At 52.3% G+C, this 57054-nt stretch carries 60 protein-coding genes, 8 tRNA genes and 1 rRNA gene (2 of these 69 only partly in view); 58 read left to right on the forward strand and 11 right to left on the reverse strand.

Annotated elements, in window-relative coordinates:
• The 28 genes from RB298_RS19970 to trxB form a co-directional block, all read left to right on the forward strand.
• A 23S ribosomal RNA gene (locus tag RB298_RS19970) occupies window positions 1–2829 on the forward strand; it begins 220 nt to the left of the window's first position.
• 82 nt (window positions 2830–2911) lie between these two features.
• A tRNA-Ser gene (locus RB298_RS19975) sits at window positions 2912–3003 on the forward strand.
• A 32-nt stretch (window positions 3004–3035) separates the two neighbouring features.
• Window positions 3036–3112 (forward strand) — tRNA-Met (locus RB298_RS19980).
• A 9-nt stretch (window positions 3113–3121) separates the two neighbouring features.
• Window positions 3122–3197 (forward strand) — tRNA-Val (locus RB298_RS19985).
• A gap of 24 nt (window positions 3198–3221) precedes the next feature.
• Window positions 3222–3297: transfer RNA gene (locus tag RB298_RS19990), tRNA-Thr, on the forward strand.
• Between the two features lie 13 nt (window positions 3298–3310).
• Window positions 3311–3387: transfer RNA gene (locus tag RB298_RS19995), tRNA-Asp, on the forward strand.
• Window positions 3388–3593: 206 nt separating this feature from the next.
• Window positions 3594–3666: transfer RNA gene (locus RB298_RS20000), tRNA-Phe, on the forward strand.
• 12 nt (window positions 3667–3678) lie between these two features.
• A tRNA-Tyr gene (locus RB298_RS20005) sits at window positions 3679–3764 on the forward strand.
• A gap of 7 nt (window positions 3765–3771) precedes the next feature.
• Window positions 3772–3844: transfer RNA gene (locus RB298_RS20010), tRNA-Lys, on the forward strand.
• Window positions 3845–3996: 152 nt separating this feature from the next.
• Entirely contained in the window at window positions 3997–5211 is a 1215-nt protein-coding gene (locus RB298_RS20015; protein WP_486048222.1) for a PucR family transcriptional regulator, read from the forward strand.
• A gap of 108 nt (window positions 5212–5319) precedes the next feature.
• Window positions 5320–6444: an ABC transporter ATP-binding protein gene (locus tag RB298_RS20020; RefSeq protein ID WP_012818391.1), complete on the forward strand. Its 1125-nt coding sequence runs from the start codon at window positions 5320–5322 to the stop codon at window positions 6442–6444.
• A gap of 526 nt (window positions 6445–6970) precedes the next feature.
• Complete coding sequence (gene hprK / locus RB298_RS20025) at window positions 6971–7909, forward strand: HPr(Ser) kinase/phosphatase (RefSeq protein WP_009595669.1); 939 nt, start codon at window positions 6971–6973, stop codon at window positions 7907–7909.
• A gap of 21 nt (window positions 7910–7930) precedes the next feature.
• Window positions 7931–9070: a prolipoprotein diacylglyceryl transferase gene (gene lgt, locus RB298_RS20030; protein WP_192572724.1), complete on the forward strand. Its 1140-nt coding sequence runs from the start codon at window positions 7931–7933 to the stop codon at window positions 9068–9070.
• Window positions 9071–9077: 7 nt separating this feature from the next.
• Window positions 9078–9728 (forward strand): pyrophosphatase PpaX, encoded by a 651-nt coding sequence (gene ppaX, locus RB298_RS20035; RefSeq protein WP_036663929.1) that lies wholly within the window; start codon window positions 9078–9080, stop codon window positions 9726–9728.
• 13 nt (window positions 9729–9741) lie between these two features.
• Window positions 9742–10248, forward strand: a complete 507-nt coding sequence (locus tag RB298_RS20040; RefSeq protein WP_096777118.1) for an acyltransferase — start codon at window positions 9742–9744, stop codon at window positions 10246–10248.
• Window positions 10249–10428: 180 nt separating this feature from the next.
• A complete protein-coding gene (locus RB298_RS20045) occupies window positions 10429–11655 on the forward strand; it encodes an acyltransferase (RefSeq protein ID WP_012818395.1) in 1227 nt (408 codons plus the stop codon).
• A gap of 347 nt (window positions 11656–12002) precedes the next feature.
• The gene (locus RB298_RS20050) at window positions 12003–13196 is read left to right on the forward strand and encodes an ATP phosphoribosyltransferase regulatory subunit (RefSeq protein WP_486048225.1); all 1194 of its coding nucleotides are present in this window, start codon (window positions 12003–12005) and stop codon (window positions 13194–13196) included.
• A 53-nt stretch (window positions 13197–13249) separates the two neighbouring features.
• Complete coding sequence (gene hisG / locus RB298_RS20055; RefSeq protein WP_012818397.1) at window positions 13250–13891, forward strand: ATP phosphoribosyltransferase; 642 nt, start codon at window positions 13250–13252, stop codon at window positions 13889–13891.
• 114 nt (window positions 13892–14005) lie between these two features.
• Window positions 14006–15289, forward strand: coding sequence for a histidinol dehydrogenase (gene hisD / locus RB298_RS20060; RefSeq protein WP_192570115.1), 1284 nt, complete (start codon window positions 14006–14008; stop codon window positions 15287–15289).
• Window positions 15290–15354: 65 nt separating this feature from the next.
• On the forward strand, window positions 15355–15960 hold the full coding sequence (hisB, locus tag RB298_RS20065) for an imidazoleglycerol-phosphate dehydratase HisB (protein WP_486048228.1): 606 nt from the start codon (window positions 15355–15357) through the stop codon (window positions 15958–15960).
• A gap of 3 nt (window positions 15961–15963) precedes the next feature.
• Entirely contained in the window at window positions 15964–16572 is a 609-nt protein-coding gene (hisH, locus tag RB298_RS20070) for an imidazole glycerol phosphate synthase subunit HisH (protein WP_192570114.1), read from the forward strand.
• Window positions 16573–16609: 37 nt separating this feature from the next.
• A complete protein-coding gene (gene hisA, locus RB298_RS20075) occupies window positions 16610–17341 on the forward strand; it encodes a 1-(5-phosphoribosyl)-5-[(5-phosphoribosylamino)methylideneamino]imidazole-4-carboxamide isomerase (protein WP_486048230.1) in 732 nt (243 codons plus the stop codon).
• Between the two features lie 70 nt (window positions 17342–17411).
• Window positions 17412–18170, forward strand: a complete 759-nt coding sequence (hisF, locus tag RB298_RS20080; protein WP_096777122.1) for an imidazole glycerol phosphate synthase subunit HisF — start codon at window positions 17412–17414, stop codon at window positions 18168–18170.
• On the forward strand, window positions 18167–18868 hold the full coding sequence (gene hisIE, locus RB298_RS20085) for a bifunctional phosphoribosyl-AMP cyclohydrolase/phosphoribosyl-ATP diphosphatase HisIE (protein ID WP_096777123.1): 702 nt from the start codon (window positions 18167–18169) through the stop codon (window positions 18866–18868). Before hisF ends, hisIE begins: the two co-directional genes overlap by 4 nt.
• A 12-nt stretch (window positions 18869–18880) precedes the next feature.
• Window positions 18881–19720 carry a histidinol-phosphatase HisJ gene (gene hisJ / locus RB298_RS20090; RefSeq protein WP_486048233.1) on the forward strand — a complete coding sequence of 280 codons (840 nt, stop codon included), beginning with the start codon at window positions 18881–18883 and terminating at the stop codon, window positions 19718–19720.
• Window positions 19721–19886: 166 nt separating this feature from the next.
• Window positions 19887–20837 (forward strand): ribose-phosphate diphosphokinase, encoded by a 951-nt coding sequence (locus tag RB298_RS20095; protein ID WP_486048235.1) that lies wholly within the window; start codon window positions 19887–19889, stop codon window positions 20835–20837.
• An 89-nt stretch (window positions 20838–20926) separates the two neighbouring features.
• Window positions 20927–22663 carry a tetratricopeptide repeat protein gene (locus RB298_RS20100; protein WP_486048237.1) on the forward strand — a complete coding sequence of 579 codons (1737 nt, stop codon included), beginning with the start codon at window positions 20927–20929 and terminating at the stop codon, window positions 22661–22663.
• A gap of 123 nt (window positions 22664–22786) precedes the next feature.
• Window positions 22787–23740 (forward strand): thioredoxin-disulfide reductase, encoded by a 954-nt coding sequence (gene trxB / locus RB298_RS20105; protein WP_071219455.1) that lies wholly within the window; start codon window positions 22787–22789, stop codon window positions 23738–23740.
• 121 nt (window positions 23741–23861) lie between these two features.
• Here trxB and RB298_RS20110 read toward each other — a convergent pair whose 3' ends face one another.
• Together RB298_RS20110 and RB298_RS20115 are read right to left on the reverse strand one after the other, a co-directional pair.
• Window positions 23862–24344 (reverse strand): spore coat protein, encoded by a 483-nt coding sequence (locus tag RB298_RS20110; protein WP_096777125.1) that lies wholly within the window; start codon window positions 24342–24344, stop codon window positions 23862–23864.
• A gap of 85 nt (window positions 24345–24429) precedes the next feature.
• Window positions 24430–24885, reverse strand: coding sequence for a GNAT family N-acetyltransferase (locus RB298_RS20115; protein WP_012818408.1), 456 nt, complete (start codon window positions 24883–24885; stop codon window positions 24430–24432).
• A gap of 187 nt (window positions 24886–25072) precedes the next feature.
• Between RB298_RS20115 and RB298_RS20120 the strand changes: the two genes are divergently transcribed.
• The 7 genes from RB298_RS20120 to RB298_RS20150 all read left to right on the forward strand — a co-directional run bounded on the left by RB298_RS20120 (window position 25073) and on the right by RB298_RS20150 (window position 29018).
• Window positions 25073–25891, forward strand: a complete 819-nt coding sequence (locus tag RB298_RS20120; protein WP_277747478.1) for a methyltransferase domain-containing protein — start codon at window positions 25073–25075, stop codon at window positions 25889–25891.
• Between the two features lie 123 nt (window positions 25892–26014).
• A complete protein-coding gene (locus RB298_RS20125) occupies window positions 26015–26356 on the forward strand; it encodes a DUF2642 domain-containing protein (protein ID WP_486048241.1) in 342 nt (113 codons plus the stop codon).
• A 168-nt stretch (window positions 26357–26524) separates the two neighbouring features.
• On the forward strand, window positions 26525–27301 hold the full coding sequence (locus RB298_RS20130; protein ID WP_096777128.1) for an aminoglycoside 3'-phosphotransferase: 777 nt from the start codon (window positions 26525–26527) through the stop codon (window positions 27299–27301).
• Window positions 27302–27319: 18 nt separating this feature from the next.
• Window positions 27320–27814 carry a GNAT family N-acetyltransferase gene (locus RB298_RS20135; protein ID WP_452516218.1) on the forward strand — a complete coding sequence of 165 codons (495 nt, stop codon included), beginning with the start codon at window positions 27320–27322 and terminating at the stop codon, window positions 27812–27814.
• Between the two features lie 44 nt (window positions 27815–27858).
• Window positions 27859–28410 carry a GNAT family N-acetyltransferase gene (locus RB298_RS20140; protein ID WP_452516220.1) on the forward strand — a complete coding sequence of 184 codons (552 nt, stop codon included), beginning with the start codon at window positions 27859–27861 and terminating at the stop codon, window positions 28408–28410.
• A gap of 294 nt (window positions 28411–28704) precedes the next feature.
• Entirely contained in the window at window positions 28705–28926 is a 222-nt protein-coding gene (locus tag RB298_RS20145; RefSeq protein WP_486048244.1) for an S-layer homology domain-containing protein, read from the forward strand.
• A complete protein-coding gene (locus RB298_RS20150) occupies window positions 28899–29018 on the forward strand; it encodes an S-layer homology domain-containing protein (RefSeq protein WP_452516224.1) in 120 nt (39 codons plus the stop codon). The genes RB298_RS20145 and RB298_RS20150 overlap by 28 nt, the downstream gene beginning before the upstream one ends.
• Window positions 29019–29144: 126 nt before the next feature.
• On the opposite strand, the gene RB298_RS20155 is transcribed toward RB298_RS20150, so the two are convergent.
• The 5 genes from RB298_RS20155 to RB298_RS20175 all read right to left on the reverse strand — a co-directional run bounded on the left by RB298_RS20155 (window position 29145) and on the right by RB298_RS20175 (window position 33958).
• Window positions 29145–29393 (reverse strand): HPr family phosphocarrier protein, encoded by a 249-nt coding sequence (locus tag RB298_RS20155; RefSeq protein WP_452516226.1) that lies wholly within the window; start codon window positions 29391–29393, stop codon window positions 29145–29147.
• Between the two features lie 35 nt (window positions 29394–29428).
• Window positions 29429–30850, reverse strand: coding sequence for an NAD-dependent malic enzyme (locus RB298_RS20160; protein ID WP_486048247.1), 1422 nt, complete (start codon window positions 30848–30850; stop codon window positions 29429–29431).
• Between the two features lie 36 nt (window positions 30851–30886).
• Entirely contained in the window at window positions 30887–32413 is a 1527-nt protein-coding gene (locus RB298_RS20165; protein WP_486048248.1) for a tripartite tricarboxylate transporter permease, read from the reverse strand.
• Between the two features lie 18 nt (window positions 32414–32431).
• Window positions 32432–32887 carry a tripartite tricarboxylate transporter TctB family protein gene (locus tag RB298_RS20170; RefSeq protein ID WP_452516229.1) on the reverse strand — a complete coding sequence of 152 codons (456 nt, stop codon included), beginning with the start codon at window positions 32885–32887 and terminating at the stop codon, window positions 32432–32434.
• 63 nt (window positions 32888–32950) lie between these two features.
• Complete coding sequence (locus RB298_RS20175; RefSeq protein ID WP_486048250.1) at window positions 32951–33958, reverse strand: Bug family tripartite tricarboxylate transporter substrate binding protein; 1008 nt, start codon at window positions 33956–33958, stop codon at window positions 32951–32953.
• Window positions 33959–34216: 258 nt separating this feature from the next.
• Between RB298_RS20175 and RB298_RS20180 the strand changes: the two genes are divergently transcribed.
• From RB298_RS20180 to RB298_RS20260, 17 genes are all read left to right on the forward strand, one after another.
• Window positions 34217–35827, forward strand: coding sequence for an ATP-binding protein (locus tag RB298_RS20180; RefSeq protein WP_452516233.1), 1611 nt, complete (start codon window positions 34217–34219; stop codon window positions 35825–35827).
• A complete protein-coding gene (locus tag RB298_RS20185; protein WP_486048252.1) occupies window positions 35805–36497 on the forward strand; it encodes a response regulator in 693 nt (230 codons plus the stop codon). Before RB298_RS20180 ends, RB298_RS20185 begins: the two co-directional genes overlap by 23 nt.
• A gap of 89 nt (window positions 36498–36586) precedes the next feature.
• The gene (locus RB298_RS20190) at window positions 36587–36757 is read left to right on the forward strand and encodes a hypothetical protein (protein WP_486048254.1); all 171 of its coding nucleotides are present in this window, start codon (window positions 36587–36589) and stop codon (window positions 36755–36757) included.
• A 63-nt stretch (window positions 36758–36820) separates the two neighbouring features.
• Complete coding sequence (locus RB298_RS20195) at window positions 36821–36961, forward strand: hypothetical protein (RefSeq protein ID WP_486048278.1); 141 nt, start codon at window positions 36821–36823, stop codon at window positions 36959–36961.
• Window positions 36930–37094, forward strand: coding sequence for a hypothetical protein (locus RB298_RS20200; RefSeq protein WP_486048256.1), 165 nt, complete (start codon window positions 36930–36932; stop codon window positions 37092–37094). Before RB298_RS20195 ends, RB298_RS20200 begins: the two co-directional genes overlap by 32 nt.
• A 273-nt stretch (window positions 37095–37367) precedes the next feature.
• A complete protein-coding gene (locus RB298_RS20205) occupies window positions 37368–38474 on the forward strand; it encodes a VanZ family protein (protein ID WP_096777131.1) in 1107 nt (368 codons plus the stop codon).
• 35 nt (window positions 38475–38509) lie between these two features.
• On the forward strand, window positions 38510–39196 hold the full coding sequence (locus RB298_RS20210; protein ID WP_192570106.1) for a cytochrome c oxidase subunit 3 family protein: 687 nt from the start codon (window positions 38510–38512) through the stop codon (window positions 39194–39196).
• A 48-nt stretch (window positions 39197–39244) separates the two neighbouring features.
• Window positions 39245–39469, forward strand: coding sequence for a hypothetical protein (locus RB298_RS20215; RefSeq protein ID WP_486048258.1), 225 nt, complete (start codon window positions 39245–39247; stop codon window positions 39467–39469).
• Between the two features lie 239 nt (window positions 39470–39708).
• Window positions 39709–40170, forward strand: a complete 462-nt coding sequence (locus tag RB298_RS20220) for an NUDIX domain-containing protein (protein WP_486048260.1) — start codon at window positions 39709–39711, stop codon at window positions 40168–40170.
• Between the two features lie 70 nt (window positions 40171–40240).
• Window positions 40241–40444, forward strand: a complete 204-nt coding sequence (locus RB298_RS20225; RefSeq protein WP_486048261.1) for a DUF4177 domain-containing protein — start codon at window positions 40241–40243, stop codon at window positions 40442–40444.
• A 25-nt stretch (window positions 40445–40469) separates the two neighbouring features.
• A complete protein-coding gene (locus tag RB298_RS20230) occupies window positions 40470–41219 on the forward strand; it encodes a DUF3891 family protein (protein ID WP_486048263.1) in 750 nt (249 codons plus the stop codon).
• Between the two features lie 103 nt (window positions 41220–41322).
• Entirely contained in the window at window positions 41323–41499 is a 177-nt protein-coding gene (locus tag RB298_RS20235) for a hypothetical protein (protein ID WP_009595674.1), read from the forward strand.
• 291 nt (window positions 41500–41790) lie between these two features.
• Window positions 41791–41988 (forward strand): hypothetical protein, encoded by a 198-nt coding sequence (locus RB298_RS20240; RefSeq protein WP_012818421.1) that lies wholly within the window; start codon window positions 41791–41793, stop codon window positions 41986–41988.
• A gap of 218 nt (window positions 41989–42206) precedes the next feature.
• Window positions 42207–43403 carry a 7TM-DISM domain-containing protein gene (locus tag RB298_RS20245; protein WP_486048265.1) on the forward strand — a complete coding sequence of 399 codons (1197 nt, stop codon included), beginning with the start codon at window positions 42207–42209 and terminating at the stop codon, window positions 43401–43403.
• Between the two features lie 13 nt (window positions 43404–43416).
• Entirely contained in the window at window positions 43417–45291 is a 1875-nt protein-coding gene (locus RB298_RS20250; RefSeq protein ID WP_486048267.1) for an ATP-binding protein, read from the forward strand.
• Between the two features lie 36 nt (window positions 45292–45327).
• Window positions 45328–45696 carry a LytR/AlgR family response regulator transcription factor gene (locus tag RB298_RS20255; protein ID WP_213579907.1) on the forward strand — a complete coding sequence of 123 codons (369 nt, stop codon included), beginning with the start codon at window positions 45328–45330 and terminating at the stop codon, window positions 45694–45696.
• A gap of 120 nt (window positions 45697–45816) precedes the next feature.
• A complete protein-coding gene (locus RB298_RS20260; RefSeq protein WP_096777136.1) occupies window positions 45817–46830 on the forward strand; it encodes a serine hydrolase domain-containing protein in 1014 nt (337 codons plus the stop codon).
• Window positions 46831–46955: 125 nt separating this feature from the next.
• On the opposite strand, the gene RB298_RS20265 is transcribed toward RB298_RS20260, so the two are convergent.
• Genes RB298_RS20265 through RB298_RS20280 form a run of 4 tightly spaced genes read right to left on the reverse strand, consistent with a single transcriptional unit; the run spans window position 46956 to window position 50419 of the window.
• Window positions 46956–47567: a response regulator transcription factor gene (locus RB298_RS20265; RefSeq protein WP_051425405.1), complete on the reverse strand. Its 612-nt coding sequence runs from the start codon at window positions 47565–47567 to the stop codon at window positions 46956–46958.
• Window positions 47500–48726: a sensor histidine kinase gene (locus RB298_RS20270; RefSeq protein ID WP_486048270.1), complete on the reverse strand. Its 1227-nt coding sequence runs from the start codon at window positions 48724–48726 to the stop codon at window positions 47500–47502. The genes RB298_RS20265 and RB298_RS20270 overlap by 68 nt, the downstream gene beginning before the upstream one ends.
• 20 nt (window positions 48727–48746) lie before the next feature.
• The gene (locus tag RB298_RS20275; protein WP_012818425.1) at window positions 48747–49493 is read right to left on the reverse strand and encodes an ABC transporter permease; all 747 of its coding nucleotides are present in this window, start codon (window positions 49491–49493) and stop codon (window positions 48747–48749) included.
• A gap of 2 nt (window positions 49494–49495) precedes the next feature.
• Complete coding sequence (locus RB298_RS20280) at window positions 49496–50419, reverse strand: ABC transporter ATP-binding protein (protein WP_096777138.1); 924 nt, start codon at window positions 50417–50419, stop codon at window positions 49496–49498.
• Between the two features lie 312 nt (window positions 50420–50731).
• On the opposite strand from RB298_RS20280, the gene RB298_RS20285 reads away from it, so the two are divergent.
• The 6 genes from RB298_RS20285 to RB298_RS20310 form a co-directional block, all read left to right on the forward strand.
• Window positions 50732–51682, forward strand: a complete 951-nt coding sequence (locus RB298_RS20285; RefSeq protein WP_009593637.1) for an ROK family glucokinase — start codon at window positions 50732–50734, stop codon at window positions 51680–51682.
• A gap of 51 nt (window positions 51683–51733) precedes the next feature.
• Window positions 51734–52642 carry an RNase adapter RapZ gene (rapZ, locus tag RB298_RS20290; protein ID WP_009593644.1) on the forward strand — a complete coding sequence of 303 codons (909 nt, stop codon included), beginning with the start codon at window positions 51734–51736 and terminating at the stop codon, window positions 52640–52642.
• Between the two features lie 57 nt (window positions 52643–52699).
• Complete coding sequence (locus RB298_RS20295; protein WP_175320789.1) at window positions 52700–53641, forward strand: gluconeogenesis factor YvcK family protein; 942 nt, start codon at window positions 52700–52702, stop codon at window positions 53639–53641.
• 5 nt (window positions 53642–53646) lie between these two features.
• Window positions 53647–54576: a DNA-binding protein WhiA gene (gene whiA / locus RB298_RS20300; RefSeq protein ID WP_009593666.1), complete on the forward strand. Its 930-nt coding sequence runs from the start codon at window positions 53647–53649 to the stop codon at window positions 54574–54576.
• Window positions 54577–54677: 101 nt separating this feature from the next.
• On the forward strand, window positions 54678–54947 hold the full coding sequence (locus RB298_RS20305) for an HPr family phosphocarrier protein (protein ID WP_006207570.1): 270 nt from the start codon (window positions 54678–54680) through the stop codon (window positions 54945–54947).
• A 323-nt stretch (window positions 54948–55270) separates the two neighbouring features.
• A protein-coding gene (locus RB298_RS20310) for an ABC transporter ATP-binding protein (RefSeq protein ID WP_012818429.1) crosses the window boundary here: on the forward strand, window positions 55271–57054 show its 5' portion. The gene runs 13 nt beyond the window's last position; only the first 1784 of its 1797 coding nucleotides appear in the window; its start codon is at window positions 55271–55273; its stop codon lies off the right edge, out of view.

The following is a 57054-nucleotide window of genomic DNA, read 5'->3' on the forward strand; positions in this document are numbered from 1 at the left end:
AGAGAAAACAAGAGTGATTCCGTCAGTAGCGGCGAGCGAACGCGGAACAGCCTAAACCAGAGAGCTTGCTCTCTGGGGTTGTGGGACGTCTCACATGGAGTTACAAAGGAACATATTAGGCGAAGAGGTCTGGAAAGGCCCGCTATAAGAGGTAAAAGCCCTGTAGCCGAAAGTATATTCCCTCCGAGACGGATCCCGAGTAGTGCGGGGCACGTGAAACCCCGTATGAATCCAGCAGGACCATCTGCTAAGGCTAAATACTCCCTAGCGACCGATAGTGAAGCAGTACCGTGAGGGAAAGGTGAAAAGCACCCCGGAAGGGGAGTGAAATAGAACCTGAAACCGTGTGCTTACAAGAAGTCAGAGCCCGATTCTTAAGGGTGATGGCGTGCCTTTTGTAGAATGAACCGGCGAGTTACGTTCCCATGCAAGGTTAAGGCGAGAAGCCGTAGCCGCAGCGAAAGCGAGTCTGAATAGGGCGACTTAGTATGTGGACGTAGACCCGAAACCGTGTGATCTACCCCTGTCCAGGGTGAAGGTGCGGTAACACGCACTGGAGGCCCGAACCCACGTATGTTGAAAAATGCGGGGATGAGGTGGGGGTAGCGGAGAAATTCCAATCGAACTCGGAGATAGCTGGTTCTCCCCGAAATAGCTTTAGGGCTAGCCTCGGAATGAAGAGTCGTGGAGGTAGAGCACTGATTGGGTGCGGGGCCCGCAAGGGTTACCAAGCTCAGTCAAACTCCGAATGCCATAGACTTATATCCGGGAGTCAGACAGTGAGTGCTAAGATCCATTGTCAAAAGGGAAACAGCCCAGACCATCAGCTAAGGTCCCCAAGTGTGTGTTAAGTGGGAAAGGATGTGGAGTTGCACAGACAACCAGGATGTTGGCTTAGAAGCAGCCACCATTTAAAGAGTGCGTAATAGCTCACTGGTCGAGTGACTCTGCGCCGAAAATGTAACGGGGCTAAACACACCACCGAAGCTATGGCTTGAATCGACTTCACTGCTTCTTTGAGGTAGTGAACACTGAGATGAACATTTTTGTCAGGCTTGAGATGAAATCAAGAATGACCAAATGCTCTCAGGGGATCAACACACTTCGAAGGCGGAGTGAAGTCGATTCAGGGGTAGGGGAGCGTTGTATGTAGGTTGAAGGTGTACCGTAAGGAGCGCTGGACAGCATACAAGTGAGAATGCCGGTATGAGTAACGAAAAGATCAGTGAGAATCTGATCCGCCGAAAGCCCAAGGTTTCCTGAGGAAGGCTCGTCCGCTCAGGGTAAGTCGGGACCTAAGGTGAGGCCGAAAGGCGTAATCGAAGGACAACAGGTTGAAATTCCTGTACCACCGTAAACCGTTATGAACGATGGGGTGACGCAGGAGGGTAGTGACGCGGACTGATGGATGTCCGTCCAAGCAGTGAGGCTGATGTGTAGGCAAATCCGCACATCGTAAGGCTGGGCTGTGATGGGGAGTGAAAATTACAGTAGCGAAGGTCATGATCTCACACTGCCAAGAAAAGCCTCTAGTCAGGTGAAGGTGCCCGTACCGCAAACCGACACAGGTAGGCGAGAAGAGAATTCTAAGGCGCGCGGAAGAACTCTCGTTAAGGAACTCGGCAAAATGACCCCGTAACTTCGGGAGAAGGGGTGCCTCGGTAGGGTGAATAGCCCGAGGGGGCCGCAGTGAAAAGGCCCAAGCGACTGTTTAGCAAAAACACAGGTCTGTGCGAAGCCGTAAGGCGAAGTATACGGGCTGACGCCTGCCCGGTGCTGGAAGGTTAAGGGGAGCGGTTAGGGGTTAAACCCGAAGCTGTGAACCGAAGCCCCAGTAAACGGCGGCCGTAACTATAACGGTCCTAAGGTAGCGAAATTCCTTGTCAGGTAAATTCTGACCCGCACGAATGGCGTAACGACTTGGGCGCTGTCTCAACGAGAGATCCGGTGAAATTTTAATACCTGTGAAGATGCAGGTTACCCGCGACAAGACGGAAAGACCCCATGGAGCTTTACTGCAGCTTGATATTGGATTTGGGTACGATCTGTACAGGATAGGTGGGAGCCTTTGAAGCATGAGCGCCAGCTTGTGTGGAGGCGACGTTGGGATACCACCCTGATCGTATCTAGGTTCTAACCTGGTACCGTGATCCGGTACGGGGACAGTGTCAGGCGGGCAGTTTGACTGGGGCGGTCGCCTCCTAAAGAGTAACGGAGGCGCCCCAAGGTTCCCTCAGAATGGTTGGAAATCATTCGAAGAGTGCAAAGGCATAAGGGAGCTTGACTGCGAGACCTACAAGTCGAGCAGGGACGAAAGTCGGGCTTAGTGATCCGGTGGTACCGCATGGAAGGGCCATCGCTCAACGGATAAAAGCTACCCTGGGGATAACAGGCTTATCTCCCCCAAGAGTCCACATCGACGGGGAGGTTTGGCACCTCGATGTCGGCTCATCGCATCCTGGGGCTGAAGTAGGTCCCAAGGGTTGGGCTGTTCGCCCATTAAAGCGGTACGCGAGCTGGGTTCAGAACGTCGTGAGACAGTTCGGTCCCTATCTGTCGTGGGCGTAGGAAATTTGAGAGGAGCTGTCCTTAGTACGAGAGGACCGGGATGGACGTACCGCTGGTGCACCAGTTGTTCCGCCAGGAGCATGGCTGGGTAGCTACGTACGGACGGGATAAGCGCTGAAAGCATCTAAGCGTGAAGCCCCCCTCAAGATGAGATTTCCCAGTATGTAAGACCCCTTGAAGACGCCGAGGTAGATAGGTTGGAGGTGGAAGTGCAGCAATGCATGGAGCTGAACAATACTAGTCGGTCGAGGGCGTATCCAAAATATATTTCAATGAGCTGCAAATATCGTTTCGTATCTAGTTTTCAGGGAATCAATCTCTGTAACTGCATACAAGTTATGATGGAGAGATACCCAAGTGGCTATAAGGGGACCCTCTGCTAAGGGGTTAGACTGCGTAAGCGGTGCGAGGGTTCGAATCCCTCTCTCTCCGCCATTTGAATAACTTGGATGCAATAAGGTTTATATGGCGGTGTAGCTCAGCTGGCTAGAGCGTACGGTTCATACCCGTGAGGTCGGGGGTTCGATCCCCTCCGCCGCTACCATACATACCTGGAGGCTTAGCTCAGCTGGGAGAGCATCTGCCTTACAAGCAGAGGGTCGGGGGTTCGATCCCCTCAGCCTCCACCATGTATTTTTTTATTACCTTACCATGCCGGTGTAGCTCAATTGGTAGAGCAACTGACTTGTAATCAGTAGGTTGGGGGTTCAAGTCCTCTCGCCGGCACCATCTTTAATAATGCGGAACTGTGGTGTAGAGGCCTAACATGCCTGCCTGTCACGCAGGAGATCGCGGGTTCGAATCCCGTCAGTTCCGCCATTATTTACAAGCTTCAGGGATGAGAATCCATAACCGGGTTCGTCGGAGCATATCCTCGTTAGCACAGACTTCGCAGTCTCGAACGAAGAGAGAGTATTCCGTCAGTTCCGCCATTATTACTCCTAAGGAATAAAAATGGTCGGTTTTCCACAGATTAAAGTGGGAAGTGTTGCACTCCGCACTTTATTTTAATGTTATTCATGTTTGGCTCGGTAGCTCAGTCGGTAGAGCAGAGGACTGAAAATCCTCGTGTCGGCGGTTCGATTCCGTCCCGAGCCACCTTTATATTTTGGAGGATTAGCGAAGTGGCCAAACGCAGCAGACTGTAAATCTGTTCTCGTCCGAGTTCGGTGGTTCGAATCCATCATCCTCCACCAGTAATAAGAGCCATTAGCTCAGTTGGTAGAGCACCTGACTTTTAATCAGGGTGTCGAAGGTTCGAGTCCTTCATGGCTCATCCGAAAGGGTCGTCAACGTTGTTGACGGCTCTTTTTGTGTTGTTTTTACTGAACTATTTCCCAAAGCACACGGACTTAAAGAGAAGGAATTGTCGTTTGTACAGGATGATATGCTAAAATAAGAAAAAACGATAAAGTGGTGGAGTCATCAATGGTGGAGATGGAGCATATCGTTCAGAAACTGGAGCAGACCTTGGGTACCTCACTCGGCTTAAAAACATTGAATGAGCAGGAATCGCTATGGCTCACGGAATCGATGGCGATCACTTCGCGATTCGGTGACCGGTTAGGTCGTGAAGAAAGCGATACAAGTTCAATTCGCCGTGGAGAAAGCGTAAGCTCAAACACAACACGAATGGTTGATGGTGCTTATGTGCATAAGGAGCTTGGTGAGATTTGGTTTCCCGTTAATCAACAGGATCTGAGCCGAGTAATCGTGGCGGATTCCAATGCTTTGACGGAGTCGGAGATTGGGCTTGTCGCTCTTTTATTGGCGAACCTTCAGGAAGCGCCTTCAGGCGCGATGTCAAAGAATGCAGCCAAGGTTGAAGAAGAACGGCGCGCCCAGCAGTTGGGCGGTTGGTTGAAAGAGCGCCTTCAAGCCGGCGAGCTGCTTGCTGAACTGCCGGATGAGATGCTGATTCGGACAAGCTTGACGGAGGAAATGGTCCCCTTTCTACTCATTCATGAGAGCGAGCATGCTCCCACGCCAAGTTATAAAGCGTTGCTGCGGTTGTTGCGAAGTTATTTTGACGGGGATATCGTTCTTGTGCCGCTGCTGGATAAGGAATGGATTATCCTTGCCAATCAAGAGCTGTTGGGCGGCATAACGACGGATGATAAAGAGGAAGCATCCTCGGAAGCCGATCAGGATTTGCTGTCCTTATTCTGTATGGGGCTGTACGAGCTCATTTCAACGGAATGGGTGGGCGATTTTCATATTTCGGCGATCCCGGCAGTCAATGCGCTTCATGCTTTGCCGCAGACGGTTGGCATGCTGCGAGAGACCATGACCATCGGGCGTACTTTTCAGGTCAAGGAGCATATTCATCTGTCGACCGGTCTTCATCTGGAACGTCTGGTCTACAGCATTCCTGAGTATCAACGGAATCAATTCCTGCGGGAGTACGCTGCCGGACATACCGACTTATTCGAGGACAGTGAGACTTTATCGACGCTGGAGTCTTTTTTTGAATTGGACTGCAATGTGAGCGAGACGGCCAAACACCTGTATATTCACCGAAATACGCTGCTGTACCGACTGGATAAGATCAAACAGGAGACGGGGCTTGACGTTCGCAGCTTCAGTGACGCGGTATTGGTGAAAATAACGCTTCTATTGTATAAAGTGACGAAAAGGAAATAGGTTTTTTGTGCAGATTGTGTATAGCAAGTCAGGTGCCTATGGGGTAATATAAGATTATAAATTAATTGTATTCGATTTCATAACATTCATATGAGGGGGCAAATGCACATGGCTGGTGTACGCTTAGAGCATATTTACAAAAAGTATGCAGGTGCGGATAAAGCAACTGTAATTGACGTTAATTTGGATATTAAAGATAAAGAATTCTTGGTATTGGTAGGTCCTTCCGGTTGCGGTAAGTCTACGACACTTCGTATGATCGCAGGTCTTGAGGAAATTTCCGAGGGTAAACTTTACATTGGCGACCGCGTTGTTAACGATGTAGCACCTAAAGATCGTGACATCGCGATGGTATTCCAATCCTACGCCTTGTATCCGCATATGAACGTATATCAGAACATGGCATTCGGTTTGAAACTCCGTAAAGTGAAGAAAGACGAAATCGATAAGCGTGTACGTGAAGCAGCGAAAATCCTGGATATCGAGCATTTGCTCGAGCGTAAACCGAAAGCTCTTTCCGGTGGTCAGCGTCAACGTGTTGCCTTGGGCCGTGCGATTGTCCGTGATCCACAAGTCTTCTTGATGGATGAGCCGCTTTCCAACTTGGATGCGAAACTCCGCGGTCAGATGCGTGCTGAAATTACTAAGCTGGTGAAGCGCCTTGAAACCACTTGTATCTATGTAACGCATGACCAAACAGAAGCTATGACGATGGGTGACCGTATCGTTGTTATGCAGGATGGCATCATTCAACAAGCGGATTCTCCAGAGCAGCTGTACAACAATCCGAACAACCTGTTCGTTGCTGGTTTCATTGGTTCCCCAACCATGAACTTCATCAACGGTAAATTGTCCGAGCAAAACGGTGGCGTATACTTCACTTCCCAGGGCTTGAACGTTCAAGTTCCAGGAGGTAAAGCACAATTGCTCAAAAATAAATCCATGATTGGCAAAGAAGTAATCATGGGTGTTCGTCCGGAAGATATTCATGAAGAGCCAGTATTCCTGGAAGCTTCCCCGAACACAATCTTCACAGCGAAAGTGGACGTAACCGAGAACCTTGGTCACGAAATGCTCTTGTACCTCAGCGGCTTGGGCACCGACACAGTTATCGGCCGTGTAGACGGACGTTCGACTACTCGCGAAGGCGACAATGTGAAATTGGCACTCGACATGAACAAAGTTCATATCTTTGATAAAGAGTCTGAATTGAACGTATTGCTCGAAGATTAATCTTCAGCAATCGAGATCTCTTGAAAACCGCCCCTCAAGGGGCGGTTTTTTTAGGAGAAAAAGACATAAAACTAGGCAGTTTGTGCCCTTATCCGAAGGGTTCAGGCAGTTCTAGCAGACGGTAGAAGTGGTCCTAGGGTAAAAGTGTGTAAAGCAGACAACCAATTGTCGATATAGAAAGAGAGTTATCTTTAGTAATAGAACATCTGTTTTTTAGTCGCAGTATGCCATAGCAGCGTAGCTTCACTCCTGGATAAGTCCAATGTCCTGCTATCGGATAGCCGGTTAGAATTGCATTCATTGGCTTTTTTCGATAAGATAAGCACAAAGCAAGGCATACATAAGCATTGAACGTATGGGTTGTTGGGGCGTATTCCATGAAGCATGACCGACCGCCGGCAAGGCTTGTGACGTCCTATTTAATTAGTAAAGTAACCGATCATGAAATATATCATCCAAAACGAGCCGTGCAGCATGCCGGTTGCGTTGTGATGTCAACATACAATGGAAGAAGAGGGGTAAGACCATGGCCAAGAAAGTGAAGGTATCCGAGCTGGTCCAGCAGTTTCAGCTGGAGGTCATCGCAGGTGAGGAAGGCTTGAAACGTCAGATTACAACGGACGATCTGAATCGCCCGGGATTGGAAATGGCCGGTTATTTTGAGTACCATCCGCGGGAACGGGTTCAGCTTATGGGGCGCACGGAGCTGGCTTTCTTCGGAATGCTGAAGCCGGAAGAGCGGAAAGAACGCATGCGCAGCCTGTGTACGGAAGAAACGCCTTGCATCGTGGTTACGCGTTCCCTGGAAGTGCCGGAAGAGCTGGTGGAGCTCGGCAATGAAAGAGGTTTGCCCGTGCTGCGCAGCAGCATGGCGACGACCATCCTGACAAGCCGATTCACGAGTTTCCTGGAACGCAGACTTGCGCCAACGACGACCATCCACGGGGTATTGTGCGATGTGTATGGCGTGGGGATGCTGATCACGGGCTCGAGCGGTATCGGGAAAAGCGAAACGGCTCTGGAACTCGTCAAACGCGGACACCGCTTAATCGCGGACGACGCGGTGGAGATCCGCCAGACGTCGGATTTTCAGCTGCATGGAACAGCGCCTGAGCTGATTCGCCATCTGCTGGAGATTCGCGGTGTCGGTATTATTAACGTTATGACGTTATTCGGTGCAGGTGCCGTTCGGAATAATAAACGGATTACGCTTGTTGTTCGATTGGAGGCCTGGCAGCAGGATAAACAATATGATCGTCTGGGATTAGATGAAGAGACAACACGAATTATAGAGACGGATATCCCTCTGGTCACCATTCCGGTTCGTCCAGGACGTAACCTTGCGGTTATTATTGAAGTGGCAGCTATGAACTACAGATTGAAGCAAATGGGACTGAATGCTGCACTGCAGTTTACGAACAAGCTGACGGCAACGATTGCTGAAGATATGGACGATTTGGACTAGGACTAGGGAGGGTTATAAGTGATGCAAACATTGCTCATCGATCCGGTGGCGTTCTCCATCGGATCGCTGCGTGTTCATTGGTATGGCTTGATTTTGGGCCTGGGTGCCTTGGCAGGTCTGCTGCTGGCCATTCGCGAAGGGAAGCGTTTTGGCATTCCGCAGGAATTTTTCATGGATTTGCTCTTGCTTGGGGTTCCTTCCGCTATTATCGGTGCTCGTATTTATTATGTAGCTTTTAAATGGGAAGACTATAAGGATAACTTCCTGGATGTGTTCAAAATATGGAATGGCGGGATTGCGATATTCGGCGCCTTGATCGGCGCCATTATCTGTGCGTTGATCTATGTTCGCCGAAAAGGCTACAACTTCTGGCGAATTGCCGATATCTGTGCGCCGTCCTTGTTGGCCGGCCAGATCATTGGACGCTGGGGTAACTTCGTTAACCAGGAAGCCTATGGCGGTCCTGTCAGCGAGTCTTTCTTGCGCGGAGAGCTGCATTTGCCTGATTTTATCGTGAATCAAATGAACGTACAGGGCGTATTCCATCACCCTACCTTCTTATATGAATCGCTGTGGAACCTGTTGGGTATCGTCATACTGCTTATCATTCGCAGACAGAAATTTCTGCGGGCAGGCGAACTCTTCATCGGGTACTTCATCTGGTATTCCATCGGCCGGTTCTTTATTGAAGCGGTGCGGACGGACAGCTTGGCTTTTCAAGGGGCCACAGGACTTGCCGATTTCATTAACAATACGTTATGGGCACCGATGACATGGATGGGCTTTGAACTGGGCCACCTGGATCCGGCTTATGGCAACATTCGAATCTCCCAGCTGCTGTCCGTGTTGATCGTCATTGGAGGCATCGTGCTGATCATCGTGCGCCGTGTGACGGGCCGCGCCAATGTGCGTTATTTGGACCCGATCGTGTCGACGAAGACGGGAGCAGGTCCAACGCCGGAAGCCGATCTTCAAACGAACAAAACCGTCAAGTCTTCTGCGCCGGCTCCTGCTAAACAGCATAAACAGGCCGCAGAACCGGAGGAAATGGCGGATAAAGACGTTGTTACCCAAGCAGAGGAGACAGAGGTCAAATCCTCACCACGGGCAGAAGAAGACACTCCGACAATAAAACCGGATACGGAGGACAAAAAGGAGTAGTTGCAGCATGATCGAAACCGTACTGTTTGATTTGGACGGCACCATTATCGACACGAATGAATTGATTATCTCATCGTTTATGCATGTTTTCGAGGCGCAGGCCCCGGGACCGTTGACCAGAGAGCAGATCATTCCGCATATGGGAACCACGCTGGAACAGCAGCTGCAGGCTTTCTCAGGGGGCGTCGAGGATGTCAGTCCGCTTATCAAAGCCTATCGCTCTTTCAACACGATCCATCATGATGACATGGTCAAACCATTCCCGCATGTGAACGAAGTCGTGGAGCGTCTTCATCGTCACGGGCTTTCGCTCGGGATCGTAACCACCAAGATCCGTCCTTCCACCATGATGACGCTGGAGAAGTACGATCTGGAGCGCTTCATGTCGGCGATTGTTACGGTAAACGACGTGGAGCATCCGAAACCGCATCCGGAGCCCGTTCTGACGGCGATTGAGCAGCTGGGGGCCAATCCGGCCACCACTTTGATGATCGGAGACAGTCCGGTGGACATTCAGTCTGCCAAGGCGGCGGGCGTGAAGGCCGCCGCTGTAGCTTGGTCCCTCAAGGGTGAGCAAAAGCTGATGGAGTACGGGCCGGATTTTATATTGAAGGATATGAGAGATCTGTATGAAATCGTAGGACTTCAAGAGGAATAGGAGTTTTGGCAGCATGGCCAGAAAGATTACCCGTTATCCTGTAGAAGGCCCCAACGCGTTATGGCAAATCTACCGCACCGTGAGCCCGTTCAAGGGCGTCAAGAACTTCATTTTTATCCAGATCGCCCGGTATTGTCCTATCCTGCCTATGAAGAATTGGATCTATCGCCATATGCTCGGGATGAAAGTGGGGAAGCATACCGCGTTTGGACTGATGGTCATGGTGGATGTGTTTTTTCCGGAGAAAATAACCATCGGCGAGAATTCGGTCATCGGCTACAACACGACCATTCTGGCTCACGAGTATTTAATAAAGGAATATCGTTTGGGTGAAGTGCGGATCGGGGAGAACGTGCTCATCGGCGCGAATACCACGATTTTGCCTGGCGTAACGATCGGAGACGGCGCGGTCGTTGCTGCCGGATCTGTCGTACATAAGGATGTGGCACCAGGTGTTTTTGTAGGCGGGAATCCATTGCGAGAGCTGAAGAGGACATCGACGGAAAGCGAGTCAATTTGAGGTAATGTGACAAGTCAGGTTCTCAAGCTTGCTGAATTGTTGTAGAATGAGTAAAGGATAACCTGACACAAAGCGAACAATAGTCCCCGGGGTATGATGGCCTTGAGGGACTTTTTTGCCCGTCCATTCGCATACATTGACTCTATCAACAAACTCGAAAACAAGGAGGCGACGCCTGACATGGGTGCAACGCTGAACAAAAAGGAAAGGCTGCCGCAGCTCGATATCTATCGTGCGCTGGCCATCCTGGGCGTGCTTCACGTTCATGCGACTTCATTTGCAACGGTGGATGCGATTGATTCGCGATTCTATTATATTATTAATTTTTTGAATATTTTCTTTAAATACGGTACGCCCTCTTTTATATTCCTAAGCAGCTTTGTGCTGTTCTATAACTATGCGGACCGGCCGCTGACCAAGGACTTGATCAAAAACTTCTACAAACGGCGGCTCTTGTACATTTTGCTGCCGTACGTGTTGTTCTCGATCATCTACTTCTTTGTGCGGATGTATCAGAACGGGATGCTGAACAGTTCGTTTGATCTATGGGCACAGATGCCGCTATTCTTTGAACGCTTGGCTCGAGGGCAGAATTATACGCACTTATACTTTGTATTTATCAGTTTGCAGTTCTATATTCTGTTTCCGATCTTCCTCAAGCTGTTCAAATCCTCACGGTTTCTCGTAAGGTGGGCGGTGCCGATCGGATTCCTGCTGCAATGGGGTTTCATCATCTGGAACAAATACGAGCTGCAGTACACGTTTAAAGGCAGCTTGGCCATTTCGTATTTAGCCTACTATATGCTGGGCGCTTATCTGGCGATGAATTACGATAAATTCAAGGGCTGGCTGACGTCATCATGGAAAAAGCAAACCTCTGGTCAAAGAGCAGGCACGATCGTGTTATGGGCCGGCTGGCTCGCGATGGCGCTGACGCATGTGCAGATTTGGTACAATCAGAGATTGCATGGCGCCAAATATGATTCCCTATTGTACGAGTTGTTGTGGAATCTGCACACCGTGTTCTCCGCGATAGTGCTGATGCAGCTGGCGAGCTGGCTGTATAGCAGCGGCTGGAAACTCATCGTGAAAGTGCTGACGCGGATTGGCGAGCTGTCTTTCGCGATCTATCTCGTGCACCCGCTCTGGCTGTTCCTGTATCGGGAATTCGATCCGAAGCTGAATCCGGTAACCGATGATTATCTGATCTGGATATACGGGGGGATGGTAACGGCATTGATCGTCAGTGCGTTAGTGGTGCAGACGGTGTTCCGGTGGATTCCAGGGTCGTGGATGCTGCTGGGCAGCGTTCCTCGATCATTGAAGCCATCCTCGAAAGCACCTGCGACACCATCGCAGAGAAAAGACACCGTTACGGGCGACAGCAAGAAATCGGTCGATCTATAGGAACATCAGGCCTAATGTTAAAACTTCTTATCCTTCATCATGAAGCAAAGCCGTCCGGGCTGCCGGGCGGTTTTTTTATTGGCGCCATCCGGATCCATGCAGGGGTTCAGCCAATTAGACAAGCAAGCCACGCTGGTCCGTTCTTGTGTTACAATTATACCCAGAAGTTAGACGGATCTATTGATGCGTAAGGCGGGTACCGACAGAGAACGATACATAGCAGAACGCATGCGTATGCATTGACGATCAGGCAGGATTCATGGTAATATAGCCAATATCCTTTAATTTATTAGCAAGGTACCACTTTACCATATTAAAGACTTTTACTGAATTTGAGGTGGAGCGTCATGTCTAAACCGAAAGGCTTCGAGAAACCGGCAGGTGTTCGTGATTATCTTCCTCATGCGGTCACCAAGCTGCGTCGGATTGAACGCGAAGTGCTTGCATGCATGGACCGCTGGGGTTACCGGCAGATTATGACACCAACGATGGAATATTACGATACGGTAGGCGTGGCAAGCTCTACGTCGGACCAGAAGCTGTTTAAACTATTGAATAAACGCGGAACGACGATGGTGCTGCGTTCCGATCTGACCGCTCCCATAGCGCGGGTCATGTCCTCGCTGCTGAAGGATGAGCCGCTTCCGGTGCGTTTGTCTTACCATGCCAATGTATTTCGCGCCATTGAGGAGGAAGCGGGGCGGGAAGCGGAATTCTTCCAGACCGGCGTCGAGCTTGTGGGCGATGATACGCCGGAAGCCGATGCCGAAGTGATTGCGCTGGCCATCGAATCCCTGAAGGCGGCAGGCGTGGAGAAATTCAAAATCGCGATGGGTCATATGGGTTATCTGAATGGCCTGCTTCAAGAAGTGCTGCCGGATCGGACGGAGGATCAGGAGAGCCTGAAGCAGGATTTGCTGAACCGCGACTACGTCGGATACCGCAACACCATTGCCAGCCTGAGCCTGACGGAGGTACAGCAGGACCAGCTGGAGGGAATCCTGAAGCTGCGCGGAGGCAGGGAGATTGCCGGGCAAGCTCTCGAGATTAGCAGCAATGAACTCGCGAGAGCTTCTATCGAGCATCTGAGCAAGGTATGGGAAGTGCTCGAGGCTTACGACGTCTCCAGGCATGTTCTGTTTGACTTGACGATGCTCGGAGACTTCTCCTATTACACGGGAATGACGTTCGAGGGTTATGCTGCGGAGCTGGGCTCTCCCGTCGCAAGCGGCGGTCGTTACGACAAGCTGCTTCGGCAGTTTGGCCGTGCCGTTCCGGCAACAGGCTTTGCACTCAAGACCAATCGCATTCTCGATGGGGTGCAAGGAGAGGAGATTGTCGAGGAATTGCCCATACTGATCCGGTACACGGCTTCCCATCGAAAGGAAGGACTGGCTAGAGCCTCAGAACTTCGGGCGCAGGGACATTCCGTCATCACTTCGATCATACCGGATTCGGCCAATGTCCGAGATGCCGAGGTACCCGTTGTGTCCGGCAGTCTGCTCAATAGAGGATACCGAGAGGTCATTACCCTTCGGTAGGAAGCGGATCTATAACGATTATCATATAAGTTTAAGGTCAGGAGGATTCGAACGTGGCGGAAACGTTGAAAGTAGCGATGCCCAAAGGGCGCATATATAAAAAAGCATCCGCGCTGTTCCGTTCAGCCGGACTTCCGATACCCCTCGACGTGGATGAGACGCGCAAGCTGGTCATTCCCTTGCCGGAGGCAGGAATGGAATTTATTCTGGCGAAGCCGGTGGATGTGCCGACTTATGTGGAATACGGCGTGGCGGATATCGGTATCGTCGGCAAGGACGTGCTGATGGAAGAGAACAAGGACGTCTATGAGCTGCTTGATCTCGGCATTGCGCGGTGCAGGATGTCGGTCATCGGCTTGCCGGACTGGAAGCCGGGCATCAGGCAGCGGGTTGCCACCAAATATCCGAACGTGGCTTCACAGTATTTCCGTGAGCAGGGCCAGCAGGTTGAAGTGGTTAAACTGAACGGTTCCATCGAGCTTGCACCGCTCATCGGCTTGGCAGACCGGATCGTGGATATGGTGGAAACAGGCCAAACGCTTAAAGAGAACGGACTTGTAGAGATGACCAGCATCTTTGAAATTACAAGCCGCCTGATTGCCAATCGCGTCAGTTATCGGATGAAGAATGATGAAATTCAGGCATTGTGCGATCGGCTGCAAACGGTCATTATGTCTGAGGGAGCGAATATTTAGCGCTAAGAAATAAGGCACCAACTGGATGAGCATGGATGATCGAATGGATCATCCTTCATTCATTAAGAAACGCTATGCATGTAACATGATGGAGCGGGATTGGGGGAGATTAAGATGAAGGTAGTATCAGCACGGGACTTTGAGCTGAAACGGGAAAATGATTACGGCACACCAGAGCAGAATGAAGTCGTGAAGGCGATTGTGCGGGATATTCGGTCCGAAGGAGATGCCGCCTTGCTGCGGCATACCGAACAATTGGACCGTGTCCGTCTGACCGCAGGTCAGCTTCGCGTAACGGATGAGGAGCTCAAGGCAGCTTATGATCATGTGGAGCCTTCGTTCGTGAAGGCGATACAAGCCGCGGCAGACAACATTCGCGCATTTCATGTGAAGCAGAAGCGGAATTCCTGGATGGATCTACAGCCGGACGGCAGCATCTTGGGACAAATCATTCGTCCGTTGAAACGCGTCGGTGTCTATGTGCCCGGTGGAAAGGCAGCCTATCCTTCATCCGTGCTGATGAACGTGATCCCGGCCCAAGTGGCAGGCGTGCCCGAAATCGTCATGGTCACTCCCCCGGCAACCGGCGGGAAGGACGGAATCAATCCCTATATTCTGGTGGCTGCAGCGGAGGCAGGCGTTACGGAAATCTACCGCGTAGGAGGAGCACAAGCCATTGCGGCATTGGCCTACGGCACGGATACCATTTCCCCCGTGGATAAGATTTGCGGGCCCGGCAATATTTACGTTGCCCTGGCCAAACGTGAAGTGTACGGCGCAGTCAATATTGACAGCCTGGCCGGTCCAAGCGAGATTGCGGTATTGGCCGATGAACATGCAGATGCTTCGTATATTGCAGCGGATCTGCTTTCCCAAGCTGAGCATGACGAGATGGCATCGGCCATTCTCGTGACGCCTTCCCGAAAGCTGGGCGAAGCCGTTGCCGCCGAAGTAGAGCGGCAGCTTGAGCTGCTGCCGCGGCGGGACATCGCCCGCGCTTCCGTGGACAGCTATGGCGCGGTGATTGTCACGGAATCCCTTCAGGAAGGGATCGAAGTCATTAACCGTTTAGCGCCGGAGCATCTGGAGATCGTGACGGAGGAGCCGATGGCGATCGTGGGCCAGATCGAGAACGCAGGCGCGATCTTCCTGGGACCGTACAGCTCGGAGCCGGTAGGCGATTATTTTGCAGGACCGAACCATATTATTCCGACGAATGGGACGGCACGGTTCGCATCGCCAGTGGATCTGGACGATTTCATTAAGAAATCGAGCTTGATCTACTACAGTAAAGAAGCGCTGCTGCGCGACGGAGAACAGATCATGGAGCTGGCCCGGCGCGAGGGGCTTGAGGGCCATGCCCGGGCGATCGAGATCCGGCTTGAACAAGAACGATAAGAAATCAGACCAGAACAAGCATCATTTGTTCATCATAAAAATTCCGTATAGAGGAGGCAATCCACGTGAGCAGTTTGGATGCAGCAGCAAGATCAGCCGGCGTGAGCCGCAAAACCAATGAGACCGACATTGCCCTGGATTTCAATGTCGATGGGACTGGGATTTCGGAATTGGAGACCGATGTGCCGTTTCTGAATCATATGCTTGATTTGTTCACTAAGCATGGCCAGTTTGATCTTCGCGTCAAGGCAAAGGGCGATATCGAGATCGATGACCACCACACGGTGGAGGATATCGGGATCTGCTTAGGGCAGACGTTCCGCGAAGCGCTGGGAGATAAAAAAGGCATCAAACGTTATGCCAGCGTGTTTGTGCCGATGGATGAGACGCTTGCTCAAGTCATCGTGGATATCAGCAACCGCCCGCATTTTGAATACCGGGCGGAGTATCCTTCGCAGCAGGTAGGCTCTTTTCATACCGAGCTTGTCCATGAATTTCTGTGGAAATTGGCGCTGGAAGCCCGGATCACGCTGCATGTCATCGTTCATTACGGTCACAATACCCATCATATGATTGAAGCGGTGTTTAAGGCGCTCGGCCGTGCATTGGATGAGGCGACCACCGTGGATCCGCGGGTGACCGGCGTACCGTCCACGAAGGGAGTGCTCTAAACGATGGCCATTGCAATCGTGGATTACGGCATGGGCAATCTGCACAGCGTGAGCAAAGCGGTAGAGCGGCTTGGGTATCAGCCGCTCGTTACGGGGGAGCGGGAGGAGCTTCTGGCGGCGGATGGCATCATTCTGCCCGGAGTCGGCGCATTCGGAGATGCCATGGAGCAGCTCCGCGAAGCCGCACTGGACTCGGTCATGAAGGAAGCAGCGGAGTCGGGAAAACCGCTGCTGGGGATCTGTCTCGGCATGCAGCTCCTGTTCAGCCGGAGTGAGGAGCATGGCAAGTATGAAGGGCTGGATATCCTGCCCGGATCGGTTGTGCGGTTTGCGGGTGGGGACTACAAGGTGCCGCATATGGGCTGGAATTCATTGCAGTTCGAGAAGCGGGAGCACCCGCTGTTTGCGGGACTTGAGGAAGGTCATGTGTATTTTGTCCACTCGTATCATGTTCTTCCTGAGGTTCAGGCTGATTTGCTGGCGGTTACCGATTACGGTCAGCCAGTAACGGCCATCGTGGGCCGCGGTTCGGTGTACGGCATGCAGTTCCATCCCGAGAAGAGCGGGGAGCTTGGCATGAGCCTGCTTCGCAATTTCTTGGCTTTAACGTAAGGCGAACGAATAGACCAATTGGAAAGTGGGAATGGGGATGTCCTCTTTTATCATATATCCGGCAATCGATATTCGCGGCGGCAAATGCGTCAGGCTGGTCCAAGGCGATTATAATCAAGAAACGGTGTACAATGACAATCCGCTCGAGGTAGCCAAATCGTGGGAGGAGCAGGGCGGCACCTTTATTCATCTCGTGGATTTGGACGGCGCGAAGGCAGGTCAGCCGGTGAATGACGACATCATCGGGAAGATTGCATCCAGCGTCCAGGTTCCGGTTCAAGTAGGCGGAGGCCTGCGCACGCTGGCGGATGTGGAGCGGCTGCTGTCGCTCGGCGTCAGCCGGGTGATCATCGGCACGGCAGCGATCGAAGACCGCGTCTTTACGGAAGAGGTGCTGGGCAAATACGGGGATAAGGTGGCCATCGGCATCGACGCGCGCAACGGATACGTCGCAACGAGAGGCTGGCTGGAAACGTCGGAGGTTCAAGCCGAGGTGTTGGCAAAAGAATTAGCGGCCAAAGGAGCGGAAACCTTCATCTTCACCGATATTTCCCGCGACGGCATGATGCAAGGACCAAACGTAGAGGCGATTGTCTCGCTGGCCAAAGCCAGCGGCCGCTCGGTCATCGCTTCGGGCGGCGTGACGAAGCTGGACGATCTGCTGGCGCTCAGCGCGCACAGCGGGGACGGTGTAGGCGGAGCGATCGTGGGCAAGGCGCTGTATACAGGCAATATTGATCTGAAAGAGGCTGTTACGCGAATCCAATGAGGATTTGAACCAGTGTCTGTTCGAATCATCATGGATCGATAGAGTTCATATAGGGGAAGAGGGGAAAGGCATGCTGGCAAAACGGATCATACCTTGTCTGGACGTGAAGGACGGCCGGGTGGTAAAGGGCGTAAACTTTGTGAATCTCCGCGATGCGGGCGATCCCGTGGAATTAGCGGCGCTCTACGACCGGGAAGGCGCAGATGAGCTTGTCTTTTTGGATATATCGGCTTCGGTCGAAGGCCGGGCGACGATGGAAGAAGTCGTTCGGAGAACGGCAGGGGAAATCGCCATTCCTTTTACCGTGGGCGGAGGCATTTCGTCCGTGGAGGACATGAAACGGATTCTTCGGGCGGGCGCGGATAAAATCGGAATGAATACGGCGGCGGTCAAGCAGCCGGAGCTCATCTCCGCCGGGGCGCGCAAATTCGGGTCCCAATGTATCGTCGTGGCGATCGACGCCAAGTACAACGATGCGTGGGGAGAATGGGAAGTGTACACGCACGGCGGACGTACGCCTTCCGGCATCAAGGCGCTTGATTGGGTGAAGCAGGCGGAAAGCCTGGGTGCGGGCGAGATTCTGTTGACCAGCATGGATGCGGACGGAACGAAGGACGGCTTCGATCTGCCGCTGACATCGGCCGTCGCCTCGACCGTTCAGATCCCGGTCATTGCGTCCGGCGGCGCCGGCAAAGAGGATCACTTCTATGACGTATTCACTCAGGGCAAGGCGGATGCGGGTCTTGCTGCCACGATTTTCCACTATAAAGAGATCTCGATCCCTCATCTCAAGTTGCAGCTTAGCCAAAAAGGAGTGGATATACGGTGAGCGAAGATATGTTGAAAGATTTATCCCTGGAGCAGGTCAGCGAGCATATCCGTTGGGATGCCGCGGGCCTGGTGCCGGCGATTGTACAGGATGCAGAGAGCAAGCAGGTGCTGATGATGGCTTATATGAACCGGGAATCGCTGCGATTGACGCTGGAGAGCGGCGAGACTTGGTTCTGGAGCCGTTCGCGCGAAGAGCTGTGGCATAAGGGGGCAACTTCCGGAAATGTACAGAGCGTGGTATCGATGACATACGATTGTGACGGAGACACCCTCTTGCTGCAGGTGAATCCGAATGGACCTGCCTGTCATACCGGACAAACGACCTGCTTCCACAATGAGATTACCGTTCAAGGGCAGGAGAGCGAGCCTGCGAGCGAGGGGACGGCTGCGTCCGGCGAGCGCTTCGCGGTACTTGCCGAGCTGGAAGAGGTCATTGCCCAGCGTGAAGTGGAACGGCCGGAAGGGGCCTATACGACCTACCTGTTCGATAAAGGCGTGGACAAAATCCTTAAGAAGGTGGGCGAAGAAGCTTCCGAAACGATCATCGCCGCCAAAAATAAAGACAACGCCGAGCTGAAGCTTGAAGTCAGCGATCTGATCTATCACCTGCTGGTACTCCTTCAGGAGCGGAAGCTCCCGCTGGATGAGATCATGGATGAGCTGAGCCGCCGCCATGAACGGCCGCGCCGCGATTAGGAGGCCTGCTCGATGCATATTGATTACCATACCCACCATGCCCGGTGCGGGCATGCTGAGGGGCAGCTGGAGGAGTACGTACGACGCGCCATTGAACTCGGGATGGATCAATTGGGCTTGTCGGATCATATGCCGTTGATTCACGTCAACCCGGAAACGTATTATCCGGAGATGGCCATGCCGATGGATGAGCTGCCGCGTTACGTGGAAGAATGCCTGCAGCTGAAGGAGCGCTACAGAGGGCAGATTGACATTCGGATCGGACTCGAAGGCGATTATATCGAGGGCTATGAAGAACAGATCGAGCGGATCGTGAAGGACTATCCGTGGGATTATGTCATCGGATCGGTTCATTTTCTTGGCGAATGGGACATCACGGATTACCGCCAGACCCAGGGCTGGGAGGGCAAGGATCCGCTTGAAGTCTATCAACAATATTATGATGCGGTGCAGAAGGCTGCCGCAACCGGCTTCTACGATATCATGGGCCATCTGGACGTGATCAAGCGGTTCGGTTATGGGCCGGGCCCCGAACAGAAGCCGGACGTGATCGCATTGGAGCAAGCAGCGCTTGCGGCCGTGGCCCGGAGCGGGAAGGCGATGGAGCTGAATGCCTCCGGTTTATCGAAGGCCTGCGAGGAGATGTTTCCAAGCCGGCGAATGCTGGAGGAAGCGATCAAGCTGGGCATTCCGTTGACTTTAGGGTCGGATGCTCATCAGCCCATGAAGCTTGGCGAGCATCTGGATCAGGCCCGGGCACTGCTGTCGGAGCTTGGTGTTCGGGAGCTTGCGACCTTCCGTAATCGGAAGCGGGAGATGGTGCTTTGGAATGTGGAAGGAAACGATGTATAATAAAGACAAGCACTAATTGCAAACAGGTTCATTGCAGACGGCTGTTTTCCCCTCCAGACACTACCCTCGACGGGTTGCGGAGGCGAGAACGGCCTGATTTGACGATAACGCTTTCAATCCATCGTTGCATCGGCCGACTACTAACCACTCTCGTCAGGAGGTCCTCATGTATCGTTCATTACGATTGTTCGCCGGAACTTCCAACCCGGCGCTTGCCGCCAGCATCAGCCAGCAGTTGGGCGTTGAATTGGGAAAGATCAAGATTTCCCGCTTTCAAAGCGGCGAGGTTTATGTCCACTATGAAGAAAGCATCCGCAATTGCGACGTTTTTCTGCTGCAGTCCTTTTCTCACCCTATCAACGAAATGTTCGTAGAGCTGCTCGTGATGATCGATGCCGCCAAGCGTGCTTCCGCCAGAACGATCAACATCATTGTTCCGTATTACGGTTATGCCAGACAGGAACGAAAGGCCGCGCCGCGAGAGCCGATATCGGCCAAAATGGTAGCCGACGTGCTGACCACAGCCGGTGCCAACCGCGTGATAACCATTGATCTGCATGCACCTGCCATCCAGGGGTTCTTCAATATACCGGTGGATCATCTGACTGCGCTGGATTTGATTACGGAGTATCTGAAGTCCAAGAATATCGAGAATCCGGTTATCGTTTCTCCCGATGCCGGACGGGCGAAGACGGCCGAGAAGCTTTCGAGCCGCCTGGGATCGCCGTTTGCCATGATGGTCAAGCAGCGTCCTGCCCATAACGAAGCGGTTATAACCCATGTCATTGGGGACGTGGCGGGACGCACGCCGATTATTATCGAAGACTTGATTGACACGGGAACCACCATCGTGCAGGTGGTGGAAAGCTTAAAGGAACGGGGGGCCAATAATGCCATTGTGTGCGCGACCCATGGCCTGTTCTCCGGTGAAGCACTTGACCGTCTCGACCATGCTCATATCGAGGAGATCGTGGTCACGGACTCCATCGTGCTCCCGGACCATCACTGCAAGATGCGGTTAAAGGTGCTGTCTGTTGCGCCTATGCTGGCCCAGGCCACTCACATTATCATCGAGGGCGGATCGATCGCCACTTTATTCAAAGACGCCGGTGTGTAAACTGGTGTCTTTTTTCTGCAAATGACGTCGTAACTTGTGTTATACTGTTGTGGATAGAGGAGCAAGTTAAAGGAGGTGCCTTGCTTTTCGTGAATGGTCATCCATATGGGTCCAGTGACCCCCACAATGTTATATCTATCGAAATGAATGCTAATTTCTTCTTCGATCGCGCGGTTCGTTCGCTAGATCGTTACCAATATGACAAGGCTCTGAAATATTTTCGCAAAGCTGTTGAATATGAACCCGATAATCCGGTGAATCATTGCAATATGGCGGGTATATTATCAGAGACGGGAGATTATAAAGCTTCCAACGATGTGCTGGCTCATATTCTGGAGCAGGTTGACCCGTTGATGACGGAATGCTATTTCTATATGGCGAACAATTATGCCAATATGGAACAGTTTGAGAAGGCGGAAGAAGCGCTTGTCACCTATCTGGAGGAAGATCCTAACGGTCAATTTCTGGATGAGGCCGAGGAAATGATGGAGCTGCTCCATTACGAGCTGAATCGTCCTGCCAAGCTGAACCGGATCAAGAGCCGCGAAGGCGTGGTCGAACATGAGCATGCCCGGGCACTGCTGGAGGAAGGGAAATTCGCCCAAGCGGTCAAGCTGTTGGAGGAAATCGTCAAGGATAATCCGGATTTTCTGGCTGCGCGCAACAATTTGGCCCTGGCTTACTACTATATGGGACGTTTCGATACCGCGAAGCGCACCATTGGCGAGGTGCTGGATCAGGAGCCGGGCAATCTGCACGGTTTATGCAATCTGGCCATCTTCTTTCAGCATGAGGGAAATCAGGAGCAGCGCGACCGATTGATGGACATGCTAACGGTAACGGTTCCGTTTCATCTGGAGCATGTGTTTAAGCTTGCTACGACGATGGGCATATTGGGGCAGCACGAAATTGCCTACGGTCATTTTCGCCGATTGCTGAAAGAGGATGAGTTTAACGGAGATCCAAGCCTGTATCATTATACGGCCGTTGCGGCCTGCAACAGCGGTTATTACGACAAGGCCGAGAAATATTGGCGGCAGGCGCTGAAGCTGGACGGAGATTCGGTGATTCCGGATTTCTATTTGGCCCAGCTGCAAAAGCGTAAAGAAACCGGTACCGATCAGATGAAAGCGAGTTACCACTATCACCTTCCGTTCGAAGAGCAGTTCAAACGCTGGGAGCATGACGGCGATAAACTGACGGAGGAAGCGAAGCAGAATCCGCTGATTCGTTCATCGTTCTTCTGGGCGCTCCGGCATGGCGATCCCCAGACCAAGCTGCAGGTGATCCGGACGCTGGAATTGATCGCCGATGAAGAGGTGCAGCATGCGCTGCAATCGTTCCTGCAGGAGCCGGGAGAGGACGCGGAGCTGAAGGATGCCGCCCGCCTGGTGCTCCAGCAGATGGAGGCCGCAAGCAATCGGTTGAAGGAGCGTCGCGACGATCGCGATTTATCCGGGGGCAAGACCCGCGAGGTGCTCCCGGATTGGCTGCCTTCCTGGAAGGCGGTGCTGGAGAAGGCCGAGCAAACCATGGACATGCGGGTTGACGCCTTTTGGAAAAAGGAGATGGAGAATCTCTGGTCCGAATTCCTGAGCCGGCTGTACCCGGATATTCCGAACATTCGGAATGTCGAGGGCTGGGCAGCGGCATTGGAATATCTGACGGCCAAGAAGCGCGGACGTACCCTGACTTATGAACAGGTGGCTGTCCGTTACGGGATTTCCCCATCCACCGTGAGCCGTTATGCACGTCAAATGGATAGCGTATGTGAAACGAAAGCACAACCGGATGATAGTTTCCGGCCATTTACGGAAAACATTTAAGTAAGAGCCCATATTCGGATACTTAGGAGACCTTGGTACATGATGGTACATGAAGATTCCGTAAGTCCTGAATAGGATAATAGCATGCAACAGAAATCGACACCTTAAAGGAGGCCGTATTCTATGTACAAATCAATCGTAATCGGAACAGGACCTGCCGGATTGACGGCAGCCATCTACTTGGCACGCGCAAACCTGAAGCCGCTCGTGATCGAAGGAATGCAACCGGGAGGCCAGCTGACGACAACGACGGAGGTCGAGAACTTCCCTGGATTCCCGCAGGGCATCATGGGTCCCGAGCTGATGGATAATATGCGTCAACAAGCGGAACGCTTCGGTGCAGAGTTCAAGAGTGCCTGGGTCGAGTCCGTTGATTTCTCCGAGCGTCCGTTCAAGGTGAATGTCGAGGGCATGGGCGAGCTTCTGGCCGAGTCCGTGATTATCTCGACGGGAGCTTCCGCGAAGTATCTCGGAATTCCGGGAGAGCAGGAGAACGTTGGACGGGGCGTAAGTACATGCGCCACATGCGACGGGTTCTTCTTCCGCGGAAAAAAAATCATTGTCATCGGCGGCGGTGACTCCGCAATGGAGGAGGCCAGCTTCCTGACGCGTTTCGCTTCCAGCGTAACGGTGGTGAACCGCCGCACCGAGCTGCGTGCATCTAAGATCATGCAGGATCGCGCGCGCGAGAACGAGAAGATACAGTGGGCTTTGGACCGCACGCCGGTTGAGGTGGTAACCAGCGAAACCGGAGTTAAAGGGCTGAAGGTCCGCAACAACGAAACGGGCGAGGAAGAATTGATCGAAGCGGAAGGCGTGTTCGTGGCCATCGGACATACGCCGAACACGGGCTTCCTCGGCAATCAGATCACAACCGATCCGACCGGCTACATCCTGGTTAAACCAGGAACGACCGAGACGAACATCCCGGGCGTATTCGCCTGCGGCGACGTTCAGGATACGCGTTATCGCCAAGCCATCACGGCTGCAGGAACAGGCTGTATGGCCGCTATGGATTGCGAGAAATATCTCGAGGGCCACATGGTCCATGATTGGAGCGAGACGCTGAATAAGTAATTCCTTGCCTAAGGGATTATCTATTGAAAAGAAGAAGCCCCAGAGCTATACGGCGGACGGGTTTGCGAGAGAACATCTCGTAAAATCCGTACCTGTTTAGCCAGGGGCTTTTTTTGCTGAGTTACAAGCTCAGCGCTTTGTTCGCATTTTTCACGTCATTCTCCAGCAGCTGCTTCAAATTGTAAGACGGATACAGGCCGCGCGCATACATGAAGTAGAAGATTTTTCCATGCAGTTCAATGGCTTTGTTCAACTGCTTCTGAAGTGTTTCTCTTACGCTTGGAGTTGCTGCCTCGGTAATGGCAATGGCGTAGCTTCGGACCGAGGTTTTGGCAAACCCCAGCAGATGACCTGCGTAATACGCCGTCAGATCGGGACCGGAGAGACTGCGGGTTCCCGTGGGCGCTTCCGAATAATAAGGCAGAAGCTCCTTCAGGTTCTGTTCAACCCCTTGAATCGCTTCCATATACAGTCCATGGAGCTCCGGGTCTTTGATATCATGCACTGACATCTTGAACGCCATCAAGTGATTCGCCTGAAAGGCAGTTAATTCATGAATCTCCAGTGTTTCGTGCCAAGCGAGATGTCTCGGATTGTGACTCATGCTCAATAGGTTCTCCTCCAAAAATCAATATGCGATAGCCTATTCACCGAATGGAGGAACGGTGCATAGCACAACCCGAATCACCTTACAAATCTAAGGACATCCGCACCATGTCCCGGAGCCGCATGCCGTTCTCGTAAATTTCTTCATCATAATGACGGACAAAAAAGTCCCGATCGATGCCTGTCATTCGAAATCCGCATTTCTGGTACAGCGCCAGCTGTGCCACCCCGGTACTTCCTGTTCCTACTTCAATCGTGGCATATCCGAGCTCCCGGGCCTGATCAACGGCATGATTCACGAGCTGTTTGCCATAGCCCCTGCCGTGCAGATTCTCGCTTACGGCAACGTTCACCAGCTCGATGGTATCGGGTCTGGTGGGCAGCAGGACATAGACCCCGATGGGTTGTGAGCTTTCTTCAGCGACATAGCAGTGACCGCGGTTTACGTATTCTTTGACAAGCCTTATCGATGGATCCGCAAGAAGGAGCAGGTCCATAGGGGGCGTTTCTTCATGAGTATTCAGCTTTCTAATGTTCACGAGCGTTCTCCCTTATGATTTCGATAGTGGTGTTACAAACAGGTTTATTGTACCACGCCTGCATCGCCAAGTTCCTGGAATTGGATGATTTCAACGGGCGGTTGAATTCTTCCGGGATTCAATGACCAGGTTATTGTATGCCCCGCGCAACGTCCCTACAATGTGGTTATATAGGAGCGTGATCCATATGAGAGACATGTTGGCCAAAAATATTAATCGTTACCGTAAAGAACGAAGACTTACCCAGGAAGGATTGGCGCACAAGCTGGGCGTTACGTTCCAGGCGGTATCCAAATGGGAGACCGGGCAGACCATGCCCGATATCGCGCTGCTTCCGGAGCTGTCCCGGCTGCTGGACGTCAGCATCGATAAGCTGTTTGGTTATTCTTCGACGGGCAAGCCGATCAGCATCTATGAAGAAGAGTACAAAACGCCGGAGTACTATTGGGGCACGGAACCGAACGCAGCCTGTTATCAGGTGCTTGAAATGATCCCGCCGACAAAAAGAGTAAGGCTGCTGGATATCGGGTGCGGGGAAGGGAAGGATGCCGTGTTTTTTGCCCGCAACGGGTATGAGGTCACGGCATTCGACGTTTCGGATGCGGGGATCGAGAAAACGAAGCGATTGGCCGATCACATCGGGGTACACGTGAACGTATTCAAGGCGGACATATCGGATTACCGTCTGGATTCGGAGTTTGACGTGCTGTATTCCAGCGGCGTGCTGCATTATATCCGACCCGAGTATCGCGAGGAGATTTTTGCCAATTACAAAAAATTCACCTCGGCAGAGGGATTCCACTGCCTGAATGTATTCGTGCAGAAGCCGTTCATTGCGCCTCCTCCCGAGGATGAGCCGTATGCTTATGACTGGAAGTCCGGAGAGCTTATGATGCATTATCACGATTGGCTGATTCACAGCTGCCCGGAGGTCATTTTTGATTGCAACTCATCGGGTATACCGCACCGGCATGCGATGAGTAAGTTGATTGCTCAGAAGGCGTAACGGGCGGTGATTGAGATCAAATCCATCCTTGCTTTTTTATACAAATATGAGAGGGATAACATAGCAGACCCTTTCCGGTCATACATAAAGGTGTAGGGTTCAAATCGCAAGGGAGGTCTGACATTGAACAACCATGTCAACACAGCCGGTTATCCGGCGCCGTCTGCAGGTTATGCACCGGGGTACCCTGCCTATCCTCTGACCCAGCCCATACCGCCGTATTACGCGCCCCGGACGCCGGCAATCCCGCAGCCGGTGAACTACGCAGCGTTGGTTGAACCGGTATTTACTGACCATCTGCTCCGGCATAAAGGGGCCAAGGTGGTCATCATGACCACCGCGGGGAAAGTAGAGGGGGTTTTATCCGGGGTGGTGGTCGACCATGTCCAACTGACGATCGGGGATAACAAAGCACTGCATATTCGGCTGGCCGAAGTGGTGTACTTCGAGGGAGTTCCATTCTGACAAACAGGGATCCAAAATAGTTTAAACGAAAAAATACCGGCTGATAGGGCAGGATTAGACCGGTGAATCGCCAATTCATAGAGTACAGATCCGAAGGCGTTCCGATGGGGACGTCTTTATTCTATTGAACTGAGGCCGCCCGATTGGACTAGGCGGTGTGGAGGAACGATGAAAAAAGTACGCATTCCATTCGACATCAAAACGCTGCCTGTAAGCTTGCAGCCATATATCCAGACAGCTGCCGTCTATGACAGCAGCTCCTCGGAACAGGCCAAAACCCTGTACATCGAGGGAGCGAATCAACCGATGTTTTTGAAGATAACGAAACGGGATGAACTTAAGAGAGAAGGGTTGATGTTGGATTATCTGCACGGAAAAGGTTTGGCTCCTAAGGTGCTGGCCTATGAGCAGCATGGCGAGAACGATTACCTGCTGACCGTCGCCCTGCAAGGGGATGATGGGGTGTCCGGGGGACATCTGGATGATCCGAAGAGGCTGGCTGCCGTGTTCGGGGAGAATTTGCGTTATCTCCATTCTGTATCGGCTGCCGACTGTCCTTTTCCGAATCGAACGGCTGAACTTATCCAGGAGTATCGGGAAAGTTTCATGAACAAAACGGGAGATATCGAAGGGTTTCCGGGCGGAAGAGAACAGGCTCTATTAAGCTTGGAGAAGCTGCAGGGAACGGAGGAGCATGATGTGCTGCTCCACGGCGATTATTGTCTGCCGAATCTGATTATGAGGGATTTCCAGCTTGAAGGTTTTATCGATCTGGGTTATGGCGGGATCGGGGACCTTCATTACGACCTCTATTGGGGAATCTGGACGCTGCGATATAACCTGGGGAGCGATGACTACAAGGATATTTTTCTCGACCATTACGGCCGAAACGATTTCGATCCGGGTAGATTGGCGTTATGGACTGTACTGACGGATCGTATCTAGGTGGAAAGGGAGATGCACATGAATTCATATCATATTCGAGTCGCTGGCCGGGAGGATGAATCCTTTTTGAGGGAAATGCTGTATGAGTCTCTGTATGTGCCTAAGGGAGAGGAGCCTTTTAGCCGGGACATACTCGAAGAGCCGTTCATGAAAAAATATGTGGAGAACTGGGGGAGGGAAGGCGATTTAGGCTATATTGCCGTGAATGCCGCAGGGAAGCCGGCAGGCTCGATTACGATCCGTTATTTTGATGAAGGGAACAAAGGGTTCGGTTACGTGAGCGATGACATTCCGGAACTGGGCATGGCGCTGCTGCCGGGATCCCGCGGGCAAGGGCTCGGAACGGCCCTGATGAAGGAATTATTCAGAGGAATGAAAGAGCAGGGTATCCAAAAGGTATCGTTAAGCGTCGCTCCGGAGAATACGGCCGCTATGAAATTATATGAACGGTTCGGATTTCAGGAGGTGGGCATGAGCGGAACCTCTATCACGATGCTTGCGGACATAAACTGAAGAATGAGAATTGGGATCTAATAAGGGAAGATGGGGGGATCACGATGCTGGTGTACGAGGCTGGTCCGATTACAGTTCGCGAGCTGGAGGAGAAGGATGAACTATACTTGGCTTCTTGGCTGTCCAATCCGGATGTGCTGCAGTATTATGAGGGACGGGACAATCCTCACGACGTAGAGCGGGTTCGGGAGCATTTTTACGTGGATGATGATGAGACTCGCTGCATCATTGAGTATGAGGGGAAACCGATCGGGTATATTCAGTTTTATCTTCTGGATGAAGACACGATAGGCGAGTATGGGTATAACGGGAGTGATGCAGACTGCAGAACCTTCGCCACGGATCAATTCATCGGGGAGCCGGATTATTGGAATCGAGGCATCGGTACGAAGCTCGTGACTTCCATGGTGGAGTATCTCGTGTTTCAAAGGCAGGCTGACCGAATCGTGATGGACCCGCAGGCTTGGAATGAACGGGCGATTGCTTGTTACGAGAAGTGCGGCTTCAGGAAGATTAGGCTGCTGGAAAAGCATGAACAGCATGAAGGAGAATTGCGGGACTGCTGGATTATTGAATATCGGGCAGAGCGAAATTAAATAGATTGGGGATTGAAGGGATGGGCCGCGCGGCTCATCCCTTTTTGTTTTCGCGCAAACGCACAAAAAGTAAAATTCGTTCCAAAATGCACATTTCTATTTCTTATAAGCGGCAAGCGACTTTTTACAATGAAGGTATCAAGATTCTACGTTTAACAGCATCGGTCTCAAATAGAGATAAGTGAAACGTGATGCTAAGCAAAAATGCCCAGGAGGAGAGACGTATGAAACGAACCAACACATCTGCCCATCTTAGCATGGCAGCGAAGGAGCAAATTGCCGGATATTTGTTTGTTGTTTGTTACAGGGGTTGTTCAAGCCGGGATCATGAATGGTTATGAGGATCAGACCTTCAGGCCGGCCCAAGAGCTGACCTGGCTGGAGATGACTGTCATGATCGCCAGAGCAAAGGAACTTCCATTAGACCCTCAAGCGAAGGTTTCCTTTGCCGATGCAGATCAAATACCTGCGTGGGGGCTCAGCCTTACGTGGCAGCAGCTGTTGAAGCCAAATTGATTCAAGGCAGAGGCCATGGAATGTTCGCACCAAAGGCCCATGCTACCCGGGCTGAATCTGTCAGTTTAATTGTTGCACTCCTCAGTGAGTAAGCCATAGCCGAGCGTACATGCAAAGAGCAAGAGAGCACGGTTTCCTCTAGGACCGCGCACTCTTGCTCTTTTTCTTTAAGTACTCCTATCATGATAGTTCAAGATGGGTTGCTCGACTCTTAGGGATCAATCCTCTTTCAGTTGCAGCTGCAGATGGTGCTTGGCGAATACTTCCCGCATGGCAGCTTTCGCTTCCATTTGGTCCGGACCGTAAACGTAGAGAAGGTACGTTTGGTTGCGGTACAGTGTCATGCTCAGACCCAGTATGCTTTTTGCGTCGATATAATGATCCGGTCCAAGGACGAGTACGATGCTGGATGAGAAATCATTCGCCCTCTTATTAATGTCCACGATAGCTCGTATGCTGCTTCCCACTCCTGAACCCACCCCGTTTCATGGAATCGTAATCGTTAGCGGTATTCCCTTGGAATACGGCGCGCGACCCCGGTTCGGATGGCTGCCTGAATGACAAGGTCCCGGATGCCGCTGACGACTTGCTGGTTGAATACGCTCGGGATGATGTAATGCCGGCTCCGTTCCTTGTCCGTGACCGTCGAAGCGATCGCTTCGGCTGCGGCGAGTTTCATCTCCTCATTGATGGCGGAGGCTCTGCAGTCCAGAGCGCCGCGAAAAATACCGGGAAAACATAATACGTTGTTAATCTGGTTCGGATAATCCGATCTTCCCGTTGCAATGACGCCCGCGATATCCTCGGCCTCCTCCGGCGAAATCTCCGGGATCGGATTGGCCATCGCGAAGACGATAGGACGATCTGCCATCGCCTGAACATCCTCTCTCTTCAGGATTCCGCCGGCAGACAAACCAATAAACGCGTCGGCGCCTTGGATGACGTCTTGAAGTGATCCGGAACGCCGTTCGGGGTTGGTGTTGCTGGCGTACCATTGCCACATGGGATGGTCATACGTCTGATTGGCGGTGAGCGCGCCGAGGCGATCGACGCCGATGATGTTCTTCACGCCCGCTGACATCAGGATCTTGCTGCAGGCAACGCCTGCGGCGCCAATGCCGCAGACGACCACTTTCAGATTCTCCACGGATTTACCGACGACCTTCAGCGCATTGATCAAGGCTGCATACAGGACGACGGCCGTTCCGTGCTGGTCGTCATGGAACACCGGGATGTCCAATTCCTCGCGCAGGCGCTGCTCAATCTCAAAGCATCGCGGCGAGGAGATATCCTCCAGATTGATACCGCCAAACGCGGGAGCGATCGCTTTGATCGCCGTAATGATGCCCTCGGTATCCTGCGTATCCAGGCAGATCGGGAAGGAGTCCACGTCCGCCAGCTGCTTGAAGAGCATCGACTTGCCTTCCATCACCGGCATGGCCGCATAGGGGCCGATATTGCCAAGTCCCAGGACGGCGCTGCCATCGGAGATGACGGCCACGGTGTTACGTTTGACGGTGAGCGTAAAGGCTTTACGCGGTTCTTCGTGGATCGCCATGCATACGCGAGCAACATCCGGCGTATACACGCGGGAGAGGTCGTCGCGGTTCTGGATCGGCGCTTTCAGCTTGGTTTCAATCTTTCCTCCAAGATGTAGCAGGAAGGTGCGATCAGATAGATGCAGCAGTTGAACGCCGGACATGCTGCGAATGCGCTCGGCAATAATGTCGATGTCGATGGTGTCGATTACCGTGATGGTGACGTCGCGAATCGTGGTATGCTTGCTCGTCTGAATGACGTCAATGGCCACGATGTCGCCGCCAGCCTCAAAGATGGCGGCCGTTACTTGACCGAAGCTGGCTTCTTCCGTATTCATTTCAATTCTAGCGATGACACTTTTCCCGCCTAGTTTGCTGGTATTCATGACTGCCTCCTTGAGCTATCGATATACGTATAATGGTTAGCCTTCTTCGTTCACGACAACTTCCTTGCCTCTTCGCTTGAGTAGAATCGGAACGACAATCCAGAGCAGGGCGATGATGAGAAATGCCAGTGACATCGGCTTCTGCAGGAAAATCATAAAGTCGCCGTTAGACGTGGTCAGCGCCCGGCGCATATTGTTCTCGATCATGGGACCCAGCACGAGTCCGAGTACCAGCGGGGCGAGCGGAAAGTCATTGCGGGCCAGCAGGAAGCCGGTAATGCCGCAGATGAGCAGCAGGACCAGGTCGAAGATCTGCGCTTGCACGGCGTAAACGCCGAAGATGGAGATGGCAATGATGATCGGAATGAGATATTTGGCCGGGGTCTGGATGACCTTGGCAAATACTTTGACCAGCGGCATGTTCAGTACGAGCAGAAGCAGGTTGCCGATGAGCATGCTCGCAATCAGTCCCCACGCAACTTGAGGATGCTCCTCGAACAGTAGCGGGCCTGGCTGGATGTTATACATGATGAGCGCCCCCATCAGGATGGCAGTTGTCCCGGAACCGGGAATGCCCAGCGTTAGCAACGGGATCATGGCACCTCCGGAAGCCGCGTTGTTGGCCGATTCGGGGGCAGCAACGCCAGCGATGTTGCCTTTGCCGAAGGATTCCGGATGCGTACTTACCTTTTTCTCAACGATATAACTGAAGAAGGAAGCAAGCGTTGCGCCGGCGCCAGGCAGAATACCGATAAAGAAGCCGAGGATCGAGCCTCGGGCAATCGGCCCAGCGCTATCCTTCAGGTCTTTACGTGTCGGCAGGATGCGGCCGATCTTGGAAGTTGGACCTGCTGCGTAGTCTCTCTCCAGGATGGATTTGAACACTTCGCCAAGGGCAAACAAACCGACGGCGATCGTTAGAAATTCCAGTCCGGAGTACAGGATAGGGATATCGAAGGTGAACCGGGCAACGCCGGATACGGTATCCATGCCGATGGTAGCGAGCAGCAGACCGAATACAGTCATGATGAGTGCCTTGGTGATCGATTTGCCTGCAAGCCCGCTTACTGCACAGAGTCCAAGCAGCATGAGCGAGAAATAATCGGCCGGGCCGAATTTAATCGCTACATTGGATAAAGGCTCCGCCAGCGCGATCAATGCCACAAGCGCGAAGAGCCCGGCTGCGAAAGAGCCGATAGCAGCGATGGACAAGGCCGGGCCTGCTCTGCCTTGCTTCGCCATCTGGTAGCCGTCCAGCGTCGTCACGACAGACGAGGACTCTCCGGGCGTATTGAGCAGGATCGAAGTTGTAGAGCCTCCGTACATGGCCCCATAATAAACGCCTGCGAGGAGAATGATGGAGCTGGTTGCTGCTGCTTCCGCTGGCAGACCGCTTGTCATGGAGGAGGTGACGGGGATAAGAAGTGCGACGCCACTCATGGGACCGATGCCGGGCAGCACGCCGACCGAAGTGCCGATCAGCACGCCTATAAAGGCGAAGAGCAGATTATGCCACTGCAAGGCGGTCATAAAGCCATCCGCCAAATAATCCAGAACGTTCATAGTAGATTCCTCCCATGCTCATGATAGCCAAGACGGGAAGCCCGGTATGGAGCCTTCCAGCAAGACAACAAAGATGACGTAGACGCCGCCGGAGAACAGCGCGGAGATCAGAATGGATTTCAGCCACTTGCCTCGTTCCAGCGTCTGGAACGCAAACAGGAGGAACAGGAAGGTGCCGATGATATATCCGATGAATTCCAGGAAATAGGCATAGAGAAACGCTGCTGCAAAAATCATGAAAAATCGTTTGTAGTCGAGCTTCTCTGCATGGTTCTCCGTCGGCTTGGCTTTCAGGGCTTCATAAAACAAACGAATGCTTAGCAGCGTAAGCGCCAACCCGAGACCAAACGGGAATATGTTAGGCCCGACGGTGCTCCCGTATGCGGATGCGCTGATCTTGGCGCTCTGCCACATAAAGCCGATGCCAAGGAGCAGAAATACGATGCTGGCGTAGCGGTCAAACGTTCTGTTCAAGGTTGACACCTCCTCAAGGATGAAACGGGAGAGGGGAGCGCACCGCTCCCTCAATTCCAACGCTTACTTCTGCATGCCTAGCGCTGTGAGCAGCTCCTGCACGTCTTGCTCCTGTTCTTCAAGGAATGCCTTGAAGTCAGCGGCGTTTCGGTATTCGCTTGCCCAGTCGTTGGCAACCAGCTCTTTTTGCCACACTTCGTTCTCGGAGAGCTCCTTCAGCGTTTTGTCCCAGAAGGCCAGCTGCTCTTCTGACAGTCCCTTCGGACCGAATACACCGCGCCAGATGGTGAATTCGGCATCCAGACCCAGCTCCTTCAGAGTCGGCACATCTGCAAAGTCTCCGCCCAGGCGTTCGTTTGAGGTAACGGCCAGGATTTTGATCTTACCTGCTTTCAGGTAGCTCCCGAGCGAAGAGATATCCGTGCCGATCGCGTCGGCATTGTTACCGAGGAGGGCCGCGATGGCCTCGCCGCCGCCGTCATAGGATAAGTACTTCACGGTTCTTGGATCCAAGCCGGATTTGAAAGCAGGGAGAACGCTGATCAAGTGGTCCATCGAGCCCGGAGCGGAACCGCCCGCAAGTGTGACGGAAGTTGGATCGGCTTTGATCGCATCGACCAGCGATTGCAGGTCGGTGAATTTAGAGTTTGCCGGTACGGCAATCGCTCCGAAGTCTTTGGTCATCTGGGCGAGCGGCGTCACGTCCTTGTAGCCGAACGGACTGTTCCCTTCCTTTTTCAAGTTGTTGATGAGGATCGGCGGAGAGCTGACGAACAGCTTGTAGGGATCTTTGTTGTCTTTTGCTACGTATTCTGCGAGAAACACGGTCCCGCCGCCGCCGGGCTTATTCTCAACCGTCATGGTTTGTTCGATGAGCTTTGTTTCCGTAAGTACTTTGGTGAGGGAACGTGCGGTTTTGTCCCATCCACCGCCGGCGCCAGAAGGCGCGGTCACGATAAATGGTTTTTTCGGATATTCGCCGGTGCTGCTTCCGGGAGTACTGCAAGCTGTCAGGCTCATCGCCAGGACAAATGCAGAAGCTATGATTTTGAAGCCAGTTCGTTTTAGCATGAATAAGTTCCTCCTTCATGGGATAGCCAATGCTCGTAATTACTGTAAGCGCTTACCTATCGAGGTTTCTTCATACTATCATCGAGCGTCTGGCTTGAATAGAATTGCGGCATAAGTTGAAAAAACATCATTTCGCTAATTTTGTTCATAAAATTTACGGCCGATTTTTTCCAGAGACTATTGTTACAGGTGTGATCTAGAATACAATAGGAAAATCAGAGCCGCGTTTATGGCGACAATGCTTATGGAGGAATTTGAATGCGTTTACAGACGAGATTGATTCTGCTTATAGGCACCTTGTTGTTTGCTGTCATTGTCGCCTTGACCTTCAGTTTTGAGCGACTGCTCGTCACCACGCTGGAGAAGAACATCGGCTCTTCGGCATTAAAGCTGGCGAAGGCCGTGGCGGAAATGGACGTCATTCAGAATGCGTTCGAGGAAGAGAACCCGTCTGCCATCATTCAGCCTGTGGTCGAGGAAATTCGGCTGGAGACGGACGCGGAGTATATTGTCATCGGTAACCGAGAAGGGATCCGTTATGCGCATCCGCTCGCCGATCGGATCGGCAAAGAGATGGTCGGTGGCGACAACGGCCCGGTACTGAAGGGCATGAGCATCATATCGAAGGCGATTGGCTCCATGGGACCCTCGCTCCGGGGGAAGACGCCGATCTACAATGATAAAAACGAAATCATCGGTATCGTGTCGGTCGGTATTTTAATGAAGGATATCGAAATTTCGGCACAATCGTATCGCAATCGTGTCCTGTTCTTTGCAGGAATTGCGTTAATCCTGGGATGTGGCGGCGCTATATGGATATCGTCGAGCGTCAAGCGATCCATTCACGGGCTGGAGCCTAAGGAAATCGGCTTATTATATCAAGAGAAACGGGCGATTCTGGAAACGATTCATGAAGGCATTATCGCCGTCAATCGGGAGGGCGTCGTAACCTTGGCCAATCATACAGCCATGATGCTGATCGATCCGGAGGAGCGTAGGGTGATCACCGGGCAGTATATTCAGGACGTTATCCCGGGCACCAGGCTGCTGGAGGTGATGCAGACCGGGGTAGCAGAGAAGGATCAAGAGATGGTCATTAACGATCATGCAGTTGTGGTGAATCGGCTGCCTATCTTTGATCATGAGCAGCGGATAGTAGGGGCGGTCTCCAGCTTTCGAAATAAATCCGAACTGCTGCATCTGACCGAAGAGCTCACGCAGGTGAAGAGATATACGGAAGCGCTGCGCGCGCAGACGCATGAATATTCCAACAAGCTGTATACGATATACGGCATGATTCAGCTGGAATCGTACCAGGAGGCGATGGATCTGATTACGCATGAGACCGATGTTCACCAGAACCTGATTCAATTCCTGCTGCAGGAGATTCCCGACCCGATCATTGGCGGCATTCTTATTGGAAAGTTTAATCGCGGAAGCGAATTGAAGGTGAAGGTTGAGATCGACCGGAGCAGTTCCTTTAAAGACATTCCCGGTCATATTAGCCGAAACCAGCTGGTTACCATTATCGGTAATTTGATCGACAACGCCATGGAGGCGGCATTGGGATCCAAATCCGAGAACAGATGGGTAAGGATAGAGTTACACGATCAGGCCAATGAATTAATGATCGAAGTATCCGACAGCGGGACCGGTATTGCCGAGGCTGGAACGAATCGTCTGTTTGAGCTGGGTTACTCCACCAAGGGGGAGCGGAATCGAGGTTTTGGCCTTTCGATCGTCAACGAGACCGTACAGCAACTGCAGGGTACAATTGCATTCCGCAACGCACCTGAAGGTGGGGCCGTATTCACGGTCAAGATACCAAAAACAAGGGGGGACGTACATGATTCGGGTCGCAATCATTGAGGATGATGTGCGTATTGCCAGCATTAATCAACGGTTCGTTGAGAAGGTAGAGGGCTTTGAGGTCGTCGGCATTGCAACGGATCGGGCTCAGGCGCATGAGCACCTGGACATTCTGGCACCTGATCTGGTGCTGCTGGATTTGTATTTTCCCGATATGTCGGGGTTGGACCTGCTGCAGCATATACAATGGGGATATCCGAATACCGATGTTATTATTATAACGGCAGCCAAGGAATTCGATACGGTGCGGGAGGCGATTCGCGGCGGAGTGTACGATTTTATGATCAAGCCGGTGGTCTTCGACCGTTTCCAGGAGAAGCTGAAAGCCTACCGGAAATATTACGAGCAGATGAAGCAGCTCGGCGGAGCGAACAAGCAGATCGATCAACAGAGCATCGACCAGCTGTTATGGCGTGCCGGTGAACGGATGGACAGGGAAGCGTATTTTCCAAAAGGCATCGATAAACTGACGAGTGAGAAGATCCTATCCTACATCGAGGAGTCCGAGGACGTGTGGACCGCGGAGGAGTTGGGCAAGCGTGGAGGCTTCAGCCGGACGACAGCGAGAAGATACCTGGAGTACTTCGTGGAGAAGGGCATACTCATAGCGGATATTTCATACGGCACGGTGGGCAGGCCGGAACGGGTATACCGGAAAGCGGAGGATTAGATGACCGGATGCTGTTGCGACAACTCTTCTGAACTTGCAGGGCTATCGCTTAAGCTATTACCTGTACTCTCAAAGAAAGGACGGGAGATATGATCACTACCGTTGTTTTTGATCTGGACGGGACCCTGCTTGACCGTGATACGTCACTGGTTCGCTTCGTACAAGACCAGTATGATCGTTTATCGCTCCATGATACGGCAGTGGACAGAGAGATGTATGTGAGACGATTTGTTGAGCTTGATCACAGAAGATACGTATAGAAGGACCAAGTATATCGGCAGCTTATCGAGGAGTTTGCTCTACCTTTATCATGGGAAGCACTCCTGACCGACTACTTATCCGAGTTCTACCATCATTGCGTCGGTTTCCCCCATTTGCATGAAACGTTAGCTAGCTTGAGGAGTAAAGGAATAAAGCTCGGACTGATCTCTAATGGTTACGGCGAATTTCAATTTAAATCCTGACAACGACGTAACCGCAAGCCGACGCATCGGCATGAAGGGAATCTGGAAGCGGGATCCCTATTATGATCCGGACTTCGCCAAGGATAGGGGGATTACCGATTTGCTTGAGATTATCGATTATTTGCAAAATTGAAGAACCATTCCCTATGCATCCTCGTTATTATGATATGAGCCTAGTCGGGATAACCATGTTATCAAATGCGTCTTGCATATGGTGATCCTGCCCACACTGTTGGTGTGGGTTATTTGGTTTTGTGGTATGCCGTAACCTCCGGGTTAATTGCAGGGCGATTATGACGAGGTTATGTGTTTTTTAAACGCATTTTAAACGAAGGGATCCCCGCCATTTAAACTTGGTCCTGTACTTTATAAGAAGTAGAACATCACGGAGGGAGTGAACGAGAGCATGCTGGAAGCCTATCTATTTCCGATATCCTATGCATTTTTAACCTTTCCCATAGCGGCTTTGCTGTGCGCAGTTCCCTTTCTGATCGTGCAGTATCGCAAATATGGTTATTTTAATAAATTCCGGGGATTTCTGCTGTATTTATTCCTGCTGTACATGATGAACGCAGTGTATCTTGTGCTCCTTCCTTTGCCTGCCTCGCGCCATAATGCTCCGATGGATGTGGCCTCGGTTATGCAATGGATGCCGCTGAATTTCATACAGGACATCTTAAAGGAGACCAAGGTGGTATGGGGCGTGCCATCGACTTACACGCATTTGTTGAAGGAGAGAGCCTTCTTGCAGGTCGTGTTTAACGTCTTACTCGTGGTGCCGTTCGGCATGTTCCTTCGTTATTATGCGAGAGCGTCCTGGGTTGCGTGTCTGGCGGCCTCGTTCGGCTTGTCGTTGTTCTTTGAGGTAACCCAGGTGACCGGCATTTACGGCTTCTATGATCACCCGTACCGATTGTTTGACGTGGACGATCTGCTGATGAATACCCTGGGCGGAATGATGGGCCTCGTGCTGGCCGATTGGATGAAAAATCACCTGCCCCGCCTGGATCGTCTGGATGAGAAGGTGGATCTGTCGCAGAAGCGGGTCAGTTATACGCGCCGGGCCATTGCTTTTGGCATTGATGCAGCGGTCATACTGCCGATCATTGGCGTGCTGACCGTAATAAACGTGAGGGGTGCATACTTCTTTGCCGTGATTTTATATTATATCGTGCTGCCTTATATGATGCAGGGGCAGACGCTGGGGAAATGGGTCGTCCGGGTCCAGATCCGCGGAGCGGGCGAACATCTGAAGCTGAAGGAAGTGATTGTCCGCAACGGCCTGCTCTATGTGGTATGGGGCGGGTTCCATGCCTTGTTCATTACGGTTAATGTTACCGGTTCTAATGTCCTGCTTGCGATGTACGCGCTGGGGATATTGCTGCTGGACGCAGTTGTGTTCCTTCACGTGCTGTTATGTCTCATTCATCGCGACCGGAAGCTGCTGCATGAGGCCAAGAGTGGAACAAGGCTCGCTATCGTAGAGAATAAACCCGTGGATAAAGCGGATTAAAGCAGGTTACCACGGGTCTTCTTATTTGTTATAATGTGGAAAATGGATTCGTCGAGGAGGAGATACAACTGAAAGGCAAAATCCTCTCCATTTCTGCCATCATTCTGGGTTTGCTCTTCATTTCCAATCAGCATCTGGGCTATTCGTTCGGGGATGATCTGTTCCGCTGGGCAGGGATCTCCCCATGGACTAAGCAAGGCAACTATGGTCTTCATCTGCCCGTTATTGCAGGTCTTATCTTATTGACGATCGGCATTCTGCGGGTAACGAGCATTTATCGCCCGCTTTATCCGAAGATTTTGAGCCGGGTAATGATCGGCTGTGTCGCATGGATCGTCGTTTTTCCATTCGTGTCGGAGTCCGTCATGTTTGTGGCGAATTTCAATTCGAGCGGAATATCCAGCGTCGCCTATACCAAAAAAGACAGCAAATGCGATTATCGTACAGAGAACGAGGCTATTCTGGCACGCTGCCAGATTCAAATTTACAGTTACGGCACCGAGCGGCAGGTAACGGTACGCCCGCTAAGCCTTGATATTGGCGGAAGGACGATTGATTTCGAGCCTAAGGTGGTTACGGTTCGGCCGCGAGGCCGGATAGAGATTCGCGAAACCTTTGACGGTTTCTTGGATCAGCCGGACCCTTCCTACAGTATGTCCGGCGGAACGAACGAGCCGGGCATCGAGCTGATCGTCGATGGCAGGAGCAAGCAGGTGAAATAGCCTCCCGTTACGAACGAAGGTACATGACTCTGATATCCGAGGTGGACCATGCCGAATTTTCTTCGCACGGAAAGGTATATGAAAATATCGCTGATTACGCTTCTGTTGTTGGTCATGTGTTCATCGCCCGCTGCACTTGCCTCATGGGCTTATTCGTTTGTCGTGAATGACGGGAAGATCTATGTCATGTCGGAAAATCCCGTGGAAGCGTCTGCGCTTGGGGATGGTCATCAAGGATTGGATTGCCGCAGGGCTGATCCTGTTGATCGTTAGGTGCGTGGCGGTCATCGTATTAAAGAAGCGGAAGGATGGCTCATACAGGCGCTAGCAAAAAGAGCCGGACCGAGAGTTATGCTTCCAGCGCAAAACAAGCCGGTATTCTTTGAGCATGCTCATGGAATACCGGCTTGTTATCGGTTTGTACCAATATGCAGGCAGTGGGTTCGCCTATAGAGGATTTATTTTTGCTACAATAGAAAATAGAAAGAAACGTTACGATAAGGAGATTGCCCATGAAACCGATTCGAAACTCGGCCAAAGCGATGATTGTCCGAGATCACCAAATCCTTTTAACAAAGAATGTAGACCAATGGGGGGACTTCTATCTGTTCCCTGGCGGCGGGCAAGAGAAGGGCGAAACCTTGGTGCAAGCCGTGGTTAGGGAGTGCCTGGAGGAAATCGGGCGCAGGGTGGAAGTTCAAGATCTGCTGCATGTCCGTGAATACATAGGGTCCAACCACGAGTTCGCGGAAAGGGATTCCGACGTGCACCAAGTGGAGTTTTATTTTGAATGCCGTTTGGCGGATGAGGGGGATCTGTTTCAAGGACATAACCCGGATGAATACCAGGTGGGCGTGGAATGGATCGATTTGTCTTCATTGGATGGGATACGAATATATCCCCGCTCGCTGGTCAAGCCGCTGATGGATAAAGCGGGACGCTCAGCGGTTTGCTATGTCGGGGATACGAACTGATGGATGTCTGCAGGTTGGAAGGTCTCGGGGTTTGTTGTCAAAATCAATGGGATAACGGGGGATGCCGACTATGGATCAACGGGAATACAAAACGCTGAAATACAAAACCGGAGGATTCCTTGGGGGGAAAGTGAACGAAGAAGAATTCGAAGATTTACTGAACAGCTACGGGATTGACGGCTGGGAATTGATCTCGTGTTTCGATACGAGCGTGCATCAAGGCCAGTCCAGAGATATCATTGCCGTGATGAAACGAAAGGCTTATCTGGGGTAAGGACGAATCGAAGGGAGATGATCGGATGATCATTCGCGAGACGGAAGATGCTTTTGTTATGACGACCCAGGACGACCATGGCCGCTTCTCCGGCGATGTGGCCCGGGGCTTTCGGAGAGAGCTGTTTATGGATGAGACGGTTAGGGAAGAAGTGCTGCTGGCTATAACCGAGCATGACCGCGCCTGGCTTCGGATGGATGATACGCCGATCTGGAATGATGCAAGCCGGACTCCGTTCACTTTTATCGATTATCCGGTCATGCCGAAGATGCTGATTTATACCAAGGGCGTAGATGAGATCGAAGCGATGAGTCCGTATGCAGGGTATCTCTGCAGCCTTCATTTCGCGTCATTTATGAAAAACGCCACCGAAGCGCCGCTGGTGGAATTCTATCATGACGAGCTGGATCGGCAAAAACGGCTGCGTGATCATTATTCGTTTCCGGGCGAAGCCGTGATTCACAGGCAGTTTGGCCTGCTGCAGCTGTGCGACGACATCTCGCTCTATGTGAACATGAACGCGCCGGGTGTTTCCAAGGATCAGGAGCATCCATGGTTCAAAGAGGGCTTCGATATGACGATCGATGGGGAAAGGGTCTTGGCGGCCTGGGCCAGCGAACATGAGATCAGATTGAGTCCGTTTCTGTTCGAAGGAGCATGGTCGGCTACGGTGAAGTGGAAATACGTGCTGAAGGCGGAGATTGTTGCTCAGGGAGTGGCGAAGGCTTTTGATGGTGCGCCGTGGACCGAGCAGACGATAACATTTATACGGTAGCCTGAATAAGCAATCATACTTCGCAGCCCAAAATATGATATGATCACGACAGCGGCACGTAGACTGGACAGACTTGATTCTGTAGGAATGTTGAGGATGAACAATGAAGAAAAAAGAATTTTTGATCGTGGCACTGCTTAATTTTTTGGCAGCGATAGCGTTCTTGGTGGTTGTTTTCATAACGGATCGAAGCTCATGGCAATGGGGATTCGGAATCGTTTCCTTGTTGTTTGCGATTGGTGGAGTAGGAAACTTGGTATTGCATGCCAAGAACAAATAACCCCCCGATTTCAGGAAAGAAGCATACACCAGGGAGCCGCAGGCTTCCTGGTTTTGTGCCGGTTCCAGGTTTTGATTTTATCAGCAGAAGGGGGAGGTTCCGATAACATGGATCATAAACGATTCATGTCTTTACTTGTGATCGTATTTATGTGATAATATTCACAAATAAAAATCCGGCATCCATGATTGCTTTTTAATGGCGGTCGGCCTTCGATTCATCACAGCATGTTAACCGATATAGAAATGTCTTGATGTCGATGTTGTTTTAACAAGCAAAGGAGCGTTAATCATGAGGAATCATGGGATTTGTGTCAGCTGCGGCGGTAAGGTATATGCTGCCTCCAATCGTTGCGTTCAATGCGGAATACCGCAGCCGTCCGGTCCATCCAAACAAGCATTTATGCTGCAGGTCGCCGCGATGATCGGGGTCGGTTTGCTTATTTTTGCGGTCCCGGTAATTCTGCTGACCATGTGGGCGAAATATTAGTCCAATATGTAAATTGTATAAGTCAGCCCTTCTAGCAAGTCGTGAACCGGATTCATAAATGATGAATTCGCCACGGTTGGCAGGAGGGTTTTTTTCATGCTTGCAGAGAATAGATTATAGGGGGTTCTTCATCTTGTTTCCAAATGCCGATATATGGGGTAGCTTTGCAGCTCTATGTTGGCAGAATCCTAACATTTATATAGAGAAGTAGGTCAGTCATGAACAAAAAGCGGCGCGTGATGTTTGCGGGGTTGGCATTGGTTATACTCTTGCCCATATGGTTTATCGTTCGGTTTATCGTGACCCCGAATGTAAGTCCTGAAGCTTTCCAAGGAAGAATTGATTTAACAGCGTGGGACTTTTCGAAGGAAGGCGGGGTCCCGCTCAACGGGGAGTGGGAGTTCTATCGGGGACAGCTGTTAACCCCGGAGAGCTTTGGACCCGGAACACCGAATGAGAAGAGGCCGTCTCCCACAAGCGTCGTATCGATACCCGGCAAGTGGAACCGCTATGTTACGGAGAACGGCGAGTCCGGGCCTGAGGGTGTCGGAACGTTTAGGATGGTTGTTCGATTAAAGGCGGAGGAAGGCATTTACGGCCTTCATACCGGCAACATACGGACGGCTAACCGGATCTTTATGAACGGTCAGGAGATCGGGGCCAGCGGCTCCCCCGGCATGTCGGAAGCGGGGAGCACACCGAACAATATTCCCTACGTCGGTTATGCCCAGATAAGCGGGAAGGAAGTTGAAATCCTGGTCCAGGTGACCAACTTTATCTATTCTTCAGGCGGCATCTATTCACCGCTGATATTCGGGGATATGAAAGCGGTGATGAAGAGCCGTGAAACCGCCGTGTTTGTCGATCTGATGACCCTCGCGGGCTTCCTGATTCCTGCTATGTACTTTTTGCTGCTGTATCGAATGCAGCGGAACGAGAAAGCGCTCCTGTATCTGGGGCTCTTCTGTCTGTCCTCGATGATCTACGTGGCTACGCACGGCCAGAAGCTGTTGTCTTCGGTATGGCCCGATCTTTCATATGAATGGTTCATCCGGATTCAGCTGGTTTTTTCCGCCTTCGTGTATTATTTTTTGCTGCGGTATATAGCGGAAGCCGTTCAGGGCCTTGTTCACCGATGGGCCCTGCGTTTAAGCAATGCGGCAACGATGATAGCCGTTGGAATCGGGCTTGCATTGCCCACGGTTGTCTTCTCGAAAATGGAGCCGGTCATTTATATGTTCTCGGTATTTATCATTGGATATATCACGTTCGTGATGGGAAGGGGAATTTGGCGAAGGTCTGCGGATACGGAATTTATGGTGATCGGCATTCTGAGCATTATGGTGGTGATTGCCGTCCATGTACTCAGCTTAATGGGAGTTTATTTACAACAGCCTGGCCATCGTTCCGCTTGAGATGCTGCTGTTTGTGGTAACGCAGGCGATGCTGCTTGCTCAGCGCTTCTCCAGGGCGTTTACCGACGTAGACCAGCTTTCCCGAAGACTGCTGACCTTGGATGGTTTGAAGGACGAATTTATGGCGAATACATCGCATGAACTTCGAACGCCTCTGCATGGCATCGTGAATATTGCCCAGTCCCTGATGGACGGAAGCTCGGGCTCCGTAAGCGATCGACAGTCCAGGGAGCTGTCCATGATTGTGTCCACCGGCAAGCGGTTATCCACGCTCGTGAATGATATTCTCGATTTTAGCAAATTGAAAAATGGGGAGATTGTGCTTAAACGGCAGCCGGTCGACCTGAAAGCTGTCACCCAATCCGTGCTCGAAGTGGTGACGCACCTTGCCGCGGGCAAACCGCTTTCCCTGAAGCAGGAATGGCCGGACAATCTGCCATGGCTGGATACCGATGAGGATCGATTGCGGCAAATTCTGTATAACCTGCTTGGGAATGCAGTGAAATTCACGGAGACGGGAACGGTACAGGTCACCGCGCATGCGCTGAACGGCCATGTGCGGATATCGGTGACGGATACGGGGATCGGCATCTCACCGGAGCGGCTGGTCGATGTGTTCAAATCCTACGATCAGATCGGATATGCATCCGATCGGGAATATAGCGGCACGGGCATCGGACTGAGCATTACGAAAAAACTGGTAGAGCTGGGCGGAGGGGAAATTTGGGCCGAGTCTATGCCCGGTGCGGGTTCAGCCTTTCACTTTACGCTGCCGTCTACGCAAATCCCCCCGCAGGCAACATTGGCCGGCTTCGGAGGAACGGGGGAAGTCCTGGTCGCCGCGGCAAAGGAACGCGTTCCCGAGCAGGATGAGCCTAGGCAGCATTCGAAGGGGTCTACCGTGCTGCTGGTTGACGATGATCCGGTTAATCTGCAGGTGCTTCGCAGCCTGCTATCGGCAGAAAATTACCATTTGATTACCGCAGGCAACGGAGCCCGGGCACTTGAGCACATCCGGTCGGGGCAAGGGATCGATTTGGTCATCACGGACTGGATGATGCCGGGGATGTCCGGATTGCAGCTGTGCATGACGGTCCGGCAGCAATTCACGCTCTTCGAGCTGCCTATGCTCATGCTGACAGCCCGAAGCTTGCCCGACGATGTTCGAACAGGCCTGCAGGCGGGGGCGAACGATTTCCTGAGAAAGCCGGTGGAAGCCGATGAGCTGCGAGCGAGGGTCCGGAATCTGCTGGAGCTCCGGCGGTCCGTTCGGCAGACCATTTCGGCGGAGATGGCTTTCCTCCAAGCCCAGATCAAGCCGCATTTCATGTCGAACGCGTTGAATACCATTCTGGCCGTGCTGTATACGGATCCGGACAAAGCGACGCGGCTGCTGATCGAGCTGAGCCATTATCTGCGTGGCAGCTTCGACTTCCAGAACCGCGACCAGCTTGGCCCGCTGCAGAAGGAAATGGCCTTATTGCAGTCTTACTTGTTCCTGGAACAGGCGCGGTTCGAGGATCGTTTAACCGTTGAATATGATGTTCATGCGTCATTAGAGGCCTTGGTACCGCCGCTCAGTATACAGCCGATCGTGGAAAACGCGGTGCGGCATGGGATTACGAAGCGGATATCCGGGGGAACGGTCCATATTTCCATTCATGAACGCGAAGGGCACATTACCATTTCCGTTTCGGATAACGGCATCGGCATGAGCGAGGAGAAGGTTAACGCCTTGCTCTCCGCCGCGTCCGATTCGGATGGTGGCGTGGGGCTTCGAAACATACACGCCCGATTGCTTACGCTGTACGGCAAAGGCCTTCAAATCGAGAGTCGGCCCGGGAACGGTACTTCTGTAAGCTTTGAGGTGCCTTCTTCTCGTCCGTGATGTGACGAACAACGAATAGGGGGAGGGATTGACGACATGAAAGCCATCGTGATTGATGATGAGAATCCGGCGCTGATGCATATGCAGCGGCTCATTGAACGTGATGGGCGCCTGCAGGTGGCAGGCATGTTCACTCGGGCTCAGGATGCAATAGAGCAATGGCGATCCTGCAAGGCGGATGTTGTATTTTTGGACATCGATATGCCTGGAATGACCGGGCTGGAAGCAGGCGAAAGACTGGTACTGCTTGAGCCTGACGTTCATATCGTCTATGTGACGGCCGAAGCCGCGGATTCACCGGAGTGGGATGCCCGCCATTATTTATTGAAGCCGGTGGATCCGGAACGTTTCAGCCTCACGGTTACGCAGTTGGAGCAGCGCAGACATGAGAGGAGTTCCCTCTGATGGGCGGAACGCAATTCCGGAATTCGGGGTATTTTTTCGTTAAACTGGTCTTGTACCGGGATCCCCTTTACTCATTCATGTTAAAATATGCCTATCCTAGATAAAGGATGGGATCAACAGATGATACATAAAATGGAGGAATGGGCTGCCAACAGCCATTTTTCGGGAACGGTGCTCTTAACGGATCAAAATCGCAACATCATATGGAATGCCGCCTTCGGCTATTCCAATCGGGCCGACCGCATCCCGAATCAAGCGGACACCAGGTTCGGCATCGCTTCAGGCTGCAAGCTGTTCACCGGGATTGCGGTTTGTCAGCTTATTGAACAAGGCAAGCTGTCGCTGGACAGCAAGCTGAGCGAGTGTCTGGATATTCGCCTGCCGCATGTTAGCCCGGAGATTACGGTGTTTCATCTACTAAGCCACACCTCAGGCGTTCCGGATTACTTTGATGAAGAGGTCATGGACGACTTTGAGGATTTGTGGAAGGCCGTGCCGATGTATACGCTCCGGAGCGGAAGGGACTTTCTCCCTTTGTTCCAGAATGAGCCCATGAAATTTCAACCCGGCGAGAGATTCCACTATAACAATGCAGGCTTTGTGTTGCTTGGCCTGATCGTTGAACAGCATGCCGGCCTGTCGTTTCGGGATTATGTCCAGCAGTTTGTTTTTGAGCCTTGCGGCATGAACGATTCGGGATATTTCCCGCTGGATCGCCTGCCCGCGAATACGGCTTACGGGTATATCGATGAGGAGGACGGTACGTGGAGAACGAATCAGTATGCCATTCCGATTCAGGGTTATGCCGATGGCGGGGCATATGTGACGGCGCCGGACATGGCAAAGCTATGGAGAGGGCTCTTGTCCAATACGCTGCTCTCGGCATCGATGACGGAGCAGCTGCTGGCTGCCCATTCGCACGACCCGGACAGTGACCTGAAATATGGGCTTGGCGTCTGGATCACCGAGAAGAATGGAAATGTGTACAAATATCATGTCATGGGCTACGACCCTGGCGTGAATTTCCGATCCGCGTATTATCCGGACACCGGGCATACGTTGGTCGTGGCATCCAATGCCAGCGACGGCGCTTTTGAAATGATGCAAACCATAGAGGAAGCTTTATTCAATTGATACCGTGATAAAAACAGCCCCGGGCAATGAACACGCCCGGGGCTGTTTCTCTATGGGACGGTCGTTTACAAACCGTATTAAGCCATACCGCCCGCGCCTCGCAAAGGCCTCCAGGGGCTGCCGGCCTATATCCATCCCTTCTCTTCCGCCAACGAGATGGCCTCGATCCGGTTCTTGGCATTCAGCTTGCTTAGAATCTCGGACATATAGTTGCGGACCGTTCCGTAGGACAAGTGCAGCTTCGCTGCGATATCATTGGAGCTGTTTCCGTCTGCGGCCAGCCGCAGCACTTCCCGTTCGCGTTCGGTAAGCGGGTTGGCACCCGCACCGGACAACGTCCCGAATACGAGTTCAGGGGAAACTTCCCGGCGCCCATCCATCACTCTCCGGATGGCTTCCGCCAGCCGTTCGCTGGGCTCGTCCTTGAGCAGGTAGCCCTGGACCCCGGCCTGTACGGCCCGCTCGAAATAACCGGGCCTGGCGAACGTAGTCAGGATGATAACCCGGCTGGCATACCCGCGCCGCTTTACTTCCTCCGCCACCTCGAGGCCGCTGCGCACAGGCATTTCGATATCCAGCAAGCAAACATCCGGTTGATGGATGGCAATCTGCGATAGGGCTTCCTCGCCGTCGCCGGCTTGACCGATCACATCGATATCGTCTTCAAAATCAAGCAAGGAAGCCAGAGCGCCGCGCAGCATTCGCTGGTCCTCGGCTATCAGAACTTTGATGCTCATGGGTGGTGTCCTCCTTCCGGTTCTTGATGATGATCGGAACGCGAATGCTCAATTTCGTGCCTTGCGGCCCGGAGACGGCCTCAACGGTGCCCCCGATGAGGGACAGCCGTTCCGCCATCCCCTTCAAGCCATTGCTGTCGGTACTGGATGCCCCATCATCTTTGCCCTTAAGGCCGATTCCGTTGTCCGCCACCAACAGCCGCCATTCATTATCCAGCGACTCGATGTCGATTCGGCACTGGCTTGCCTGGCTGTGCTTTACCACGTTGGTCACGGCTTCCCGCAAGCAGAGGCTCAGAATGTTGTGGGCCAAGTCGGATATGCCCTCCAGCTTGGGATCACCGGTGGAGACCAGCTGGATATCGGCGCTCTCCAGAATGATCTGGGCCTCCAATAATTCCTCGGGCAGGGTGGCGGTCCGCATATCGGATACCAGTTCACGCACTTGGCGAAGCGCAGCCCGCGAGGTATTCTGGATCTCCCGGGCTTCCAGTTGGGCCTTCACGGGGTCCTTAGCCGCCAGCTTCTCCACAAGCTGGCTCTTCAACGTGATGAGAGACAGGGTATGACCCAAGGTGTCGTGAAGATCCCTGGCAATACGCATCCGCTCTTCGCCTTTAATCAGATTGCGGATTTGCTCGTTAGCCTCGGCGAGCTCCCTCTCCAACTCCTGTCGCCGGTTCAGCGAGCGGATGCCGAAGGGCGAAAACAGCATGATGAGAAAGAAAGGAATCATAAAGAGCAGATCCTTTCCCAGCATGCTCGCGTTCTTGATTAAAGGAATCGTCTCGATGATGCCAAACAGCACGAGGGATATCGTGAATTTGCGCCGGTCGGTATACCAGCCGATGAAATTGGCCGTAAAAAAGCCCATGTACATGTAGGTCGGGTGATACCACATGCAGAGAATGAAAATGATGGACATCTGAATGCCCAGCCACACAAAGAAACGAGGGGTACCCGCGGCGAAGTAGAGCTGGCGGTAGGTGACAAGAAACAAGCCGATCAGCGCAAAGCCGATCCCCATCTTCCAGCCTTCCTCGCGCAGCATGTTGATCACGGGAAGGGACATATAAATGAGCCATAAATAGGGGAAAAACCCCAGCTGCGTTGGAAACACCTCGAACCCCGCGGATTTTGCCTCTTTCAATTTTTTCATGAAGCCATCATCCTATCTCCTTAATCGGCTTGTTGTTTTTTCCGAATATAGGTGGATAGTAACATAAATACGACCAAATATCCTGCCAAAACCATGAAATTGTCCAGGCCCGGCGCTTCTCCGCGCACGATCGACCAGGCGCCTCCGCCGAAATGGTAGGAAGGCATCCACTTGCCGATGGCCTGCATGATAGAAGGCATCGCTTCGATCGGGAACCACATCCCGCCCGTAACGGCCAGTCCCAAGTAGATGCCGTTGCTGACGCCGCTTGCCGTATCGACCCGTTTCATGGAGCCGATCAGGGTGCCGATGGCAAGAAACGGAACGGATGCGATCAGAATCCACAGTCCGCTGAGCAGCCACTGTCCGAAGGTGAGGGAGACGCCGTTAATCAGGTAGCCGGCTACGAAAATCACGATGATGCAGAGCAGATGCATAACCGTCTGCACAAACATTTTGCCGAAGAAGTACACGCTGCCGGGAAGCGGCGTTACACGCATGTATACGGCCCAGCCCTGTACTCGTTCCTGAACGAGTCGTATGCCGAGGGACATGATGGCGGTCCCCATGACGCTGAAGGATGCCATCGACATGAGATAATGCGCCTGCCATTGTCCGGCATCGTCCGCCCCCGTATTCACGACGCGGGTAAAAATGAAATAGAACAGGATCGGCATCGCCAGCGACCAGAAAATATAATACGGATTGCGTACCATTCGAAGCAATTCCATTCTGCATTGTAAGGTAATCAGTTTCCAGGTTGTCATGATTATACGGCCTCCCCTTGATCCATCGTTAATAGGTCAAATGCTTCATCCAGACTTCCTTGATCGATGCGAACGTCGCGTACGGCGAGCCCGGCCCGGAACAAGGCAGCCAGCGCCGTGTCCGTATCATCCGTGACGGCGTTCAAACGGCCATTGTTCTCAAACACATCGGTGACGCCGGGTACTTCACGCAGCAGCTCCTTGACCTGCCGGTGGTCTGCATCCACGATAAAGGAGACCGACCTTCGGGTCAGCTTGGCTTTGATCGCTTCCGGCGTGCCGTCTGCAGCCACCTGACCCTGATGGAACAGCAGTATGCGGTCTGCCATATCGTCCGCCTCTTGCAGGTAGTGCGTAGTGAACAGGATGGTTTTTCCCTGATCGGCCAGCTTGCGCACCGTCTGCCAGAATAACCGGCGTGCCGAGGTATCCAGGCCGACCGTCGGCTCGTCGAAGAATAACAGCTCGGGGTTGCCTGCAATCGCCAGCGCAAAGCTGAGTTTGCGTTTCTGGCCGCCGGACATTTTAACGGCCCATTTGTTAAGCTCTTCGGGTGTGAGCCCGCTTAGCAGGGCGATGTCGTCAAGCGACAGCGGATTCGGATAATAGCCGCGAATGAGGTTGATGATCTCGCGTGTGCGAAGCCCGTCCATGACGCTGACTTCTTGAAGCATGGCGCCGATCTTCTCTCTGACCTTCAAGTCCTTCGGGCTTTGGTCGAACAGGAGAACCTTGCCTTCGCTGGCGTCCTTAAGGCCCAGCATCATGGAGATGGCGGTTGATTTGCCGGCCCCGTTAGGACCGAGAATGGCTGTGATGGATCCTTTTTCTATCGTAAACGACACTTGGTTGACGGCTTTTTTGCTCCCGAACATCTTGGTTACCTGTCGCAGCTCTGCAATAGGTTCATGGATTGGGTTTGTCATGGAATCGCTCCTCCGTAATCGAAATGATCTGTTCTCATCATACGAAAGCGAAGGAGTTGCCGTTAGTAAAGGATGTCATCATTTCGGAGTGACTTTTGTCATGTTGGATTCTTCGGAGGAAGTTGGGGAAGCAAGATCATGAACAAACAGGGGCGATTTCGGATGTGCGTGTATGCGTTTACAGAGGCGATTTTAAAGGGCTGGTTCGAGTTTCACGTCCGGTTGTCTTCTCTTGACCGCAGGAGTGCCTTCAATTATAGTGGGTACAGTAGGAGCAATCTATAATATAGAAGGAAAAAGGTGGCTTGAAACATGTCTGAGAACATCTACGTCGGTGTCGATCTTGGCGGAACAGCTATTAAAGTTGGAATATGTAACGAAGAAGGGCATCTTCTGCAGAAGTACGAAGGGCCGACGGAAACAGCCAAAGGCGTTGACACGGTTATTGACAACATTGAGAAATATGTGCGTCACATTGTGGAAGAATCGCCATACAGCTGGGATCAACTTGCTGGTGTGGGAGCTGGTTTCGCCGGGTTTACGAATATACGTGAAGGCATCATCATTCTGGCACCGAATGTAGGATTTAAAGATGTACCGATTCGCGCACTGCTTGAAGAGCGTCTCGGCAAGCCCGTCAAAATAGACAACGACGCCAATGTGGCTGCCCTGGGTGAGGCTTGGAGCGGCGCAGGACGCGGCGTTGAGAACTGCGTATGCTACACGCTCGGAACCGGCGTGGGCGGCGGCATTATCGTAAACGGCAAAATTTATCAAGGCTTTGGCGGCATGGCCGGCGAGCTTGGGCACATCTCGGTCGTGCCTGATCTGGAAGCCATTCAATGCGGATGCGGCGAAATGGGCTGCCTGGAGACGGTTTCATCGGCAACCGGCATTATCCGCATGGCGAAAGATGCCGTTGAGCGCGGCGACCGGACTTCCCTTGCGCATGTGGAGAGCATTGCGGCGAAGGAAGTGTTTGATGCTGCGAAAGCGGGCGATGAAGTCGCTATTCGCATCGTGAATCGCGCAGCCTATTACCTCGGCAAATCCATGGCAGCCGTTGCGGCCGTGTTGAATCCCGAAGCGTTTATCATCGGCGGCGGCGTATCCAAAGCCGGGGACATTCTGTTTAATGAAGTTCGTGCCGTATTTGCTAAACTGACGCCGGAACCGCTTCAGCGCGGCGTACGGATCGTTCCAGCTGAGCTTGGCAACGACGCCGGCGTTGTTGGCGCAGCCGGTTTGCACTTGCGTTCGTAGTATTATTCACCATACATCGTCTGATCTAAACTTATAAGGGAGGGAAAGCTGATGCTGGAAGCAGCCGACCGCGGCAGCAACACATCATCCATGGCCACCCTGATCATCATCACCGGGATGTCGGGAGCAGGTAAGACCTTGGCCGTACAAAGTCTGGAGGATCTTGGATTCTTTTGCGTTGATAACCTGCCCCCGGTGCTCATTCCGAAATTCGCGGAGCTGATCGATCAATCGAAGGGTAAGATCGGCAAGGTTGCATTGGTCATCGACCTGCGTGGCCGCGAATTTTTCACCGCTTTATCGGAGTCGCTGAATTACATCAAGGACCACTTCACCATCCACTGCGAGATTCTGTTCCTGGATGCCACGGACTCCGTGCTTGTTCAGCGTTACAAGGAAAGCCGTCGCCGCCATCCGCTCGCTCCGGAAGGCATGCCGCTCGACGGTATCCGATTGGAGCGCAAAATGCTGGATGAACTGAAGAATTCGGCCACCCAGGTCATCGATACCAGCAACATGAAGCCTGTGCGCTTGAAGGAGAAGATCATCTCTCGCTTCACGCATTTGGAGAGCAGCACGTTATCGGTCAATATTACGTCTTTTGGATTCAAGTACGGCATTCCGATTGACGCCGATCTGGTGTTTGATGTGCGTTTTCTGCCCAATCCGCATTATGTGGAGCATCTGCGGCCCAATACCGGCCAAAACAGCGATGTATACGAGTACGTCATGAAATGGCCGGAGACGCAAGCTTTTCTGACCAAACTGCTCGATATGCTGCATTTCTTGATCCCGCAGTACCGCAAGGAAGGCAAGAGTCAGGTGATCATCGGCATTGGCTGTACCGGCGGGAAGCATCGTTCCGTAGCGATTGCCGAGTATCTCGGCAAAATGCTGGGCGTCAGCGAAACGGAGACGGTATCGGTGAGCCACCGCGATTCTGAGCGGGATCGGCATTAATTAAGGGAAGTGATAAATGTGGCTGTGCAAGCTAGAAAGCGCCCCCGCATCGTCGTGATGGGTGGAGGAACCGGGCTGTCCGTCATGCTGCGGGGACTCAAGGAAAAGCCTCTCGATATTACGGCCATCGTCACCGTTGCGGATGACGGGGGTAGCTCAGGCATACTGCGTAGCGAGTTGCAGATGCCGCCTCCGGGAGATATTCGCAATGTACTGACAGCACTCGCGGATGTGGAGCCGCTGTTATCCGATATATTGAAATACCGTTTCAAGAATGGCTCGGGACTGGCCGGGCACAGCCTCGGCAATTTGATCCTGGCTGCCATGACGGATTTGCACGGTGATTTTGTCACGGCAGTCAAGGAGATGAGCCGGGTTTTTGTTGTTCGCGGACAGGTGCTGCCCGCAGCGGGCGAAGCTGTCATTCTGCATGCGGAGATGGAGGACGGCACGATTGTGACCGGCGAATCCAAAATCCCGGAGGCCGGGCGCCGCATCAAGCGGATCTTCCTGGAGCCGGAACATGTGGAACCGCTGCCGGAAGCGCTGGAAGCGATTCAACAGGCCGATGCGATTCTGATCGGTCCGGGCAGCCTGTACACCAGTATTTTGCCCAATTTGCTGGTTCCCAAGCTTGCCGAAGCCATTGTCTCGTCCGAAGCGATCAAAATGTTTGTGTGCAACGTGATGACGCAGCCGGGAGAAACCGATAATTATACGGTGAGCGATCATTTGCAGGCCGTTTACGACCATATTGGTCTTCATCTGTTCGATTATGTTATTGTTAATGATGGTGAGATTCCGCCTCAGGTTCAGGACAAGTATGCACAGAAGGGCGCGAAGCCCGTGCTGCTGGACCGCGATGAGGTGACCAGCCGAGGATATAAACTTATTGCCGATAAGCTTGTGCTATTTAGAACATACTTAAGGCATGATGCTGACAAGCTGAGCAATCATATTTTTCAGCTGGTACAGGATTGGATTACACGAAAGGGGTGAGTACCTTGTCCTTTGCGGCACAGACGAAGAAAGAACTGACGATGATCGAAAGCCAGAGCTGCTGTGAAAAAGCCGAACTGTCCGCGCTCATTCGGATGAACGGCTCTGTTCAGCTTTCGAACAAAAAGGTAATCCTGGATATTTCGACGGAAAATGCCGCGATTGCAAGACGTATTTATTCCTTAATTAAGAAGCATTTCCAGGCGCATACCGAACTTTTGGTGCGTAAAAAAATGCGTTTGAAGAAGAATAACGTATATATCGTTCGTATTCCCGCCCAAGTTCAGGAGATCCTGAAAGAGCTTCGCATCGTCTCCGAAGGCTTTCTGTTTCAATCGCGCATCGACGAGCAGATCGTTCGCAAAAATTGCTGTAAGCGGGCTTATCTGCGAGGTGCCTTCATGGCAGGCGGATCCGTGAACAACCCGGAGGGGTCTTCGTACCATCTGGAAATTGCCTCGATGTATGAGGAGCATTGCCAGTCCCTGGTGGACCTGGCGAATGAATTTCATCTGAACGCACGCTGCATCGAGCGGAAGAAGGGCTTCATCTTCTACATCAAGGAAGGCGAAAAAATCATCGAATTCCTCAATTTGATCGGTGCCCATCAGGCCTTGTTCAAGTTTGAGGATGTCCGGATTATGCGGGACATGCGCAATTCGGTGAACCGGATCGTAAACTGCGAGACCGCCAACCTGAACAAAACGATCGGCGCGGCCGTCCGTCAGATTGAGAACATCAAGCTGCTCCAAAAGGAAGTGGGTCTTGAGAATTTGCCCGATAAACTGCGGGAAGTGGCAGAGATTCGGCTGGCTCATCCGGATATGAACCTGAAGGAAGTCGGCGAATTGCTCAAAGGAACCGTCAGCAAATCAGGCGTCAATCACCGTCTGCGCAAAATCGATGAATTGGCCGAAAAGATTCGGAATGCTTAAGATTTTTTCTTCTAGTGTCCTGTATGGTAAAATGGTATAATATTATAAAATGTCAATCGCGCTTTCAATGCAGCAGATTTATTAGATAGGGGGTAATTTTCATGACAAAGCACCCGGTAGTCGTTCGGTTAAAGACGGGTCTTCACGCCAGACCGGCCGCGCTGTTCGTTCAGGAAGCGAATAAATACTCATCTGAAATTTTTGTTGAAAAAGATGATAAAAAAGTAAATGCCAAAAGTATCATGGGAATTATGAGCCTTGCGATCAGCTCAGGAACGGAAGTTTATATTAGTGCTGAGGGAGCTGACGCTGAGCAAGCGGTTACTTCACTCGTGAACTTGGTGAGCAAAGAGGAACTCGAGAACCAATAGGGTAACCGTGATTCAAGTTTAAGAAAAGTCTTGTTACAGCAAGGCTTTTTTTGCTATCAGGCGCTGCCTTGGGGTTCTCGCTCGCTTGTCGCGTACATAAGAACATGATTGAAGAGAAGGGGCGGAGACATCCGTCCTTTTTTAAATCCGTTTTTGGGGTCGCCGCAAAGCATTGGGAATAAGCATCGAAGCATAAGCTCCACTTGGTGGGGTTATTTTGCGTTGTTTTCCGAATCGTAAGCCATCGTTTAACTTCAGTTTAACTTGCTGATATATTCTCTTCTTACAGACAATATATAAGGATGGGAAGGGAAGGGAATACAATGAGTTCAACGGGTACTGCTATACAGGAAATCAAGCGCGAAGAACAGGCCGGGAGCAAGAAAGCAGGTTCCCAGGCGTTCTTCCGGTTATTGAAGGAAACGAAACCGCCGATGCTGCTGCTGATCGGGGCGATCCTGCTGAATGTGATCTCAACCTTGGTCGGGCTTGTCATACCGATGTTTACGAAGAGCCTGGTGGATGGCTTCTCGCTGACGGATATGAATCGGTCCCATATCATTGGGCTCGGCATCGCGTTTGTGGTGCAGACGATTGCTGCCGGGGTCTCGATTTTTCTGTTAAGCTATACGGGACAAAAGATGGTGGCTGCCCTGAGGGAGCGGCTGTGGAAAAAGCTGCTTGTGCTGCCGATCCGCTATTTCGATCATAACCGTTCGGGGGAATCGGTCAGCCGGATGACGAATGATACAGGAGTGATCAAAAGCCTCATATCAGACCATGTGGCCGGATTCTTCAGCGGAATCATCTCCATTGTGGGTTCCATTGGGGTGCTCCTTTATCTAAACTGGAAAATGACGCTGACGATGTTTATCGTCATTCCGATAGCGGCGCTGATCCTTGTCCCGCTCGGCAGGAAGATGTACAAAATATCGCTGGGCATGCAGGACGAGACGGCATCGTTTACGGCGAATATCAGCCAGGTGCTGTCGGAGATTCGGCTGGTTAAAGCCTCTAATGCGGAGAATAGAGAGTATGAGAACGGGAACAAAGGCATCACCAACCTGCTGAATTTCGGTATCAAGGAAGGCGTAGTCTCTGCCTGGATCGCACCGCTGATGTCTTTTGTGCTGATGATGCTGCTGGTGGTGGTGATCGGGTATGGCGGATTGCAGGTATCCACCGGAGCACTGACCGCGGGAGAGCTGGTTGCGTTCATCCTGTACCTGATTCAGATCGTCATGCCGATGACGCAGTTAACGACGTTTTTTACCCAGCTGCAGAAGGCGAAGGGAGCGACGGAGCGAATATTGGAAACCCTGGATGCAGACGAAGAATCCATTACGGCCGGTGACGAGGTGGCGGATGCCAACCAACGGGTGTCGATCGAGAACCTTTCGTTCGGGTATAAGCCCGATGAGCTTGTGCTGCATGATATCAGCTTTCAGATGGAGCCGGGGACGGTCACGGCCGTGGTCGGGCCGAGCGGCGGAGGGAAAACGACGCTGTTCTCCATGCTGGAGCGCTTCTACCTGCCGCAGAAGGGACAGATCCGCTTGGGCAAGACGCCCATAGATACCTTCTCCTTACGTTCCTGGCGCGGATTGATCGGCTATGTATCGCAGGAAAGTCCGATGATTGCCGGAACCATACGCGACAACTTATGTTACGGAATGGACCGCGAAGTGAGTGACGCTGAGCTTCGAAGAGCGGCAGAAATGGCGTATGCCGATGGATTTATTGATGAACTGCCAAGCGGCTTTGATACGGATGTGGGCGAACGGGGCGTGAAGCTCTCGGGCGGACAGCGGCAGCGGATTGCCATCGCCAGGGCTCTGCTGCGGGATCCCAAGATCCTGATGCTGGACGAAGCCACCTCCAGTCTGGACAGCCGTTCCGAGATCGAGGTGCAGAAGGCGCTCAAGAACCTCATGGCTGGACGGACGACGATCATTATCGCGCACCGGTTATCCACGGTGGTGGGGGCCGATCAGATCATATTTATAGAAAAAGGAACGGTGACCGGCCGGGGAACGCATGATGAATTGATCGGGCAGCATGATATGTACAGGGAGTTTGCCGTTCAGCAGCTGCAGATGAATGAGGC

Source organism: Priestia sp. BR_2 (assembly GCF_041954005.1).
Lineage (GTDB): Bacteria > Bacillota > Bacilli > Paenibacillales > Paenibacillaceae > Paenibacillus_AQ > Paenibacillus_AQ lautus_A.

Bases quoted from the DNA above. Each gene is read 5' to 3' on its own strand.
- RB298_RS20015 (WP_486048222.1), top strand. From the start codon at position 3,997: ATGGTGGAGATGGAGCATATCGTTCAGAAACTGGAGCAGACCTTGGGT.
- RB298_RS20020 (WP_012818391.1), top strand. From the start codon at position 5,320: ATGGCTGGTGTACGCTTAGAGCATATTTACAAAAAGTATGCAGGTGCG.
- hprK (WP_009595669.1), top strand. From the start codon at position 6,971: ATGGCCAAGAAAGTGAAGGTATCCGAGCTGGTCCAGCAGTTTCAGCTG.
- lgt (WP_192572724.1), top strand. From the start codon at position 7,931: ATGCAAACATTGCTCATCGATCCGGTGGCGTTCTCCATCGGATCGCTG.
- ppaX (WP_036663929.1), top strand. From the start codon at position 9,078: ATGATCGAAACCGTACTGTTTGATTTGGACGGCACCATTATCGACACG.
- RB298_RS20040 (WP_096777118.1), top strand. From the start codon at position 9,742: ATGGCCAGAAAGATTACCCGTTATCCTGTAGAAGGCCCCAACGCGTTA.
- RB298_RS20045 (WP_012818395.1), top strand. From the start codon at position 10,429: ATGGGTGCAACGCTGAACAAAAAGGAAAGGCTGCCGCAGCTCGATATC.
- RB298_RS20050 (WP_486048225.1), top strand. From the start codon at position 12,003: ATGTCTAAACCGAAAGGCTTCGAGAAACCGGCAGGTGTTCGTGATTAT.
- hisD (WP_192570115.1), top strand. From the start codon at position 14,006: ATGAAGGTAGTATCAGCACGGGACTTTGAGCTGAAACGGGAAAATGAT.
- hisH (WP_192570114.1), top strand. From the start codon at position 15,964: ATGGCCATTGCAATCGTGGATTACGGCATGGGCAATCTGCACAGCGTG.
- hisA (WP_486048230.1), top strand. From the start codon at position 16,610: ATGTCCTCTTTTATCATATATCCGGCAATCGATATTCGCGGCGGCAAA.
- hisF (WP_096777122.1), top strand. From the start codon at position 17,412: ATGCTGGCAAAACGGATCATACCTTGTCTGGACGTGAAGGACGGCCGG.
- hisJ (WP_486048233.1), top strand. From the start codon at position 18,881: ATGCATATTGATTACCATACCCACCATGCCCGGTGCGGGCATGCTGAG.
- RB298_RS20095 (WP_486048235.1), top strand. From the start codon at position 19,887: ATGTATCGTTCATTACGATTGTTCGCCGGAACTTCCAACCCGGCGCTT.
- trxB (WP_071219455.1), top strand. From the start codon at position 22,787: ATGTACAAATCAATCGTAATCGGAACAGGACCTGCCGGATTGACGGCA.
- RB298_RS20110 (WP_096777125.1), bottom strand. From the start codon at position 24,344: ATGAGTCACAATCCGAGACATCTCGCTTGGCACGAAACACTGGAGATT.
- RB298_RS20120 (WP_277747478.1), top strand. From the start codon at position 25,073: ATGAGAGACATGTTGGCCAAAAATATTAATCGTTACCGTAAAGAACGA.
- RB298_RS20130 (WP_096777128.1), top strand. From the start codon at position 26,525: ATGAAAAAAGTACGCATTCCATTCGACATCAAAACGCTGCCTGTAAGC.
- RB298_RS20135 (WP_452516218.1), top strand. From the start codon at position 27,320: ATGAATTCATATCATATTCGAGTCGCTGGCCGGGAGGATGAATCCTTT.
- RB298_RS20140 (WP_452516220.1), top strand. From the start codon at position 27,859: ATGCTGGTGTACGAGGCTGGTCCGATTACAGTTCGCGAGCTGGAGGAG.
- RB298_RS20160 (WP_486048247.1), bottom strand. From the start codon at position 30,850: ATGAATACCAGCAAACTAGGCGGGAAAAGTGTCATCGCTAGAATTGAA.
- RB298_RS20165 (WP_486048248.1), bottom strand. From the start codon at position 32,413: ATGAACGTTCTGGATTATTTGGCGGATGGCTTTATGACCGCCTTGCAG.
- RB298_RS20175 (WP_486048250.1), bottom strand. From the start codon at position 33,958: ATGCTAAAACGAACTGGCTTCAAAATCATAGCTTCTGCATTTGTCCTG.
- RB298_RS20180 (WP_452516233.1), top strand. From the start codon at position 34,217: ATGCGTTTACAGACGAGATTGATTCTGCTTATAGGCACCTTGTTGTTT.
- RB298_RS20185 (WP_486048252.1), top strand. From the start codon at position 35,805: ATGATTCGGGTCGCAATCATTGAGGATGATGTGCGTATTGCCAGCATT.
- RB298_RS20190 (WP_486048254.1), top strand. From the start codon at position 36,587: ATGATCACTACCGTTGTTTTTGATCTGGACGGGACCCTGCTTGACCGT.
- RB298_RS20200 (WP_486048256.1), top strand. From the start codon at position 36,930: ATGGTTACGGCGAATTTCAATTTAAATCCTGACAACGACGTAACCGCA.
- RB298_RS20205 (WP_096777131.1), top strand. From the start codon at position 37,368: ATGCTGGAAGCCTATCTATTTCCGATATCCTATGCATTTTTAACCTTT.
- RB298_RS20215 (WP_486048258.1), top strand. From the start codon at position 39,245: ATGCCGAATTTTCTTCGCACGGAAAGGTATATGAAAATATCGCTGATT.
- RB298_RS20220 (WP_486048260.1), top strand. From the start codon at position 39,709: ATGAAACCGATTCGAAACTCGGCCAAAGCGATGATTGTCCGAGATCAC.
- RB298_RS20225 (WP_486048261.1), top strand. From the start codon at position 40,241: ATGGATCAACGGGAATACAAAACGCTGAAATACAAAACCGGAGGATTC.
- RB298_RS20230 (WP_486048263.1), top strand. From the start codon at position 40,470: ATGATCATTCGCGAGACGGAAGATGCTTTTGTTATGACGACCCAGGAC.
- RB298_RS20235 (WP_009595674.1), top strand. From the start codon at position 41,323: ATGAAGAAAAAAGAATTTTTGATCGTGGCACTGCTTAATTTTTTGGCA.
- RB298_RS20240 (WP_012818421.1), top strand. From the start codon at position 41,791: ATGAGGAATCATGGGATTTGTGTCAGCTGCGGCGGTAAGGTATATGCT.
- RB298_RS20245 (WP_486048265.1), top strand. From the start codon at position 42,207: ATGAACAAAAAGCGGCGCGTGATGTTTGCGGGGTTGGCATTGGTTATA.
- RB298_RS20255 (WP_213579907.1), top strand. From the start codon at position 45,328: ATGAAAGCCATCGTGATTGATGATGAGAATCCGGCGCTGATGCATATG.
- RB298_RS20260 (WP_096777136.1), top strand. From the start codon at position 45,817: ATGATACATAAAATGGAGGAATGGGCTGCCAACAGCCATTTTTCGGGA.
- RB298_RS20265 (WP_051425405.1), bottom strand. From the start codon at position 47,567: ATGAGCATCAAAGTTCTGATAGCCGAGGACCAGCGAATGCTGCGCGGC.
- RB298_RS20270 (WP_486048270.1), bottom strand. From the start codon at position 48,726: ATGAAAAAATTGAAAGAGGCAAAATCCGCGGGGTTCGAGGTGTTTCCA.
- RB298_RS20275 (WP_012818425.1), bottom strand. From the start codon at position 49,493: ATGACAACCTGGAAACTGATTACCTTACAATGCAGAATGGAATTGCTT.
- RB298_RS20280 (WP_096777138.1), bottom strand. From the start codon at position 50,419: ATGACAAACCCAATCCATGAACCTATTGCAGAGCTGCGACAGGTAACC.
- RB298_RS20285 (WP_009593637.1), top strand. From the start codon at position 50,732: ATGTCTGAGAACATCTACGTCGGTGTCGATCTTGGCGGAACAGCTATT.
- rapZ (WP_009593644.1), top strand. From the start codon at position 51,734: ATGCTGGAAGCAGCCGACCGCGGCAGCAACACATCATCCATGGCCACC.
- RB298_RS20295 (WP_175320789.1), top strand. From the start codon at position 52,700: ATGGGTGGAGGAACCGGGCTGTCCGTCATGCTGCGGGGACTCAAGGAA.
- RB298_RS20305 (WP_006207570.1), top strand. From the start codon at position 54,678: ATGACAAAGCACCCGGTAGTCGTTCGGTTAAAGACGGGTCTTCACGCC.